Genomic DNA, 55,376 nt, shown 5'->3' with positions numbered 1-55,376 from the left:
ACGTCGGGCCGGACGTCGGAGCCGACGTCGGGATGCCGCTCCCCGGCCCGCCCGCTCCAGCGCCGAGGTTCCAGTTCCCCCCGTCGTCGACGCCTCCGCTCGGGCAGGCGCACCGTCGTGGTACCGCCCCACACCACGGTGATGTCGACGGTGCAGGTCTCGACGAAGGTGAGCGACACCGGGGGAGTACGACCCGCGGTCTCCTGGATCGCGAAGCCGGTGTCGGCGCGGCCGCCGAGGCCCCCTGTCAAGCCCGTCCGATGCGCCACGATGGGCGCACGCCCCGACGGATCGAGGACTCGAGTGAACGACGCCACCCCGCGCCACGGCATCGCCGAGCGCCTCTCGCGGCTCCTCCGGGTGCGGACCGTCTCGGCCGAGCTGACCGGCGCCGACGAGTTCGTCCACGTCCTCCGCGAGCTCTACCCGCTGCTCCACGAGCACCTCTCCCTCGAGCGGATCACCGACCGCGGGCTGCTCTACCGCTGGGCGGGTCGCGACTCCGACGCACCCCCGCTCGTGCTGATGGCCCACTTCGACGTCGTACCGGCCGAGGACGCCGCCGCGTGGACGCATCCGCCGTTCGAGGGGGCGATCGCCGATGGGGCCGTCTGGGGCAGGGGAGCGCTCGACGACAAGGGCCCGCTCGTGGTCGTGGTGGAGGCGGTCGAGAACCTGCTCGCGGCGGGCTTCGTCCCGGCCCGCGACGTCCTGCTGTCGTTCGGCGGCGACGAGGAGGTGCGCGGGGCGGCGGCGCAGGCGACCGCGGAGACCCTGCGCGAGCGCGGCGTCACTCCCTGGCTCGTGCTCGACGAGGGCAGCGCGGTCGTCGAGGCGCCGCTGCCGGGAGTCGTCGGGGCGGTGGCGATGATCGGGGTCGGCGAGAAGGGCGTGCTCACCCTGCGGCTCACGGTGCGCGGCTCGGGCGGGCACGCCTCCGCTCCGCCGTCGCTGACGGCGATCGGGCGGCTCGCGCGGGCCGTGACCCGGCTGACGCCGTCGACCTTCCCCGCGAGGGTCCCGGAGGCGCTCGCATCGTCGTTCGCGCTCCTCGCGACCCGGGCACCGGGACGTGCGGGCGCCGTCTACCGCGCTCTCGGCCGTCGTCCGCACCTCGCCGCCCCGGTGCTCGCGCGCCTCGGCGGGGAGGCGGCGGCGCTCGTGCGCACGACCCTCGCCCCGACGATGCTCTCCGGGGGAACGGCCGACAACGTCCTCGCGTCGGAGGCGACCGTGACGCTCAACCTGCGACTCGCGCCGGGGGAGACCGTGCAGAGCGCCATGGAGCGCGTGCGCCGCCGGGTGCGCGACCGCGAGGTGGCCGTCGAGGTCGTCGCGGGCGAGGACCCGTCGCCGCAGTCGCCCACCGACGGAGCGCCGTTCACCGCGATCCGAGCGGCGCTCGCCGTGTCGCATCCCGGAGCGGCGGTCGTCCCGTACGTGATCAACGCCGCCACCGACTCCCGGCACTTCCATCGGCATGCGCCCGCCGTCTACCGCTTCGCACCGCTCGTGATGTCGAGGGAGCAGCGCGCGGGCATCCACGGCGTCGACGAGCGCGTGGACGTCCTCGCCCTCGAGCGCGGCGAGGTCTTCCACCGGGCGCTGCTCGCGGGGCTGACCGCGTGACACGGGAGCGCGTCACCGCGCGGACTCTCGCCTCGGTCGTCGGCGTCCTCGTCGTGGTCGAGTTCACCAGCGGCGTGCTGCAGGGCTGGTACACGCCGATGCTGACCGACATCGCCCGGAGTCTCGACATCCGCGACGCCGACGTCAACTGGTTCGAGGGCGCCCAGCTGCTGCTCGCCGCTCTCGTCGTGCCGGCGTTCGCGCGGCTCGGCGACATGCTCGGCCACAGGCGGATGCTGCTCTGGTCGACCGCGCTGACGGCTCTCGCCTCCCTCGCGCTGCCGTTCACCGGCTCCTTCGCGCCGTTCCTCGTCGCGTGGGCGCTGCAGGGCTTCTACGTCGTGTGGCTGCCCCTGCAGATCGCGCTGATCTGGTCGCGATCGAGGAGCCTCGCGAACCGTGCGGCCGTGACCGCCGCCGCCGCGGGCCTCCTGGTCGGTGCGCTCGAGCTCGGCGCGATCACGGGCGCGCTGCTGGGCGGCGCGCTCGTCGGGACGCTGCCGCTGACGGTCGTGCTGCTGGTGCCGGCCCTGCTGGTCGTGCTGTGCTTCGTCGTGGTGCTGATCGGCGTGCAGGAGTCGCCCGATCCGGCCGGCGGGCGCTTCGACGGCGGTGGGCTGGCCCTCGTCTCGGCGGGCCTCGTCGGAGCTCTCGGCGGCCTGGGGCTGCTCCGCATCCTCGGCGCCTCGAGCCCGGTGCCGTATCTGCTTCTCGCCGCCGGGGTCGGGCTGCTCGCGGTCTTCGCCCGGTACGAGCTGCGGCAGGAGGAGCCGCTGATCGACGTGCGGATGTTCCGCTCGCCGGCGCTCGGCCCGGTCTTCCTCACCGCCGGGCTCTTCGGAGTGAGTGTGCTCGGCGCTCAGGCCCCGCTCTCGACCTTCGCGCGCACCGACCCGGCCGTGCACGGCTACGGGCTCGGCACGACCGGCTTCACGACCTCTCTCATCATCGGCGTCTACCTGATCGCGATGATCGTCGGCGCGCTGCTCTTCCCGCCGATGGCCCGCGCCGTCTCGCCGCGCCGGACCCTGGTGGGCGCCTCGGTCCTGGTCGCCGCCGGCTTCCTCCTGCTGATCCCGCTGAACGCCGCCCACGCGAGCGTGACGGCCTGCATGGTCGTCGTCGGACTCGGCTCCGGAGCCCTCGTGGCCGCCCTGCCCGCCGCCGCGGCCGCCGCGGCGCCCGCCTCGCAGACCGGAGTCGCGACCGGCCTGACCAACTCGGTCAAGACCGTGGGCGGAGCGATCGCCTCCGCGGTCTTCGGCCTCGCCCTCGTGCAGGGCGCCTCGACCGCGACGGTCAGCCCCTTCGCGGGCTACGTCACGGTCTGGGCGGTCTGCGCCGGCACCGCCCTCGTCGCGGCCGTCCTGCTGCTGCTCGTGGTGCCGCGCGACGCGTTCACCGACGCCTCCGCCCCCGCGCCACCAGCCAGAACAGGTACGCCCCGCCGACAGCCCCGGTGACCAGCCCGACCGGCAGCTGCAGCGGGGCGAGCAGCCGCTGTGCGAGCACGTCGGAGGCGAGCAGCAGCGCCGCGCCGATCGCCATCGAGGCCGCCAGCGGGATGCCCGCCGAGCGGGTGGCGCGCCGGGCCAGCTGCGGGGCCGCGAGGGCGACGAAGCCGATCGGTCCGCTGACCGCGGTGGCGGTGCCGGTGAGGCCCGCGGCGAGCAGGAGGAGGAGCAGGCGGGTGCGGCGCAGCGGCACGCCGAGGCCCGTCGCCACCTCGTCGCCCAGCTCGAGCACGCGCAGGGCGCCGCGCTGCGAGGCGAGGAGCACCGCGAGGAGGCCCCCGGCGCTCGCGAGCAGGGCGACGTCGGCCCACGAGGTGGCCGACAGCGACCCGAACAGCCACAGCGTCGCCCCGCGCGCCACCTCGGTGGGTGCGCGGGTCAGGAGGTACTCGTTGACGGCCGAGAGGAGTGCGGCCAGGGCGATCCCCGCGAGGATCGTCCGCTCGCTCGCCAGCCCGGCGCCGCGGGTCAGGAACAGCACGATCAGCAGCGCGCCGACGCCGCCGGCCCAGGCGCCGAGCGCGGGGTTCGCCGGCGGCGTGAGCAGCACGAGGCAGACCAGCGCTCCCGACGCCGATCCGGCGCTGAAGCCGACGATGTCGGGGCTCCCCAGCGGATTGCGCGACAGCGTCTGGAAGACGGCGCCCGCGAGACCGAGTGCCGCGCCGACGAGCACCCCGGCGATCACCCGGGGGAGGCGCAGGTCGACCACGATGGCCGAGGTGCGCGGCGACGCCGTGCCGAGCAGGGCGTCGCGGACGTCGCCGAGGGACGTCTCGTACGACCCTCCGACGATCCCGGCCGCAGCGGCGAGGGCGATCACCGCGACGACGACCGCGAGGACCGTGCGCGGGCGCGTCATCGGCTCCTCCGCGGGCCCCGCGTCGCCAGGTGGAAGAGCAGCGGCGCCCCCACCAGCGCGGTGACGATGCCCACCTCGAGCTCGGCCGGCGCCGCGAGGATCCGGCCGAGCACATCGCTCGCCACCACGATCAGCGCGCCGCCCAGCACGGCCAGCGGCAGGCCGACGCGCAGATCCGGCCCGCTGACGCTCAGCACCAGATGCGCCACCAGGAGCCCGACGAACGCCAGCGGCCCCGCCGCTGCGGTCGCCGCCCCGCAGAGCAGGGTGATCGCGGCGCCCGCCCCGAGGATCACGACGGCGGGCCGCACGCCGAGCGCCCGCGCGGTGTCGTGTCCGAGCGCGAGCTGATTGAGGGCCGGCACGACGATCGCCGCGACAGCGAGACCGAGGAGCACGAAGGGCGACAGGGCGGTCGCGGTGTCGAGCTCCCGCCGCTCGAGAGATCCGACGACCCAGAACCGGTACGACTCGAACGTCTCCTCGTCGAGGAGGGTGACGATCCCGATCAGCGCGCCGAGGCAGGCGCTGAGGGCCACCCCCGCGAGGACGGTGCCGATCGGATCCCGCCCGTCGCCGCCTCCGACCAGGTGCACCAGCACCGCGGCCGCCGCTGCGCCGGCGAAGGCGAACCAGACGTAGCCGCCCGCGGTGCCCACGCCGAAGAACGCGATGGCGACGACCACCGCAGCGGAGGCGCCCGCGTTGACGCCGAGCAGGCCAGGGTCGGCGAGGCGGTTCCGCGTGACCGCCTGCATCAGCAGGCCGGCTGCTCCGAGCGCCGCGCCGACGAGCAGGCCGGTCGCCGTGCGGGGGAGGCGCAGGTCGCGCACGATCAGCGCGTCTGCGCTCGTTCCGCCGTGCAGAAGCGCGTCGAGGGCGGCGGGCACCGGCACCGGGCGCGATCCGACGGCGAGGCTCGCGACGACGGAGGCGGCCAGCAGCACCGCGAGGACGAGTGCGACGGCGGCGGTGCGGCGGGCCCTCCTCCGGGGCGCCGCGGCGGGCGTCGGGGCCTGTGCGGTCGAGACGTGCATTAGCTAAGGCTATCCTTACCTCGTGAACGTGACTTCCCGCCTCCTCCGTCCCTCCCTCCGCCGCACGGGTCTCGCCGCCCTCGCCACTGCCGCCGTGGTGGCGCTCGCCGGGTGCTCCGGCAGCGCCTCCGGCTCCTCGACACCGCCCGACGCCGAGGCCGGCTCGACGGGCGAGTGGACCGTGTCGCGCGTCATGGCCGAGGGGATGGGAGCCCCGGAGGAGGACGGCGTGTTCCCGCGCACCGTCGCCCACTACGCCGGAGAGACCGTGATCGACAGAGCGCCGACGCGGATCGCCGTCGTCTCGACCGGCCAGCTCGACGCGCTCCTCTCGCTCGACATCGTCCCCGTCGCCGCGACGCGCGCCGAGAACAGCGGTCTCGTGCCCGAGTACCTCGCCGACCGGGTCGAGGACCCCGCGGCGATCGCCGACATCGGCGAGCGGACCGAGCCCGACGTCGAGGCCATCGCGCAGGCCGACCCCGATCTGATCCTGATCAACTCGGTCCGCGGCGCCGACCTCTACGCGTCGCTCAGCGCGATCGCGCCCACCGTCGTGACGCTCGGCAACGGAGTGAACTGGAAGAGCGACCTCCTCCTCACCGCCGACGCGCTCGGCCGCGAGGGCGACGCCCAGGCGGTGCTCGACGGCCTGCACGACGACGCGGACGCCTTCGCCGCGACCCTCCCCGACGAGGCGCCGACCGTCTCGTTCCTGCAGTCGACCGGTGACCGGACGCGGACGATGGGCGTCCCCTCCTTCACCGGCGGCCTCGCCGAGGATCTCGGTCTCGCCCGCCCCGAGTCGCAGCGGTTCGACGACACCTCGCAGGAGATCAGTGCCGAGCAGCTCGAGCTGGCCGACGCCGACTGGATCTTCTACGCCGGTCAAGGCGACGGTCTCGCGCTGATCGAGGAGGCGACGCTCTGGCCGACGCTCGAGGCCGTCGCCGCGGGCACGGCCGTCGAGGTCGAGCTCGATCCGTTCTTCATGAACGCGGGCCCGATCGCCGCGCGCCTCGTGCTCGACACGGTGACCTCCACGGTCGACTGATCGGGCCTCTCCCGGACCCTCGCAACCTCTAAGCTGGATTGCTTCGTCGAGAGTGGAGCGGTCGCGGAGGAACGATGGGCAAGAAGCGCAATCAGGGACGATCCGGCGGCGGCAAGTCCGGCGGTTCAGGGGGCCAGGGAGGCGGGCGCACCGCCGAGACGGCGCTGATGGTGCGGTTCCGCAGCTGGTACCGCTCGCACCTCGCCGATGTCGCCGTGCTGCACGAGCACCTCGAGGTCGACGAGGCCGTCGAGGTGCTGACCGACCTGTTCGCGATGACCCGCGACCTGCGTCCGCGCGGCTCCTTCGCTCAGCCCGACGCCCAGCTCCTCGAGGCCGTCTTCGACCAGATCGAGGCCGATCTCTCGGGCGAGGAGAGCGAGGCCGATCTCGACGACACGCTCTTCACCGTCGCCGAGGTGGTCGAGCACTTCCTCGACTTCCTCACCGACGAGGACCTCTGGACCGGCACCGACGAGGAGCTCGACGAGTGCCAGGCGGTGCTCGACGAGGTCCTCGACCTCGCCGGCTCCTTCGTCGAGGCCGTCCTCGACGATCTGCTCGAGCTCGACGAGGTCCCCGCCGAGCAGATGCTCGCCGCCGTCCGCGCGACGGCCGTCGTCCACGCCGCGGATGTCGTCGTCGAGCACCTCGCGGCGAGCGACGACGCCACGGTGACCGAGCGCGCCGCGCGAGAGATCGTCGTCGAGGCGGGCATCGCCTCCGCCGGCTCGACCCCGAGCGACGACGCCGTCCGCATCCCCGTCTCGGCCTGGTGGGACGCGCTGGTCGCCTCCGCCGTGCTCGAGGCCGACGGAGCGCAGGCCGCCCTCGGCGAGTCCGCCCCGCTCTGGCGCAGCTCCGAGCCTCTCGAGGCGTGGGCCGAGCGGATCGCCTACCTGGCCCGCTTCCTCGGCCAGTGGATCCGCAGCGCGCAGGAGGCGCTCGCCGCCTCCGACACCGAGAACGGCGCCTTCTCGCCCCGCGAGCGCGCGATCACGACGACCGACGCTGTCCTCGTGCGCATCGCGGTCGCCTGCCAGGCCGAGATCCACCCGGGTCTCGTCGTCGGCGAGCTGGTCGACGAGCTCGCCGCCGACCTCGACGTCGCCCTCGACGAGGCGCTCGACGAGCGCGAGCGGATGGTCGGCGCGGCCGAGCGGATGCTCGACGACACCGCCGAGCTCGGTCTGCTGCTGCACGAGCCCGAGTTCGGCTACGTGGTCCCCGACGCGCTGAAGCCGGGCATCGCCTCGGTCGTGCGGGCGAGCATCGTGCTGCTGGGCGAGACCGACGCGACCCGCCTCGAGATCCTCGACGAGGCGACGGAGGACACCGCCTCCGTCTTCGCCCTCAAGGTCGCCCTGCTCGGAACCAAGCCGGCCGTCTGGCGCCGGCTCGAGCTGTCGTCGGAGTCGTCGCTGCGCGATCTGCATCTCGCGCTGCAGCTGTCGCTCGGCTGGACCGACGCGCAGCCGCACTTCTTCAGCGTCGGCGTGCCCGACGAGGAGGGCGCGCCGATCGGCTCGCCCGCCGACGCCGAGGAGCTCGGCCCGGACCTCGTCGACGAGTCGCAGGTCGCCCTCGCCGAGGTTCTCGACGGAGTCGGCGACGAGCTGTTCTACGTCTACGACCTCGAGGACGAGTGGCGCCACGTCATCCGCCTCGAGTCGGTCTCGCCGCTGCGCGCCGCGCTGCCGCGATGCACGGGCGCGCGGGGCGCTGCTCCGATCGATGCGCCCGGCGGCCCCGTCGCCTGGGCCGACACGGTCCGCGCCGCGACCGACGCCTCCTCTCCCGACCATGCGGAGGCGCTCGAGGCGCTGGGTCTCGCACCCGGCGCCTCGTTCGATCCCGCGGCGGTCGACGTGGACGGGATCAACCGCTCGCTCGGGCTGCTCCGCTCGGCGGTCTGAGCCGCCTCGAGGGTCTGAGCGCCAGGGCGTCTGAGCCGCTAGGGCGTCAGCAGCAGCTTGCCGATGTGGCTGGAGGCGCGCATCCGCTCGTGCGCGCGCTCCGCCTCGGCGAGCGGCACGACCTCGTCGATCACCGGCCGCACGGTTCCGTCGGCGACCAGCGGCCACACCTTCTCGCGGACCTGGGCGATGATGGCCCGCCGCTCCTCGAGCGGGCGGGCGCGGAGGGTCGTGGCGTGCACGGCCGCGCGGCGGCGCATCAGGCCGCCGATGTCGAGCGAGCCGGCCGCCCCCGAATGGTTGCCGATGAAGACGATCCGGCCGCCGAGCGCGAGAGCCTCGACATCGCGGGCGAGGTAGTCGCCGCCGACCGGGTCGAGGATCACATCGGCGCCACGGCCGCCGGTCGCCTCGGCGAGGCGCCCGACGAAGTCCTCCTCGCGGTAGTCGATCAGGATGTCGGCGCCCAGCGCACGGCAGGCGTCGAGCTTGCGCGCGCTGCCGGCCGTCACCGCGACCCGGGCGCCGATCGCGACGGCGATCTGGATCGCGGCCGTCCCGATGCCGCTGCCGCCGCCGTGGACGAGGACCGTCTCGCCCGCCCGGAGCCCGGCGACCATCACCAGGTTCGACCAGACCGTCGCGGTCGCCTCCGGCAGTGCCGCCGCCGAGACGAGCCCGACGCCGGCGGGGACCGGGAGGAGGAGTCCCGCGTCGACCACCGCGTACTCGGCGTACCCGCCGCCCGGCAGCAGCGCGCAGACCTCGTCGCCCTCGGCGGCCGACGTCGTGCCGGGTCCGAGCCCGACGACGGCGCCCGAGACCTCCATGCCGAGCACGGGGGAGGCGCCGGGCGGCGGCGGGTAGGCGCCCGCGCGCTGCGAGAGGTCGGCACGGTTGACTCCGGCCGCCGCGACGCGGATCAGCACCTCACCCGGCCCGGGCGACGGAGTGGGCACCTCCTCGAGCACGAGGCGGGAGTCGGGACCGGGCTGTTCGACGCGGATCGCAAGCATGCCGCGATGCTACGCCGCGCGGCTCGGCGCGCCTCCTGCACATCCGACGAGCGCCTGCACATCGCACCCCCGCGCGGCGTCAGGCGTGCTCCGCGAGGAACGCGAGCACCGCCTCCTTGAACCCGCGCGCCGGCACCGTGCTCGTGTGGTCGCGGCCCGGGACGCTGACGAAGCGCGCTCCCGCCTCCGCGGCCAGCCGCTCGCCTCCGGGCGCGATCGGGTCGGCGTCGCCGGTGACCAGCAGCATGGGCAGCTCCGGGTGCGTCCCGAGCTCCGGATGCGCCCCGCCGCGCACCCCGTCGGCGACCGCGACCAGCGCCGCGAGGTCGTTGCCCGCCACGCCCTCGGCCATGCCGATGAACGCGCGGGTGAAGCGGTCGTCGATCTCGCCGCCGTCGGCCGCTCGCGCCCGCGCCGCGTCGGCGTCGAAGTGCCGCAGCGGCTCGCCGACGGTGAGCCCGCCGAGACTCAGCGTCGCGAGGCGCTCGGGGTGCCGCAGCCCGAGGATCCAGCCCATCCGCGCGCCGAGCGAGTAGCCGAGGTAGTGCGGTTCGACCAGGTCGTAGGAGTCGAGGACGCGCACGATGTCGCCCACCATCACGTCGACTCCGTAGGCGTCGGCGCGGTGCGGCTTCTCGCTCGCGCCGTGCCCGCGCTGGTCGAGGGCGACGACGCGGTATCCGGCGCGGACCAGAGTCCGGAGCCACCCCGAGGTCTCCCAGTTCAGCACCGCGTGGGAGGCGAAGCCGTGCACCGCGAGCACAGTCAGCGCCCCCTCGTCGCCCACCGCGTAGGTGGCGATCCTCACTCCGTCATCGGCCACGACGAACACGGGGGAGGGGAACTCGATCACCCCACCACCCTGCCATCCCGCGGGAGGCGGTCAGCGCGCCGGGCGGGAGGAGCGCACGAACGGGACTGCGAGGAACAGACGCACTGGCCTGCCTCGCCCGGAGCGGATGCCGAGCACGAGGCAGAGCACGATGTTGAGCACGGCGAGGAGGAGGATCGCGGCGATGGTGAGCAGGGGCCAGTCGGCGCCGAGCGTGTCGCGCACCGACACGAGCGCGAGGTGCAGCGGGACGAGCATGAGCTGCAGGGCGAGATAGGTGAGCTGCCAGTTCACGGCGACGACGCCGTTGCGATCGCTCAGCGGGCCGGTCCGCCGCTTCGCCCCCCACGTCATCACGGTCGCGATGAGCGAGATGACGGGGGAGAGGATCACGAAGCCGGCCAGCGCCGCGAGACCGGCGAGCCAGACGGCGCGGGCGCCCCGGGCATCGCGCATGCGGAACCGGGTCTCGTCGTCGTCCATCCGCCGTCGCCTCCTCGCGCCCCGTCCGGCGACGCGCCGGCCCCACCAGTCTCGCACCCGCCCCCCGGGGGACACGGGGGCTGGCCCCACCGTTCCGGGGGTTCCCCGGATGGGTGCCACGCCTCCGCCTCCGTAGCGTGGAGGCATCGCCGGAACGACCACGCCGGCACAGCGAGAGAAGGAGCATCCCCATGACCACCGACGCCGACACGACTCCGGCCGACCAGCGGCCCACCGAGAACCTCGGCACGACGGCCGTCCTGACCGAGCCGCAGCCGCAGCCCGATGCGCAGCGCACGCCGGACCCCGAGCAGCAGCAGCAGAGCCTCCGCGCTCCGCACCCGGAGGCGCCCTACGGCACACCGCCCGCCCCCGCCGTCGCGACGGCGGCCCCCTCGTCGCCGTTCTCGCTGACGAGCCTCATCCTCGGTGTCACGTCGGTCTTCTTCGGCCTCACCGTGATCGCGCCGGTCGCCGGCCTCGTCTTCGGCATCCTGGGTCTGCGGCGCGAGCCCGCGGGCCGCACGCTCGCCATCTGGGGCATCGTGCTCAACGCCCTGATGATCGGCTTCGTCGCCCTCCTGATCGTCGGGATCGCGTTCTTCGGGCTCCTGATCCCGTTCGTCGCGATCGCGACCGGCACCGACTACAGCTGAGCCGGGCGATTCAGGCCAGGAAGGCGCGCAGCAGCGCGGCCGAGGCCTGCACGTGCTCCGACATCAGCCGCGCCGCCTCGTCGGCCCGCCCCGTCAGGATGGCCGTCACGAGGGCCCGGTGCTGCTCATCGGCGTGGGCGATGTTGCGCGGCAGCAGCGGGATGTCGTCCAGCAGCTCGTTGACCCGCATCCGGCTCTCGGCGACGAGCGGCAGGAGCGACGGGACGCCCGCCAGCTCCGCCACGGCGAGGTGCAGGCGGGAGTCGAGCCGCCGGTAGTCCTCGGGGCTCGCCGCCTCCACGTCGGCGAGCGCCTCGAAGAGCCGGCCGCGATCGGCCGCCGTCAGATCGGCCGCCGCCGCGAGCCGCGCGGCGCCGACCTCGAGGATCTCGCGCAGCCCGACCACGTCGTCGATCTCGGCCCGGTCGAAGCCGCGGCGCCCCGGCACCTCCGCCTGAGGCAACTCGTCGGCGACGAAGGTGCCGCCGTAGCGGCCGCGCCGGACGCTGAGGTAGCCGGCGTCGGCCAGCGACGAGATCGCGTCGCGCACCGTGTCGCGACCCACGCCCAGTCGCGCGGCGAGCTCGCGCTCGGCGGGCAGCCGCTCGCCCGGCGCGACCAGCCCGAGCTTCACGGTCTGCATCAGGCGCTGCACGGTCTCCTCGAACGAGTTGCCGGTGCGCACGGGGCGCAGGACCGCCTCCTCGGCGCTCGCGCCAGGGGCCGCGGCCTCGTCACCCCCGCCGGCCACGCCGATCACTCCGGAGTCACGTACGCCGACGAGATACCGCCGTCGACGAGGAACGTCGACCCGGTGATGAAGGAGGCGTCGTCGCTGGCGAGGAACGCGACCGCCGCGGCGAGCTCCTCCGGCTCGGCGAACCGGCCGACCGGGATGTGCACGAGTCGGCGCTGCGCCCGCACGGGATCCGCAGCGAACAGCTCCTGCAGCAGCGGCGTGTTCACCGGCCCCGGGCAGAGCGCGTTGACGCGGATGCCCTGCCGGGCGAACTGCACGCCGAGCTCGCGGCTCATCGCCAGCACGCCGCCCTTCGAGGCCGTGTAGCTGATCTGCGAGGTGGCCGAGCCGAGCACCGCCACGAAGGACGCGGTGTTGATGATCGATCCGCTGCCCTGCCGCGTCATGTGCCGCAGCGCCGCCCGGCAGCACAGGTAGACCGACTTGAGGTTGACGTCCTGCACCCGCTCCCACGCGGGCAGCTCTGTGATCTCGATCGAGTCGTCGTCGGGGGGCGAGATCCCGGCGTTGTTGAAGGCGATGTCGACCGAGCCGTAGGCGTCGACGGCGGCCTGGAAGAGCGCGTCGACCTCGGCCTCGCTCGTCACGTCGACCTTCACGAACAGCCCGCCGAGCGCCTCGGCCACCTCGGTGCCGCGAGCCTGGTCGACATCGGCGATGACCACGCGGGCGCCCTCGCGGACGAAGCGCGTCGCGGTGGCGAGGCCGATCCCGCTCGCGCCGCCGGTGACGACCGCGACCTTGCCGGCGAGGCGCTGCCCCAGGTCGAGCGGGGTGGTGTCGAGAGGAGGGATCGCCATGGTCGGCCTTTCGGGGTCGGTGCAGGGGGTCGGTGCAGAGGAGGCAGTGCGGGGGATGGTGGGAGGACTCGCGGCCTCAGTCGGCCGCGAAGAAGATGTTCTTGGTCTCGGTGAAGCCCAGCGCCGCGTCCGGCCCGAGCTCGCGCCCGAGGCCCGACTGCTTGAAGCCGCCGAAGGGCGTGGAGTAGCGCACCGACGAGTGCGAGTTGACCGAGAGGTTGCCGCTCTCGACCGCCCGCGACATCCGCAGCGCCCGCCCGAGGTCGCGGGTCCAGATCGATCCCGAGAGGCCGTAGTCGGAGTCGTTCGCCAGGCGGACCGCGTCGGCCTCGTCCTCGAACGGCAGCACCGAGACGACGGGCCCGAAGACCTCCTCGCGCCAGACGGCGTCGCTGCTCGAGGGCAGCAGCACCGTCGGCGGGAACCAGAACCCCGCCCCGGTCGGGGCCGAGCCGCGGAACGCCACGGGCGCCCCCTCCGGAACGAACGACGCGACCCGCTCGTGGTGGGCGGCCGAGACCAGCGGACCCATCTCGGTCGCCTCCTCGCGCGGATCGCCGACGACGACGCCCTGCACCGCGGGCTCGAGCAGCTCGAGGAAGCGGTCGAGGACGCTGCGCTCGACGAGGATGCGGCTGCGCGCGCAGCAGTCCTGCCCGGCGTTCTCGAAGACGCCGTAGGGGGCCGTGGCCGCCGCCCGCTCGAGGTCGGAGTCGGCGAAGACGATGTTCGCGCTCTTGCCGCCGAGCTCGAGCGTGACCCGCTTGACCTGCTCGGCGCAGCCCGCCATGACCCTCTTGCCGACGCGCGTCGATCCGGTGAAGACCACCTTGCGCACCAGCGGATGCGTCACGAAGCGCTCGCCGACGACGTCGCCCCGGCCGGGCAGCACCTGGAAGAGCCCCTCCGGCAGCCCCGACTCGAGCGCCAGCTCGGCCAGGCGGAGGCTGGTCAGCGGAGTCCACTCGGCCGGCTTCAGCACGACGGCGTTGCCCGCGGCGAGCGCCGGCGCGAAGCCCCACGACGCGATCGTCATCGGGAAGTTCCACGGCGTGATGATGCCGACCACGCCGAGCGGCTCGTGCACGGTCACATCGAGTCCGCCGGCGACCGGGATCTGCGCGCCCAGCAGCCGCTCGGGGGCGGCGGAGGCGTACTCGAGCACGTCGCGCACGTGCCCCGCCTCCCAGCGGGACTGGGTGATCGGGTGGCCGGAGTTGCGGGTCTCGAGCGCGGCCAGCTCCTCGATCGCGCCGTCGACGGAGGCGGCGAAGCGGCGGAGGGCGCGGGCCCGGTCGACGGGGGCCAGGGCGGCCCAGGCGCGCTGGGCGACGGCGGCACGGGCGATGGCGGCATCGACCTCCTCGAGGTCGACGAGCGCGATCTCGTCGAAGGCGGCTCCGGTCGAGGGGTCGACGAGGGACTGCGTGCTCATGCGTGTGTCGCTTCCGTGCTGGGGGTCGCGCGGTGGGCGAGTGCCGCCGCGACGAGACCGGTGAAGAGGCGGGCGTCCGAGGCGTCCTCCTCCGGGTGCCACTGGACACCGAGGGCGAAGCGCCGCCCGGGCACCTCGAGCGCCTCGATCGTGCCGTCGGCCGTGCGCGCCGCCACCTCGAGGCCGTCGGCCACCCGGTCGACCGCCTGGTGGTGGTAGACCTGCGCGCGCACCGAGTCCTCGCCGAGGAGCCCGCGCAGCCGCGACTCCGGCTCGACCGCGACGTCGACGTGCGAGAAGACGCCGCCGCCCGCCTGGTAGCGGCGGTCGCCGACCAGATCGGGCAGGTGCTGGTGCAGCGTGCCGCCGAGGCTGACGTTCAGCAGCTGGGCGCCGCGGCAGATGCCGAGGAACGGCACGTCGCTCTCGAGGGCGGCGCTCACCAGCAGGTCCTCCCAGGCGTCGCGCTCGGGGCGGGGCGCGTCCGTCTCGGGGTGCGGCTCCTGTCCGTAGCGAGCGGGGTCGATGTCCTTGCCGCCGCAGACGATGAGCCCGTCGAGCCGGTCCACGACGGCGCGCGCCGTCTCGGCCGAGGCGGGCTGAGGAGGCAGCAGCAGCGCCACGCCGCCCGCTCTCGTCACCGAGTCGATGTAGTTCGCGGGGAGGAAGGACGCCTCGACATCCCACACTCCCGACACCGCTCGCTCGCGGTAGGTGGTGAGCCCGATGATCGGCCGCGGCGCGACCGGGGCACCGGAGTAGTCAGAGGCGTTCAAAGCCGCGCACCCTCTCCCAGTCGGTCACCGCCGCGTCGTAGGCCGCGAGCTCGACCCGCGCGTTGTTGACGTAGTGGTCGACGACCTCGTCGCCGAAGGCCGCCCGCGCGAGGGCGGAGTGCTCGAACAGGTCGGCGGCCTCGCGGAGCGTCGTGGGGACCCGCGGCGCACCCGACGTGTAGGCGTTGCCGGTGCAGACCTCCTCGAGCTCCAGCTCGTTCTCGATCCCGTGCAGGCCGGCGGCGATCAGGGCCGCGACGGCCAGGTACTGGTTGACGTCGCCTCCCGGCACGCGGTTCTCGACGCGCATCCCCGGTCCGTGGCCGACCACGCGGAGCGAGCACGTGCGGTTGTCGAGACCCCACGCGACCGCGGTCGGCGCGAAGGAGCCGTCGACGTAGCGCTTGTAGGAGTTGATGTTCGGGGCGAAGAAGAGCGTGAACTCGCGCATCGCTGCGAGCTGCCCCGCCAGGTAGTGGCGGAACATCGCCGACATGCCGTGCTCCCCCTCCGCGTCGGCGAACACCGGCGTGCCGTCGGTGCCGCGCAGCGAGAGGTGGATGTGGCAGGAGTTGCCCTCGCGCTCGTTGAACTTGGCCATGAAGGTCAGGCTCTTGCCGTGCTTGTCGGCGATCTCCTTGGCCCCCGACTTGTAGATCGAGTGGTTGTCGCAGGTCACCATCGCGGTGTCGTACTTGAAGCCGATCTCCTGCTGGCCGAAGTTGCACTCGCCCTTGATGCCCTCGCAGTAGAGGCCGGCGCCCTCCATCGAGACTCGGATGTCGCGCATCAGCGGCTCCATGCGGGTCGACGCGAGCAGCGCGTAGTCGATGTTGTAGTCGCTCGCCGGGGTCAGCTCGCGGTAGCCCTTCTTGAACGCCTCGCGGTAGGAGTCGTCGAAGACGATGAACTCGAGCTCGGTCGCGACGAGCGCCTCGAGCCCGCGCTCGGCGAGGCGGTCGAGCTGGGCCCGGAGAATATGCCGCGGCGCCTCGCCGACCGGCGCCTCGTCGAGCCAGGTCAGGTCGGCGGTCACCATCGCGGTGCCGGGCAGCCAGGGTGCGAGCCGGAGGGTCGAGAGGTCGGGGACCATCGCCATGTCGCCGTACCCGCGCTCCCAGCTCGAGATGGCGTAGCCGGCGACGGTGTTCATCTCGACGTCGACCGCGAGGAGGTAGTTGCAGCACTCGGCGCCGTGCTCGGCGACCTCGTCCTGGAACAGCCGCGCCGAGATGCGCTTGCCGACCAGGCGCCCCTGCATGTCGGTGAAGGCGACGATGACGGTGTCGATCTCGCCCGCGGCGATGAGCTCGTCGAGCCGCTCGAGCGTGAGCATTCCCCGCTTCGTCGCGGTCTGCGGGGTGCCGGCTGTGCTCATCGTCTGCCTCCGGGTGCTGGCTCCGCCGGTCGGCCGAGAGGAGGCGCATGGTCGGATCGGGGACCATTAGACCACAGGGCGGCGTGGGCGAGGGATCGTGTCGTCAGCGACCAGGTCGCCGTCTGGCGAGGGTTTTACCTCGCCGAAACACCATTGGTCTTCACAGCGTCCATTGAGGTCCCTATGCTCGGTCGCGACGACCCGAGGAGACCCGATGACCCAGCAGTCCGACGCCCCGCAGTCCCCGTCGAAGGCCCGAACGAAGAGCCCCGACTCCGCCAACGTGACGAGCACCGCCGGCGTGAGCTACCGCAAGGCCGAGGAGGGCTACTTCGAGAAGCGCACCCTCCGCCGCTCGGCCGGCGTCTGGGGCCTCTGGGGTCTCGCGGTCGCCGCGGTCATCTCGGGCGACTTCTCGGGCTGGAACTTCGGCATCGACTTCGCCGGCTTCGGCGGGATGCTGATCGCCTTCGCGATCCTGGTGGTGATGTACTACGGCCTCATCTTCTCGATCGGCGAGATGTCGGCCGCGATGCCGCACACCGGAGGCGCCTACTCCTTCGCCCGGTCGGCCATGGGCCCGTGGGGCGGTCTCGTCACCGGCCTCGCCGAGACGATCGAGTACGTCGCGACGACCGCCGTGGTCGTCTTCTTCTCGGCCCAGTACGCGAACGGAGTGACGAGCGAGCTGCTCGGCTTCGACCTCTCGGGCGCGATGTGGATCTGGTGGCTCGTCCTCTACATCGTCTTCGTCGCCCTGAACTCGGCGGGCGCGGCGATCTCGTTCCGCTTCGCCATCGTCGTCTCGATCGTCTCGATCGCGATCCTGCTGGCCTTCTCGGTGATGGCCCTCCTCTCGCCCGCGCTCGACTGGTCGAGCCTCTGGAACATCGCTCCCGACGAGGGCCAGACCGAGTTCCTCCCGCACGGCGTGATCCCGATCCTGTTCGCGCTGCCCTTCGCGATGTGGTTCTTCCTCGGCATCGAGGAGCTGCCGCTCGCGGCCGAGGAGGCGCACGACCCGGTCCGCGACATCCCGCGCGCCGGATTCTGGGCCCGCGGCACCCTGATCGTCACCGGCCTGCTCGTGCTGTTCCTCAACACGGCGCTGATCGGCTCCGAGGACATGGGCGTCTCGGCCGAGCCGCTGCTCGACGGCTTCCGCGCGATGGTCGGCGACGGAGCAGCCGCGGTGCTCGCCCTGTTCGCGCTCGTCGGACTGCTCGCCTCGCTCCAGGGCATCATGTTCGCCTACGGCCGCAACATGTACTCGCTCTCGCGGGCCGGCTACTACCCGCGGGTGTTCTCGCTGACCGGCAAGCGTCAGACTCCGTGGATCGCGCTGACGGTGGGTGCAGCGATCGGGTTCGTCGCGCTGGTGGTCGTCGACCTGCTCGGGCGCGTCTCGCCCGACGGAGCGGGTGCCGTCGCGGGCGCCATCGTCCTCAACATCGCGGTCTGGGGAGCTGTCGTCGCCTACTTCCTGCAGATGGTGTCGTTCGTGCTGCTGCGCCGGCGATTCCCGAACGCGGTCCGCCCGTACAAGAGCCCGTGGGGCCTGCCGGGCGCGATCATCGCCGCCCTGATCAACGTGCTGATCTTCTTCGGCTTCCTGCTGAACGAGGTGTTCCAGCCCGCGATCATCGCGATCGTCGTCGTCTACGTGATCATCCTGATCGGCTTCGCCGTCTGGGGCCGCAAGCGCCTCGTGCTCTCGCCCGAGGAGGAGTACGCCCTGAGCGGCGGACTGCACGCCGCCCCGAGCATCCCGGAGCCGGACCGCGTGGAGTAGGTCCTCAGGCGCCGCCGCCGCGGCTGTCGTGCTGCGGGTCGAACGCGACGGGCCGGTACCCGTCGCTGACGACCGCGCGCACGACGAGGAGGAGTGCGGCGGCGCCGAGCACGGCGAGGAGGAGCAGGAGGACGAGCATGAGGAGTCCGATCGAATCGAGAAAGCGGCCACTTCCGGCCGCTCCCTCGAGAGTGGCCCTCGACAGGCCCGTCCTGCGCGGCACTCAGCAGTCCACTCCGCCGCAGGAGGCTCGGACCATCCCAGTCGGCCGCAGGTGGCCTGGCCTGAGCCCGTCCCGACCCGCGGCGTAGGCTGGCAGGAGCAGTTCGCGGACCCCCTGCACTCCCGGGCCGCACGACGACAGCAACGGAGCTGACGTGACCCTCGCCACGAGCACCCTCCCCGACGACCAGCCGGAAGGACGCGACCTGACCACCACCGCACCGGGCACCCCCGCGGAGCCCGCCCCCGCCGTCCGCACCGAGACCGACTCCCTGGGCTCGCTCGAGATCCCCGCCGACGCGTACTGGGGCATCCACACCGCCCGCGCCCTCGACAACTTCCCGATCTCGAAGCGCCCGATCTCGATCTACCCCGACCTGGTCAGGGCGCTCGCCACGGTCAAGCTCGCCGCCGCGCGGGCCAACACCGAGATCGGCAGCCTCTCGCGAGACAAGGCCGGGCTCATCGAGGCCGCCTGCCGCCGCATCATCGACGGCGAGTTCCACGACCAGTTCGTGGTCGGCGTGATCCAGGGCGGAGCCGGCACCTCGACGAACATGAACGCCAACGAGGTCGTCGCGAACGTCGCCCTCGAGATCGCCGGCCGCCCCCGGGGCGACTACGCATTCCTGCACCCGCTCGACGACGTCAACCGCAGCCAGTCGACCAACGACGTCTACCCGACGGCGATCAAGATCGCGATGACCTGGTCGCTCCGACGCCTCCTCGACGAGCTCGCCCTGCTCCGGCAGTCGTTCTCGCACAAGGCGGTCGAGTTCGGCCACGTGCTCAAGATCGGCCGCACCCAGCTGCAGGACGCGGTGCCGATGACGCTGGGGCAGGAGTTCCACGGCTTCGCCACCACGCTCGGCGAGGATCACGCCCGCCTCTCCGAGACGATCTGGCTGCTCGCCGAGGTCAACATCGGCGCGACCGCGATCGGCACCGGCATCACCGCGGATCCGCGGTACGGCGCCGCCGCGGTGCGCCACCTCAACGAGATCACCGATCTCGACCTCGAGATGGCGCAGGACCTCGTCGAGGCCACCAGCGACACCGGAGTGTTCATGTCGTTCTCGAGCGCCCTCAAGCGCTCCGCGATCAAGCTCTCCAAGATCTGCAACGACCTGCGGCTGCTCTCCTCCGGCCCGCAGGCGGGCTTCGGCGAGATCAACCTGCCGCCCCGCCAGGCGGGCTCGAGCATCATGCCGGGCAAGGTGAACCCGGTGATCCCGGAGGTGGTCAACCAGGTCGCGTACTCGGTGGCCGGCGCCGACGTCACCGTCACCATGGCGGCCGAGGCCGGGCAGCTGCAGCTCAACGCCTTCGAGCCGGTGATCGCGCACTCGCTCCTGCAGAGCATCACCTGGATGACCCAGGCCTGCCTGACCCTCCGCATCAACTGCATCGACGGGATCACCGCCAACGAGGACCGCCTCGAGGCGATGGTCGCCTCCTCCGTGGGAGTCGTGACCGCGCTCACCCCGAGCATCGGCTACACCGCCTCCGCGGCCATCGCCAAGGCTGCGCTCTCGACCGGCCGCAACGTCGCCGACCTGGTCGTCGAGGCCGGCCTCATGTCGCGGGAGGAGGTGCTGCGGCTGATCTCGCCCGCGCGCCTCTCGGGGATCGAGGCGATGACCGCGGCGATCCCGATCATCCCGCCCGAGCAGTGACCTCCCGAGCGGCCGCCCGCCAGAGGTGCAGGCCGGCGTAGCTGCGCCACGGCGCCCAGCCGTGGCCCCGCTCCGCCAGCGCCCGCGCCTCGGACGGCAGCCCGATCGCCGACGCCCCGGCCCGCAGCGCGAGGTCGCCGGTGAGCAGGACGTCCGGATCGCCGGTGACCCGCATGGCGACGTAGCCGGCGGTCCACGGCCCGATCCCCGGCACCGCGAGCAGCTGCTCCGAGAGCTCGTCCCGGCTCCCGCCCGCGTCCAGCCGGAGAGCGCCCTCGGCGAGCAGAGCGCAGACGCGCAGGACCGTGTCGATCCGTCGCGCGGGCCCGCGCAGCACCTCCGCCCCGCGGTCGGCGATCACGGCGGCGGAGGGGAACGAGCGGGTGATCGAGCCCGTCGCGATCTCGGCCGGCAGCTCGTCGCCGAGGGCCTCGACGAGGCGGCCCAGCGCGGTGCGCGCGGCGGCGACCGACACCTGCTGACCGAGCAGCGTGCGCACGAGGGTCTCGTCGGCGTCCGCCGAGCCCGGGAGCCGGATCCCCGGGGCCGCGGCGACCAGCGGCGCGAGCGCGGGGTCGGCGGCGAGCGCCTCGTCGATCGCCCGGGAGTCGGCGTCGAGATCGAGCAGCCGGCGCACGCGGGCGACCAGCGGGCCCGCATCGGCGAGCGAGGCGAGGGTGGCGGTGCACCGCACGACGTCGCCGTCCCGCTCCAGCCTCGCGACGGCAGGACCGCCGGGGAGCGCGAGGGCGCGCGAGTAGACGCCGGGTGACGCCTCCTCGAGCCCCGCCACCGCGCGGTCGCCGAGGAAGGCCAGCACGCCCGCGTCGAACGGCGCGCGCACCGGGAGCCGGAGCCGGAGCGTCGTCGCGCCCGCCCGCGCCTCGGTCTCGGAGCGATCGGCGCGGGCACTCGCGCGCAGGGCGCTGGGCGTGCGCTCGTACACCTCGGCGAGCGTCGCGTTGAACTGCCGGATGCTCGTGAATCCCGCCGCGAAGGCGACGTCCGAGACCGGGAGCTCGGTCCCGGTCAGCAGCAGCCGGGCGGTCTGCGCCCGCTGCGCGCGGGCCAGGGCGAGCGGAGGCGCGCCCAGCTCCTCCCGGAGGATGCGGCCGAGGTGCCGCGCTCCGTAGCCGAGCCGGGCGGCGAGGCCCTCGACGCCCTCGCGGTCGACGACCCCGTCGGCGATGAGGCGCATCGCCCGGGCCGCGGTGTCGTCGCGGAGGTTCCACTCCGGGGAGCCGGGGGTGGCATCGGGCAGGCAGCGCTTGCAGGCCCGGAGCCCCGCCTCGTGCGCGGCGGCCGCCGTGGGGTAGAAGCGCACGTTCCCGGGCCGCGGCGTCGTCGCGGGGCAGCTCGGCCGGCAGTAGATCCCGGTCGAGTGCACGCCGGTGATGAAGCGGCCGTCGAAGCGGGAGTCGCGCGAGGCGACGGCGCGGTAGCGCTCCTCGAAGAGCGGATCGGCGGGCATGCCTCGAGCCTGTCACGCGCGAGGCGGCTCCGATCGCGGGAATCGGACACGGACCGCGCCCGACGCGGGTGCTGCGCGTTCAGAACCGAGGTCGGGAGTCGCTCACGGCGGCGGTGGAGCCCCCACGGCCGCCCTGACCCTCGGTTCTGCACGCGCGCCGCTGTCAAGCACGGCGGCCGGACCGCGCCGGTGCCCTACTCTCGGACCCCATGAGCGCCTATCCGCCGCCGGCCCCGCCCGCCCGCCCCTCCGTCGTGCCGACCGTGCTCGGCTCCATCGGCGTCGCGCTGCTCGGGATCCTGCTGCTGATCGTCCTCGCCTACGTCGTCCTCGGCCTCGGCGCGAGCGCCGCCGCCGTCTGCGCCGTGATCGCGCTCGTGCCGCTCGCCGTCGTGCTCGCCGGGGTGCGCTGGGTCGACCGCTGGGAGCCGGAGGCTCCGCTCGGCCTGTGGTTCGCGTTCCTCTGGGGCGCCGCCGGCTCGGTGGCGATCGCGCTGCTGGTCGACCTCGGCGTGCAGATCGCGGTGTACGCCTCCGGATCGCAGCCCAGCGACTCGGACTTCGTCGGCGCCGTCATCCAGGCGCCGCTCGTCGAGGAGACGGCCAAGGGCCTCGGTGTGCTGCTGGTCCTGCTGATCTGGCGCCGAACGTTCGACGGCCCGGTCGACGGCATCGTCTACGCGGCGGTCGTCGCCTCGGGCTTCGCCTTCGTCGAGAACATCCTCTACTTCGGCAGTGCGCTGGTCGAGGGCGGCCTGGGCTCGCTCGCCGTGACGTTCTTCCTCCGCGGTGTGCTCTCGCCCTTCGCCCACGTGCTGTTCACCGCCTGCACCGGCGCTGCGCTCGGTTTCGCCGTGCGTCGGCGCGGAGCCGCGGCCGTGCCGATCGTCCTGCTCGGCCTGGCGCTCGCCGCCTTCCTTCACGCGCTCTGGAACGGCTCCTCGTTCCTCGTCTCCGACTGGTTCGGGTTCTACGGAGTGGTCCAGGTGCCGCTCTTCGTCGTCGCGGTGGTCGTCGTGGTGCTGCTGCGCCGACGCGAGCGGGCGGTCACCCTCGAGCGGCTGGGCGACTACGCGGCCGCGGGCTGGCTCTCGCCGGCCGAGGTCCGCATGATCGGCACCGCGGAGGGGCGCCGCACCGCGCTGCGCTGGGCGCGCACCGCGGGCAGCGACCGGCCCCGGGCGATGACCGGGTTCATCCGCACGGCGACGCGCCTCGCGCACCTCCGCCAGCACACGATCGTCGGTCGCGGCGGCCGGGCGGCGGCCGTCGACGAACAGGTCCTGCTCGACGAGCTCGTGGCCCGTCGGGCGGCGCTCACGCGCTGACGAGGAGCGCCGAGCGCCGGCGCAGGTCGACCAGCGCCACGATCGCGGCGGCGAGGCAGACGGCCGCCACCGCGGGTGCGACCAGGTCGATCGAGGCCTCGAGACCGAGCGCGGTCGCCAGTGCCCCCGCGACGACCGCGGTGATCGCCTGGCCGAGGTAGCTCAGGAGGTACACGGCCGAGATCATCGAGCCGCGGTGCTCGGCGGGCGCGGCCCGGCCGACCAGCGCGAGACCGCCCGAGAAGCTCAGCGAGTAGCCGACGCCGCTGACGACGGCGAACGCGAAGAACAGGGGGAGGGACCCGCTCGCGGCCGTCCACTCCAGCAGCCCGAGCGAGACGACGGCGACCAGCGCGCCGGCGATGACGGCGACGTGCGCGGGGACCCGCTGGATCGCGAGCGCGGTGGCACCGATGACGAGGGCCGAGAGGGCGAGGACCGATCCGGTGACGAGCAGATCCGTGGTGCCCGTCAGCTCGCGCACCATCACGGCGCCGAGCGAGAGCACCAGCGCGCCCACGGCGTACGCCACGGTCACAGCGAGGGTCGCGGAGGCGTACGCCATCCGCAGCCCCGACGGCACATGGGGGAGTCGCGGGCGCCACGGCCGCGCCGCCGGGGGTCGGTCGTCACGGCTCAGGGCGAGCAGCGCGAGGGTCGCGAGGCCGACCACGGCGAGCACCCAGAAGCTGAGCCGGAGGGGGAGGGGCGCGTACTGCGCGAGCGCTCCCGAGAGCAGCAGCGAGAGTGCGAGGCCGGCGGCCGTCGAGACTGTCGTCAGCGACGACGGGAGCCGCGGGTTCTCCGAGACGTTGTTGTCGACGAGGGAGGCGCTCGCCGCCCCCAGCGCCAGCGCCGTGCCGAGACCCTGCAGGCTCCGGCCGACGTAGAGCAGCGCGACGCCGTCCGCGAGCGAGAACGCGAGCGCCGAGGCCGAGATCAGGGCGATGCCGATCAGCATCGTGCGCCGACGGCCGATCACGTCCGAGAGGTCGCCGACCACGAGCAGCGCGAGCAGCAGCACGACCGGGTAGGCGCCGAAGACCGTCGTGATGACGACCGGCGAGAGGCCCCACTCCGCCGCGTAGCTCGGGTAGAGCACCGAGGGGGAGCCGCTCGACCACAGGCACAGCGCCAGCACCAGGGTCGAGACCCAGAAGCTGCCGCGGCGGCCGAGACGCACGGGCCGCGGCATCAGGCCGCTGCGGCGGTGCGCACCCGGCGCTCGCCGGCGGTCACCGGCACCGCGAGGCGGTTCTGCGCGGGCGGGAGCGGGCAGTTGTAGTGCGGTGAGAAGCCGCACGGCGGGATGTAGGCCCGGTTGAAGTCGAGCAGCACGGGGCCGGGCGTCCCGGCGTCGGCGGCGCCGCCGAGGCGCTGCACGACGAGGAAGCGCCCGACAGGGTAGCTGCTCAGCTCGGGGTCGTCGCTCCGATTGGTCGGGTCGCCGAACGGGACCAGCAGCGAGCCGCCGTCGTCGAAGGCCGCGACCGTGTACTCCCGCGCCCGGCCGTCGTCGACCAGCGAGAAGGTGATGTCGCCGGGCACCACGAGGTCGCGGGTCGCCCCGTTGTCGCGCAGGTGCTCGAACGGGATCGTGCGCTCCTCGTCCACCGGCTCGAACCACGCCTCGAGCACCCAGGCCGCATCGAAGGGGAACGTCTCGATCGTGTCGAAGGCGCGGATCGCCTCCGAGGCCGCGTCCCAGACGCGGTAGCCGTACTCCTCCTCGCCGGTCTCGAGGCTCGGGCGGCGCATCCGCGTGAGGGTGGCCGTCGGGCCGTGGCCCGCGAGCGCGGCCTCGTCGTCGACGCTCTCGCCGGCGGCGAGCCAGCGGGTCTCGACGAGGGCGAGGTCGCCGCGGGGACCGGTGACGCGGGCGGCGCGGCGCATCAGCCACGCCTCCCAGCCGGCGCGGGCCGACTCGGTCAGGTCCATCGAGGCTCGGGAGGGGGCGGTGATGCTGCTCGTCGACGACATGCCTCCTGCAACGCGCGAGAGCGTCGATCCCTTCCTCATCTGCTCGGCCCTGCAGATGAGATCCCTCTCATCCTCGTCTCACACCGGGCTTACGGCGCCCCGGGAGTCTCGGATCACGGGTCGAGGACCCGCCGCCGCCTCCGGGCCGCGTCCGCCGCCGAGGGGAACGCTCATGGTCATCCGCATCGCCCTGTACTCGCACGACTCCGTAGGGCTCGGGCACGTGCGCCGCAACGTCGCCCTCGCACACGCTCTGAACACGGCGCTGCCCGAGCTGCTCGGCGAGGAGGTGACGGGGATGCTCATCACGGGCCAGTCCTCGGCGACGGCCTTCGAGGCGCCTCCCGGCTGGGACTGGCTCGCCCTGCCGGGCGTGACCACTGGCGAGGACGGCTACCGCCCGCGCCACCTCGACCTCGAGCTCCGCACCCTCACCGATCTGCGCGGGGGAGTCGTCGGCGCCTCGCTCGCCGCCTTCGCACCCGACCTCGTGATCGTTGACCGCCATCCCTTCGGGGTGCACGGCGAGCTCGAGCCGGCGCTCCGAGCGCTGCGCGCGGCCGACCCATCGGCCGTCGTCGTGCTCGGCCTCCGCGACGTCCTCGACCGCCGCTCCGCGACGCGGGCGGAGTGGAAGGCGGTGGGAGGGGCCTCGGCCGTCCGCGAGCTCTTCGACGCGGTCTGGGTCTACGGCGATCCGAGCGTGCACGACCCGGTCGCCACCGGCGAGATCCCGGAGGGGCTGCGCGATCTGGTCACCCACACGGGGTTCCTGGCGAACGGCCGGCTCGGCTCCGGTCACTCGGTCGCCGAGGAGCCGTTCGTGCTGACCACGGTCGGCGGCGGCTCCGACGGGCGCGCCATCGCCGAGGCCGCCGTCCGCGCGGCCGTCCCGACCGGATTCCGCCACGTGGTCGTCACCGGGCCGCAGATGCCCGCCGAGCACCGCAGGGCGATCCGGGCCGCCGCCGGCCCCTCGACCACGGTCGTCCGCTCCGTCCCGGACGCGCTCGCGCTGCTCCGCCGCGCCTCCGCCGTGGTGAGCATGGGCGGCTACAACACCGTCTGCGAGGTCATGAGCACCACGGCTCCCTCGCTCGTCGTCCCCCGCTCGAGCAGGCGGCAGGAGCAGCGGCTGCGCGCCGAGGCCCTCGAGCGCCGCGGAGCGGTCCAGGTGCTCGAGGAGGGCGCCGTCACCCCCGAGCGCCTCGGCGACTGGTTCGCCCGCAGTGTCGGCAGCACCGTCCTGAGGGCGGGCATCGACCTCGACGGACTCTCCGCCGTCGGCCCGCTCGCCGCCGATCTCATCACCGCCGCCCGCGGCACCGCACAGAAGGAGGCCGACCGTGCCGTCTGAGACCCCCGCCCGCATCGCCTACGTCCTCAAGGTGTACCCGCGCTTCTCCGAGACCTTCGTCGTCTCCGAGATCCTCGCCCGGGAGGCCGCAGGGGAGGATCTGGTGATCTTCTCGCTCCGCGCCCCCGACGACCCGCGCTTCCACCCCGAGCTCGCCCGCGTGCAGGCTCCCGTCCGCTACCTCGAGAAGCCGGTCAAGGCGTCCGCGCTCTGGCAGGCGCTCCGCACGGCCGCGACCTCGCCCGGTCTCACCGCCTCGGTCGGCCGTCACCTCGACGAGTTGCTGCAGGCCGGCCCGGAGGACGCGGCGCAGGCCGTCCGGCTGGCCGCGGCGCTCGAGGCCGAGGGCGTCACGCACCTGCACGCGCACTTCGCCTCGAGCGCGACGACCGTCGCCCGCCTGGCCTCGCTGCTCTCGGGAGTGCCGTACTCGTTCACGGCGCACGCCAAGGACCTCTTCCACGAGTCCGTCGTCGACGCCGACCTCGAGCGCAAGCTCGCCGACGCCTGTTTCGCGGTGACGGTCAGCGACTACAACGTCCGCCACCTCGAGGAGCGCTTCCCCCGGGTCGCGCACCGCGTCCACCGCGTCTACAACGGGCTCGAGCTCGAGCGCTTCGACTTCAGCGCGCGACCGGCCAGGGCCCAGGCGCTGCGCGTCGCCGCGGTCGGCCGACTCGTCGAGAAGAAGGGCTTCGAGGTCCTGATCGACGCCGTCGCGGTGATCACGGCAGGCGGGAGCGCCGTCCAGGTCGACATCGCAGGCGGCGGGGAGCTCGCCGGGCCCCTCGCCGAGCGGATCCGCGCCGCCGGACTGGAGGACCGCGTGCGACTCCTCGGCCCGCGCCCGCAGAACGAGATCGCCGAGCTGCTGCGCCGCTCCGACGTCTTCGTCGCCCCGTGCGTCGTCGGCGCCGACGGCAACGCCGACGGACTCCCGACGGTGCTGCTGGAGGCGATGGCCGCGGGAGTGCCGTGCATCTCGACCGCGGTCACCGGCATCCCCGAGGTCGTCCGAGACGGCGACACCGGGCTGCTCTGCCGCCCGGGCCGCGTCGACGACCTGGCGCGCGCTCTGCACCGGGTCGCCGACCCCGCCTTCGACGTCGAGGGGATCGCCCGCCGCGCCCGCGCGCTCATCGAGCGGGAGTTCGACTCGCGTGCGCAGGCCCGGCGGCTCGGCGAGCTGACCTGCTCCGCGGCGCCGATCCTGGCGGAGGTGGCGTGATGCGCGTCGCCTTCGTCTGCGCCGACCCCGGGGTCCCGGTCTTCGGCAGCAAGGGGTCCTCGGTCCACGTGCAGGAGATCCTGCGCGCCGTCCGCGCCCGCGGGCACGAGGTGCGGGTCTACTGCGCCCGCCGGGGAGGGTCCGTTCCGGTCGACCTCGCGGACGTCCCCGTCCTCGAGCACCGCACGCGGGTGCAGGATCCGGCCGAGCGCGAGCGCGCCGTCGCCGAGTCGGCGGTGCACCTCGCCGAGGCCGTCGTCCTCGACGGCTGCGATCTCGTCTACGAGCGCTACTCGCTGTTCAGCCGCGCGTCGGCGGTCGTCTCGCGGGCCCTCGGAGTCCCGGCCGTCGTCGAGGTCAACTCGCCGCTGATCGAGGAGCAGCGCGAGCACCGGATCCTCGTGGACGAGCAGGGCGCCCGGGAGTCCACGCGCGCCCTGCTGTCCTCGGCCGCGGTGGTGGCGTGCGTCTCCGCTCCCGTCGCGCGCTGGGCGCGGGCGCACGGCGCCTCCGCGCCGCTGCTCGTCCCGAACGGAGTGAACACGACGCGCATCGTGCCGGGACCGGCGCGCAGCGAGGCGGTCCCGACCGTCGGCTTCGTCGGCACGCTCAAGCCCTGGCACGGTGTCGGCACTCTCCTCGACGCCGCCGCACGGCTCGAGCGCGGCGTCGTCCGCCTCGTCGTCGTCGGCGACGGTCCGGAGGGTGCCGCCCTGCGCGAGCAGGCGCTCCGGCTCGGCCTCGACGTCGAGTTCACCGGCGCGATCGACCCGGAGGACATGCCGCGGCAGCTCGCGCGGATCGACATCGGAGTCGCCCCCTACGGAGCGGGAGACGACTACTTCTCGCCGCTCAAGGTGTACGAGTACCTCGCGGCCGGTCTGCCCGTCGTCGCCTCCCGCGTCGGCCAGGTGCCCCGGATCGTCCGGCACGGTGAGACCGGTCTCCTGGTCGACCCCCACGACGCGTCGGCGCTCGCCGAGGCGCTCCGCTCCCTCGCCGCCGATCCCGCGCTCCGGCGCCGGATGTCCGCGGCGGCCCGCGCCACGGCGGTCGCCGAGCACGACTGGACCCGCGTGCTCGGGCGCATCCTCGACGCCGTCCCCGCTCGATCGGAGTCCGCCGCATGAGCGCCCGCACGACTCCCGACCCCGGCGCCCTGCGCCGCAGCCTCGCGATCGTCCGTCCCCATCTCCGCGAGCACCGCCTCCTGATGCTGGGCGGCCTCCTCGCGCTCCTCGCCGAGGTCGTCCTGCGGGTCCTCGAGCCCTGGCCGCTCAAGATCGTGATCGACAGCGTCAGCGCGAGCCTCGGTGCGACAGCGGGCGCCAACGCCGGCACCCCGCCGGCGACCATCGGCCTCCTCGTCGCGTGCGGAGCGATCCTGCTCGGCCTGGTCGGTCTGCGCGCCATCACCGCCTACCTCAGCACCATCGCCTTCGCCCTGGTCGGCTCGCGGGTGGCGACCTCGCTCCGCGCGCGCGTCTTCGCCCATGTGCAGGCGCTGTCTCTCCGCTACCACACGGTCTCGTCGGCGGGCGACACCGTCCAGCGCCTCGTCGGCGACATCGGCCGTCTCCAGGAGGTGGCGGTCACCGCGGGGCTGCCGCTGGTCGGCAACGTCATCACCCTGGTCGTGCTGACCGTGGTGATGCTCTGGCTCGATCCTCTGCTCACCCTGGTCGTGGTGGGCGCGGCGGTGGCGTACCTCGTCTCCTCCCGCCGCAGCACCGCCTCGATCACCAGCGCCTCGCGCACCACCCGCAAGGGCGAGGGGGCGCTCGCCGACACCGCCGCGCAGACCCTCGGCGCGATCCGCGTCGTGCAGGCCTACGGACTCGAGAAGGAGGTGGGCGGCGCCTTCGACCGCGGCAACGCCACGGCCCTGCACCAGGGCGTCAAGGCGCGCCGCCTCGCCGCCGCGCTCGAGCGTCGCACGGACGTCATCGTCGGCGCGGCGACGGCGATCGTGCTCGCCGCCGGCGGCTGGCGGGTCCTCGAGGGGCAGATGACGCCGGGAGATCTCGTCGTCTTCACGATGTACCTCAAGATCGCCATGCGCCCGCTCAAGGACCTCGCCAAGTACACGGGCCGCATCGCCCGGGCCGCCGCGTCCGGCGAGCGCGTGGCCGATCTGCTCGACGAGGAGATCGAGGTCCGCGACCGTCCCGGCGCGCGAGCGCTCCGCCCCGCCGGCGGAGCGATCGACTTCGAGTCGATCCACGTCGCCGACGGCTACGGCAGGCCGCTCTTCAGCGATCTCACGCTCTCGATCCGCGGGGGAGAGAGCGTCTGCCTCCTGGGCGCCTCCGGTGCGGGCAAATCGACGCTGATGGGACTCCTGGTGCGCGCCGCCGACCCCGTGGGCGGCCGGATCACGATCGACGGCACCGATCTGCGCGACGCGACGCTCGCGAGCCTGCGGTCGAACGTCTCGGTGCTGCTCCAGGACTCGGTGCTGTTCGCGACCTCGGTGCGCGAGAACATCCGGTACGGGCGCCTCGACGCGAGCGACGAGGAGGTCGAGGAGGCGGGACGCCGCGCCGACGCCGACGCCTTCGTCCGGTCGCTGCCCGACGGCTACGACACGGTGCTCGGCGAGCGCGGCGGCACGCTCTCGGGTGGCCAGCGGCAGCGGATCGCGATCGCGCGGGCCCTGCTGCGCGATGCTCCGATCGTCGTGCTCGACGAGGCGACGACCGGCCTCGACCCGGAGGCGCGCGCCCAGGTCGCGCAGTCGATCGCCGAGCTGACCCGGGGGCGCACCACGCTCTCGATCACCCACGACCCCGCCTCCGTCGTCGGCGCCGACCGGCTCCTGTGGCTCGAGGGCGGCCGCATCGTCGAGGACGGGTCGCCGGAGGAGCTGCTGGCCCGCGACTCCCGCGTCGCCGCCTGGTTCCGCCGAGCGCAGACTCCGGATGCGACCGCGGAGGTCCCGGCATGATCGGCACCGCGACCCCGACCCCCCGCACCGGCGCCGCCGTGGCCGCGCTCGCTCTGCGCGATCCCGCACTCCCCGGTCTCGGCGCCCTGCTCCACCCCGACCGCCTCGCCGACGCGCTCGGGCACCCCGTGCACGTGACGCGCCGCCGCTGGAAGCCGGGCACCGAGATCGTCGTCGCCTTCGAGAGCGCCGAGGGCCACGGCTGGATCGCGGCCTGGGCCGACCCGGCGAAGCAGGCGAAGACCCGGCAGCGCGCCGCGGGCGTCGGCGCCGAGCTCCGCGAGCTGCCGGCGCTCGGCGCGCTCACCGGCCCGGTGCTCGCCGACCGCGCGCTCGCGCCGACCCTGCGCCGAATCCTCGAGCGCGAGCCGGCTCTGCTCGCGACCGGCCGCATCCTCCGGCACAACCCGCACCGCCGGCTCGTGCTCGCCGAGGGAGGCCGGGTCGTGAAGATCGTCCCGCGCGAGAGCGCCGACGCTGCCGAGGGCGTCCTCCGGGTGCAGACGGCGCTCGCGGCGCGGGGCCTGCCGGTGCCGAAACCCGTGTCCCTCCTCCGCGGTGCGTCGTCGACCCTCTGGTGGGGCGACGGTGATCTCACCCGGCCGGCTCGGGGCGCGGAGGCGTCCGCCGCGGTCGCCGGAGCCGCGCTCGCCCGCCTGCACGCGGTGGCCGACGTCCCGGTGCCCTCCGGTACCGCCGACGAGATCGGGGCGGCGGTAGCGGCGCTCGCCGCTCTCGCGCCGGAGCTCGGCCCGCGTCTCGAGCGCCTCGCGGGGGCCGTGAGCCGCTCGACCGGCCGATCGGCGGTCGTCCACGGTGACTTCTCGGCCGATCAGGTGCTCGTCGGCGACGGCGTGCGGATCATCGACTTCGACAGGGTCCGCCGCGACGAGCCCGAGCGCGACCTCGGCAGCTTCCTGGCCGCCGAGCCCGGGGGATCCCGGCTCGGTGATGCGCTGATCGAGGCGTACCGGCACGCCGGCGGGTCGATCGACGACGGGGTGCTCCGGCGCCGCACCGCCGGCGCCATCCTGCTCCGCGCGGTCGAGCCGTTCCGCACGGCCGCGCCCGACTGGCGCGAGCGCGTCGAGGCCGAGCTCGCCCGCGCCGAGACGGTGCTCCCGTGCTGAGCGGGGTGCCCGCCGAGGTCGTCGACGGCGGCGTCCGCTGGCAGGTCACCCGGGCCTGGCCCGGCGCCGACGGCACCGACGTCGAGGCGGCGGCGGAGGGGGCGGCGGGCGTCCGCGGCGGTCGGTGGAGCCCCTCGGGCGGGCTGCGGCTGCTCCCGAGTGGAGTCGACGCCCGTCTGCCCGCCCTCGAGGCCGCTCGCCGCGAGGGCGCGGTCATCGTGCACCGCCCGGGGCGCCGTGCCGTCGTGCGCACCGACGACGGAGGCGGCTTCCTCAAAGTCCTGCGCCCCTCCGCCGCTCCCGCGGTGCTGGCCGCGCACGAGCGCGCGCGCGGCTTCGGCGACGGTTTCTCCCTCCCCGCCGTCGAGCGCACCGCGAGCGGCCCCGCCGGGGTCGTCCGCTTCGCCGCGCTGCCCGGCCGCACCGTCCTCGACCTCGGCTCCGACCCGCGGACCACTCCCGCCCAGTGGGCGACGGTCTGGGCGCGGTGGGCCCAGGGCTGGGACGCCCTGCCGACCGCCGACCCCGCGCTGCCGGTGCACGGGCCGGAGGCGGAGGCCGCGGTGGTCTCGCTCTGGGCGGGCCACGCTGCGCGGCTGCTCCCGGCCGACATCGCGACGAGGCTGGTCGCCGCGGCGGAGCGGGTCTCCGCCCGCCTCGTCGACGAGCCCGCGCAGCCCCTCGTGCTCGCGCACCGCGACCTGCACGACAAGCAGCTCCTCGCCTCCGAGGGCGCGCTCGCCCTGCTCGACCTCGACACCGCCGCGCAGGCCGAGGCCGCGCTCGACCTCGGCAACCTGCGGGCGCACCTGGGGCTCCGGGTCGCCCAGGGCCTGCTCCCGCCCGCCGCCTCCGCGGTGGCGATCGGCGTCGTCGACCTCGCCGCCGAGCGCGCGGGGGCGGCACCGGAGCGACTCGCCCTGTACGAGACCGCGGCCCGGCTGCGGCTGGCCTGCCTCTACCTCTTCCGGCCACCGTGGCGCGCACTCGCCCGCCGCTCCCTCCCTCCGATCCTCGAGAGGATCCTCGCTCCATGAGAAGATCTACAGGAAACCCGTTCTCCCGCCTCCTCGGCGGTTCGAGAGACGAATCACGTCAGGAGTCGCGCATGTCCCGACGGGGCCCCCTCCTCCTCGCTCTCGGCGCGGCCCTCTGCATCGCGGCCGTGGCGGGCGGAGTCGCGGCCGTCGCCGACTCGATGCGGCAGACCGAGCAGGTCACTGAGATCGGCTCCACCCCGGTGATCGGTCCGAGCCGCGCGCCGTCCGGCACCGGGACCCCGGTCGCGCCGGTCGAGCCGAGCACCGTGCCGGATCCTGCGGCGACCCCCGCTCCCGCGGACACCCCCGCCGCGCAGCCGGGCGGCGGGCAGGCCTCTCCGGGCGGTGTCGCGCCGGTGCCGGTCGTCCCCGTGCCCGCGCCCGACGCGGACGACGACGGCGACGACGAGGACACCGACGACCCGGACGACGACGTCGACGACGACACCGACGACTGACCCGGGGCCAGCCGGGCGTCAGCCGATCAGCCGGTAGCCCATCCCGCGCACGGTCTCGATCCGCTCGGCGCCGATCTTGCCGCGCAGGTAGCGCACGTAGACGTCCACCACGTTCGAGCCGGGATCGAAGTCGTACCCCCACACCCGGCTGAGCAGCTGCTCGCGGCTGAGCACCTGCTCGGGGTGGCGGAGGAACTCCTCGGCGAGCGCGAACTCGCGGGCCGACAGATCGATCGCCGCCTCGCCGATCCGCGCGCGCCGGGAGCGCAGATCGAGCGAGACCCCGCCGTGCACGAGCACGCCGTCGTCCGCGGGGCCGGAGGCGGTGGCCGCGGCCTCGCGCAGCCGCACCCGGATCCGCGCCAGCAGCTCGTCGAAGCGGAACGGCTTCGCGAGGTAGTCGTTGGCGCCGAGGTCCAGGCCCTCGACGGTGTCGGCGACCGAGCTGCGCGCCGTCAGCATGATCACCGGCAGCGTCACCCCCTCGGCCCGCAGGGCGCGCAGGACCGCGAATCCGTCCATCCCGGGGAGGCCGACGTCGAGCAGCACCAGGTCGAACCCGCCGCTGCGGAGGTACGCGAGCGCGTCGTCGCCGCGCTCCGCCCGAGTGGTCGTGTAGCCGGCCGCACGCAGGCCCTTCTCGACGAAGGCGGCGATGCGCTCCTCGTCCTCGGCGATCAGGATCGTGCTCACTCGGGGAGGTCCTTCCGGTCGTCTGCGGTGCGCGGCGTGCGCGCGGGGTCCGGGGCGAGGGGGAGCGAGAGCGCGAAGCGCGTCCCGCGCCCGGGGACGCTGTCGAGCTCGACCGACCCGTCGTGCGCCCGGGCGATCGCCGAGACGATCGCGAGCCCGAGACCCGAGCCCCGGATCCCGCGGCCGTCGTCGACCCTGCCGAAGCGCTCGAAGATCCGCTCCCGCGCCGCCGCGGGGATGCCCGGCCCCTCGTCGCTGACGAAGAGCTCGACGCGGCCTCCGCGCCGCTCGCTGCCCACGACGACGACGGAGCCGTCGGGGCTGTACTTCGCGGCGTTGTCGGCGAGCTGCAGCCAGGCCTGGGTGATCCGCCGGGCGTCGACGCCGAGCTCGACGTCGGCGACCGGGCCGGCCCGCCACCGGTGTCCCGGGATCACCGACACCTTGGCGAGCACCCGGTGGGTGAGCTCGGCGATGCTCGTCGGCTGCGGCGAGAACTGGTCGGCGCGCTCCGCCTCCGAGAGCTCGGCGATGTCGTCGATGAGGTGGCTCATCCGGTCGAGCTCGTCGAGCGCGATCGTGCGCGTCGACTCGATGTCGTGGGGGTCGCGGGGATCGACGAGCTCGAGGTGGCCCCGCACGATCGTGATCGGGGTGCCGAGCTCGTGCCGGACGTCGGCCAGCAGGCGCCGCTGCGATTCGAACGAGCCCTCCAGCCGCCCGATCATGTCGTTGACGGTGCGGGTGAGGTCCGAGACGTCGTCGTCGCCGGCCACGGGGATGCGCTCGCCCAGGTCGGTCGCGGTGATGCGCGAGGCGGTGCGGCGCAGCTCGCGGATGGGGCTGAGGAGCCGCCCGGCGACGAACCAGCCGACCAGCCCGATGGCCGCGAGGGCGACGACCGCGATCGCCGCGTAGCTCCGGGAGACGTCGGCCAGGTCGGAGAGCCGCGCATCGACGTCGATGGCGGTGACGAACACCCCGGAGGCGGTGTCGCCGTCGACGCGCACCGGCACCGCCGCGTAGCGGAGCGACCCGTCCGGCGTCTCGGCGGAGCCGAGCACCGTCGCCCCGCCCGCCGTCTCGCCCGAGACCCGAGCGAGGAACTCGTCGTCGTCGTCGAGCAGGAAGCTCAGGGCGAACGGCTGCGGCTCCCAGCGGGCGACGCCGTCGACGAGTCCGACGGTGCTGCCGTCGAGGCGCGGGAGCGCCTGCCCGAGCACCGTGCGCAGCAGGGCGTCGATGTCGTTGAAGCCCGAGCCGTCGGTCGGCGCGGCGGTCAGGGGAGCGCCCTCCTGCACCTCGCTCGACGTCGCCGCCGAGGACTCGACGATCGTCCGCACGCTCTCGACCTGCTGCCGCAGCTCCTCGTCGACGGAGGCGAGGATCCGGTCGCGCTGGAGCAGGAACGACGTGCCGCCCGACACCACCAGGCCGAGTGCGCTGACCACGAGGATCGCGCCGAGGATCCGGACCCTCACCGAGCGGAGCCGTCTGGCGCGGCTCGTGCGCGTCGGCGGGGTCGGAGTCATCTGGTCGGCTCCCGGGGACGTGGCCGGCGTCGGCCGGACGGGCGGGACGGCGGGCGGATCCGTCTCAGGACTCCATTGTCGCAGCCGGGCGCCGTGGCGACCTGGGACGGCGCAGCCGGCACGCTCGGAGCCCGCGCCGTCAGCGCAGTCGCAGCCGGGCGTTAAAGAGCTCGACGCCCTGCGGCAGCGGCGCAGCCGGCTGCTCTGACGGGGCGTCGAGCTCTTCTTGGGGTCGATGATGCACCCGCGCGGTCCGATCCGCAAGAGCCCCCGGATGTTCGCCGAGCGCGAGCGCTGCGGGGGAGTCCGGCTCCGCGCGCTCGGTAGACTGGACCGCCTGTTTTCTTGCGGCCCCCGGAGCGCATCCCGCCTCCGGTCCGCGACGGCGATGCACGGGAAAGGCGCACGATGGCAGACTCCGACACCGTCCTCGAGTCCGAGCTGACGCGTGAGCGCGACTACGTGGCCGCGCTCTACGCCCGCCTCGACGAGCTGATCGCGGAGGCGCGGGCCGCGCTCGACAGCGTCCGCATCGAGAGCGTCGGAGGCAACCACCAGAGCCGCTCCGAGCGCGACGCCTTCGCGCGCCTCTACGAGGACCGGCTCCGGATGCTCACCGGCGCCGACGACCGCCTCGCCTTCGGTCGGCTGACCCTGGCGGACAGCGAGACCGAGCACCGCTACATCGGCCGCATCGGGCTGCGCGACGAGGAGCAGGACGCGCTCCTGCTCGACTGGCGCGCCCCGCAGTCGGCCGCCTTCTACCAGGCGACCGCCGCGCAGCCGATGGGCACCCGCGCCCGTCGTCACCTGACGACCCGCGGCCGCGAGGTGCTCCGCTTCGAGGACGAGGTGTTCGACGAGGAGCTCCTGCGCGAGGGAACGGCGCTCCAGGGCGAGGGCGCTCTGATGGCCGCGCTCGGCGCCGAGCGGACCGGCCGGATGCACGACATCGTGGCCACCATCCAGAGCGAGCAGGACCGCATCATCCGCTCCGACCTGCGGGGCGTGCTCGTCGTGCAGGGCGGCCCCGGAACCGGCAAGACCGCGGTGGCGCTGCACCGCGCCGCCTACCTGCTCTACTCCTACCGCGAGCGGATCGCCTCGCAGGGCGTGCTGGTCGTCGGCCCGTCCCGCTCGTTCCTGCGCTACATCGAGGCCGTGCTGCCCTCGCTCGGCGAGACCGGTGTCGTCCTCTCGACCCTCGGTCAGCTCTTCCCCGGGCTCGACCTCGTCGAGGAGGACGAGCCGCTCGTCGCCCGGGTGAAGGGCTCGGCGCGGATGGCGGAGCTGCTCAAGCGCGCCGTCCGCTCCCGGCAGGTCGTCCCCGCCGAGACGCAGATCCTCGAGGTGAACGGCGAGAAGCTGCGCCTCGAGCCGCACGACGTCGAGCGCGCGATCACGCGGGCCCGCGACTCCCGCAAGCCGCACAACGAGGCTCGCGTCACCTTCGTCAAGGCGATGCTCTCGCAGCTGACCCGCCAGCTCGCCGACCAGCTGCGCAGTCACGGCAACACCGTCGACGAGGCCGACGAGGCCGTCCTCCGCGAGGACGTCCGGACGGCCGACGACGTCCGCATCGCGCTCAACACCGCGTGGATCCCGCTGACCCCCGAGAAGCTCCTGCAGGATCTGTACGCCCGGCCGAACTGGTTCGCGACGCTCACCCCGCGCTGGACCCCGGCCCAGCGCGCCCTGCTGCGCCGCCCCCGCGATGCGCCGTTCACCGTCTCCGACGTCCCGCTGCTCGACGAGGCCGCCGAGCTGCTCGGCTCCTACGACGACCACGCCGACGCGCAGAGGAAGGCCGAGAAGGAGCAGCGCCGCCGCGATGTCGAGAACGCCGAGGCGGCGATCCGCAACATGGGCGTCGAGGGCCTCGTCAACGCGAAGGACCTCGCCGCGGGTTTCGCCGAGCGCACCAGCCTCGGCACCACCTCCGAGCGCGCCGCCGCCGACCGCTCCTGGGCCTACGGCCACGTGGTCGTCGACGAGGCGCAGGAGCTCTCGCCGATGCAGTGGCGCGTGCTGATCCGCCGCTGCCCGATGCGCTCGTTCACGATCGTGGGCGACGTCGCCCAGGCGTCCGGCGCCTCCGCCGCGTCGAGCTGGGACGACGCGCTCCGCGACGCGTTCGGCCGTCAGGGCCGCCCGGGGGAGGCGCCGGCCTGGCGCCTCGAGGAGCTCACGGTCAACTACCGCACCCCCGCGCAGATCGTGGCGCTCGCCGAGCGCACCGCCCGCGAGAACGGACTCGAGGTCACCCCGAGCCGCTCCGTGCGCTCGACGGAGTGGCCGGTCCGCACCGTCCGCGACCGCGGCGACGCGCCGCTCGCCGACCGCGTTCTCGCCGCCGTCCGCGAGGACAGGGCGATCAGCACCGACGGCACGCTCGCCATCATCGCCCCCGACGCCGACCTCGACGCGATCGCCGTGCGGGCGGAGGAGGAGCTCGGCCGCGAGGTCGGCCGGGGTTCGCGCGGGCTCGACCGCCCGGTGGCGATCCTCTCGACGACCGAGGCGAAGGGGCTCGAGTTCGACTCCGTCGTCATCGCCCGCCCGCGCCTGATCGCGGCGACCGGCGAGCGCGGTGCCGCGGCGCTCTACGTCGCGATGACGCGCCCCACCCAGCGGCTGACCCTCGTCCAGTGACCGCGTGCGGCTCCCGGGCGACTCCCCGACGCCGCGCTCTAGGATTGACGACCATGAGCAGTGAGAACCTGACCAAGCCCGAACTCGACGCCCCCGACGGCCCGGCCCCCGACACCCTCGTGGTCGAGGACCTCGTCATCGGCGACGGCGCCGAGGCCCAGCCCGGATCGACCGTCGACGTGCACTACCTCGGCGTCGAGTACGACACCGGCGAGGAGTTCGACTCCTCCTGGAGCCGCAACCAGTCGATCAACTTCCCCCTGAACAACCTGATCAAGGCGTGGCAGCAGGGCATCCCCGGCATGAAGGTCGGCGGCCGCCGCAAGCTGGTCTGCCCGCCCGCCCTCGCCTACGGCCCCGCCGGCGGCGGACACCCGCTGTCGGGCAAGACCCTGATCTTCGTGATCGACCTGCTCGGCACGAAGTAGCCGTCAGCAGCACGCGAGAAGGCGCGGTCCCGAGCTATCGGGGCTGCGCCTTCTTCACGCGGTCGACGAGCTCGCGCCACGCGCCGTCGAGCTCGGTCTCGCCGAGGCGGACCCGGTGCGTCTGCACCCTGATCTCGTAGACGAAGCGGTCGGGACGGCCGCTGGACGCTCCCCGCGGCGCGCGGGAGTCGTCCCAGGGCAGCGAGTCCAGCAGCTCGAGCCAGGCCCGCTCGTCCGGCTGCTCGGTGACGTCCACCCGCCACACCCGGCGCAGCCCGGCGAAGCCGCCGCTGCGCGACACGATCACGTCCATGCGCGCGATGGTACCCGCCCGGCTCGCGTGCGGCCGGGGTGTCGCGGGATCAGGCCGCCGGCAGCTCGACGCCCACCGTCGACCAGCCGGTGCGGACCGCCCGCTCGACGTCGGAGCCCGCGCCGAAGCGCGCGGCGGCCGCCCGGACGGTGAGCTCGGCGAACGCCGGGAAGTCGGCGGTCGCGGTGAGGACGCCGCCGGTGAGCACGTCGTACCAGACCTGCCCCGCCCGCTCCCACGCCCTGCCGCCCAGCGTCGTGGCGGCGACGGCGAAGGCCCGGTTGGGGATGCCGGAGTTGATGTGCACCCCGCCGTTGTCGTCCTCGGTGTCGACGTAGTCGGCCATCGAGCCGGGCTGCGGGTCGGTGCCGAGCACGTCGTCGTCGTAGGCGGTGCCCGGAGCGATCATCGAGCGCAGGGCGGCGCCCTCGACCTCGTCGGTGAAGAGGCCCTCGCCGATCAGCCAGGTCGCCTCCTCCGCGTTCTGCCCCGCGCCGAACTGCTCGAGCAGCGCTCCGAAGACGTCCGAGATCGACTCGTTGAGCGCACCCGACTGCCCGCGGTAGACGAGGTTGGCCGTGTACTCGGTGATGCCGTGCGCGAGCTCGTGGCCGATGACGCTCGGCGAGACGGTGAACCGGCGGAACACCTGGCCGTCGCCGTCGCCGAAGACCATCCGGGAGCCGTCCCAGAAGGCGTTGTCGTAGTCGTCGCCGTAGTGCACGGTCGCGTCCAGCGGCAGCCAGGCGTCGTCGATGGAGTCGCGGCCGTACGCCTCCTGGAGGAACGCGAACATCGCGCCCAGCCCGTCGTACGCCTCGTCGACAGCGGGATCGCCCGTCGCCGCCGTGCCCTCGCGCCGGACGACCTCGCCGGGCAGGGTCTCGGTCGTCCTCGCGTCCGAGATGGTGCGCTGGAGCGCCTGGACCCGCTGCCGAGGCGACGGGGTCGCCGTCGCCGTCGGGCCGGGAGCGCCCCGCCCGGGCGTGGGGCCGGGAGCCGGCTCACCCGGCCGGACGCGGCGGAACGGCTCGTCCTGCTGGAGGGAGCGGCTCGCCGCCCTGGCGGCCCGCGCGAACGCGGGATCGTCGAGGCGGGCGATGCGGACGAGGAGGTACGGCGGCACGACTGTTCGTCTCATGCCCCGATCCTCGCACCGACCTCCGACACCGTCCCGGGCTCGCGGAGACAGGGCGGAGGGAGTAGCGCTCCGCGTCGTCCGCGCGCGATAGCCTGGCGAACGACGAGCGGTTTCCATCGATCCGGGGCGTGCCCCGAGGACCACGAGGGCGAGCATGGGCATCATCACGCGGGGATTCTTCGGCAAGCGCGAGCAGAATCCCGACATCCCGCCGGGCCAGTACCTCGAGAACGGCTTCCCCGTCCTCTCGATCGGCCCGACTCCCAATATCCACGAGTGGGCCTTCTCGATCGACGCGGGCCCCGACGGGCAGCGCCGCTGGACGCGCGCCGAGTTCGACGCCCTGCCGCACGAGGACGTGCACACCGACATCCACTGCGTCACCCGCTGGTCCAAGCTCGGCACGAGCTGGCGCGGCGTCTCGGTCGACACCCTCCTCGACGGCATCGAGAGCGAGGCGGGCTTCGTCATGGCCGAGAGCTTCGGCGGCTACACCACCAACCTGCCGCTCGCCGAGATCCGGGGCGGCAAGGCGTGGGTCGTCACCGAGTTCGAGGGCGCCCCGCTGGCCCCCGAGCACGGCGGCCCCGCCCGGCTGCTCGTGCCGCACCTCTACTTCTGGAAGAGCGCGAAGTGGGTCAGGACGCTCCGGCTGATGCCCGGCGACCAGCCCGGGTTCTGGGAGCAGAACGGCTACCACATGCACGGCGACCCCTGGAAGGAGGAGCGCTACTGGTGATGTGGACGGAGGCGGTGACCGAGTCGGTCGCCCCGCTCACCCCGACCTCGCGCCTCCTGACGCTGCGCGTGCCCGGCTGGCCCGGGCACCTCGCAGGCCAGCACCTCGACGTGCGCCTGACCGCTCCCGACGGCTACCAGGCGAGCCGGTCCTACTCGGTCAGCGCGCCCTCCGACGGCGAGCTCGTCGAGCTGTCGGTCGAGCGGCTCGACGACGGCGAGGTCTCGCCCTACCTGGTCGACGGCCTGGAGCCGGGGGACCGGCTCGAGGTGAGGGGCCCGATCGGCGGCTGGTTCGTCTGGCGCACCGACCAGATCGAGCCGGTGCAGCTGATCGCCGGCGGCAGCGGGATCGCACCCCTGATGGCGATGGCCCGCGAGCACCACCGGGCCGGCAGCGGTGCCGCGATGCGGCTGCTCTACTCCGTGCGCTCGCCCGTCTTCGCCTACTACCCGGATGCTCTGCAGACCCTGGCCGAGACGCCTCCCGAGCACGGCGGAGTCGTCACCGACACGGTCTACACGCGCGTCGCCCCGCCCGGTGCGACCAGGCCCGCCGGCCGCGTGACTCCGGAGCTGCTCGCGGAGGCGACGCTGCCGCCCTCACTGCACCCGACGGTCTACGTCTGCGGACCCACCGCGTTCGTCGAGGCCGTCGCGACGGCTCTCGTCGCCCAGGGCCACGCGCCCGAGCGCGTCCGCACCGAGCGCTTCGGCGGCCCCTGACCCCTCTCGCGGAGCGGGTCAGCGGGTCACTCGAACGAGACGGTGCGGTTGTCGCCGATGTCGGGCTGTCCGCCGGTGACGGCGGCCGCGATCACCTTGAAGAGCACGACGGGGCGAGCATCGTCGGTCGTCCAGAGCTCGACGGTCTCGGCGGAGACGCGGAGCAGCGCGATGGTCGGGTCCTCCTTGCCCTCCGGGAACCAGGCCGACACCGAGGGCGACCACAGCTCGTCGATCTTCGCCGTGTCGTGCACGACGGTCGCCGAGCCCGCGACCGAGAGATAGCCCTTCTTCGACTCGAAGGCCACGTTCACGCTCGGGTTGGCGCGGATGTCGTCGACCTTGGGCGACGGGTCCTGGGTGAAGAACCACAGGTCTCCGTCGAAGTCGGTGTCCTGGGCGGCGAGCGGGCGGCTGACGAGCTGTCCTGTCGCGTTCACGGTGGTGAGGAGTCCGATCTTCGCGCTCTTCACGATCTCGGCGATCTGAGCGATGTCGTCGGAGCCGGCGGGGGTGATCTCGGTGTCGGTCATGCGCTCGACGCTACGCTCGCCTTCCGGAAGGGCAAGGGGTGGCGGGGCCGCCGCTCCCGTGTCTAGCGTCGGAGGCATGGACACCACCACGTACACGGCCATCCTCGACAGCGGCGCGGAGCAGGAGAGCATCCGCCTCGAGTACATCGACGGCGCTCCCCAGCCCACGCTCACCCGCCTCGCCGACATCGACGGCGAGGACGTCGAGGTCGTCTGGGAGCTCGAGCCCGACGACGAGGGCTTCCACGTCTACCGACCGGTGCGCGTCGAGGGCCGCGACGACGACAGCGGAGCCGTCTCCGAGAACCTCACCGACGGCAACGGCGCCGGCGCCTACTCCGGCGAGTGACCCCGGGCCGGGACAGCGTGCGTGCTGACGCCGACGGGTCTTCTCGGTAGAGGGCTCTTCCGCCCGCGGTCCCTCCCCCCCCTCGCTGATCGAGTAGCCCGCGCAGCGGGCGTATCGAGATCCATGTCCGTCAGAAGGCCGGGGCAGAAGCCGCCCCTGCTGATGGTGGTCGGTCTCTATACGCCCCTGCGGGGCTGCTCGACCAGCGGGCGGGGCGCCGTCACGCCACCGGATGCAGGGCGTCGTACTCGCGGAACGCTCTCCGCGTCCGCAGCACCACGCCGAGGATCGCGATGATCGCGAGCCCGCCGGCGAGCGGCGGCAGCCAGAGCAGCGCGAGCGACGCCAGCAGCCCCGTGTAGAGGTCGCCCACCCGCGGTCCTCCGGTCACCACGACGATGAAGACCCCCTGCAGCCGCCCCCGCATGTTGTCGGGCACCGCGGTCTGCAGCATCGTCTGCCGGAAGATCGAGCTCACGTTGTCGGCCGCGCCCGCGCCGGCGAGGGCCACGGAGGCGGCGATCACGAGCGGCAGGTTCGGCGCGGAGGCGTCGTGCTCGACGAGTGCCGCCACCAGCAGCACCGCGCCGAACGCGACGATGAAGCCTCCGTAGACCTGGATCGAGCGCCCGATCGCGAGTCCCTGCCGGCGCACTCCCGTCAGCCGTCCCGAGAAGACCCCGCTCAGCAGCGCGCCGATCGCGAACGCCGCGGTGAGCACGCCCACCGTCACCGCGCCTCCGCCGAGCAGGAGCGCCGCCGCCGCCGGGAACACGACACGCGGCTGGCCGAAGGTCATGGCGACGATGTCGACCACGAACGACATCCGGATGTTCGGCGCCCCCCGGAGGAAGCGCATCCCGAAGCGGAGCGACTCGAGCCCCGGTCGCTGCCGCTCGCCCTCCGGCACCAGCGACGGCAGTCCGGCGATGCCCAGGAACGCTGCGAGGAACAGCACGACGTCGATCGTGTACGTCACCGCGAAGCCGGAGGACGCGACGAGCACGCCCGCGAGCGCCGGCCCGACCGTCACCTCGACTCCGCTGGCGATGCCACCGAGGGCCGCCGCGGCGGGCACCAGGTCGCTCCGCAGCAGCCGGGGCGCGAGCGTCATCCGCGTCGCGACGATGACGGTGGTCGCGACCGCGTTCAGCGCGGTCAGCAGGTAGAGCGACGGAGGCGACTCGGCGCCCAGCCACGCCAGCGCTGCGATGCCCGCGGTCGACCCCCACGCGACGATCGCCGAGATCAGCAGCACCAGCCGGCGGTCGAAGGCGTCCGCGAGCATCCCGCCGTAGAGGCCGGCGAGCACCGTGGGGACGAGGGCGACGACGCCGACCATCGCGACGGCGAGCGTGGATCCGGTGAGCTCGTAGATGTGCAGGCCCACGGCGACGATCGTCATCTGCCCGCCGATGCCCGAGATCACGTTGCCGGCCCAGAGCCGGGCGAAGGCCGGGGACTCGCGGAGCGGGGAGACGTCGATGACGTGGCTGCGCCGGGGCGCTGGCGGGGGCGGGGTCACTCGCTCCATTGTGCTCGCTCCGTGCCCGCCCGGGCGCAGAGCGGGGTGCTCGGAGGCGGACCCTCTAGGGTGATGGGCATGAGCACGTCACCCGACGGCGCGCCCGGACGTCGGGCGGCGTCCGCGCGAACCGCCGGAGCCGCCCCCACCCGCAGGACGGCGCGCGCCGCCGCTCCGGCGTCCGCACGCCGCCCGGCCCGCGCCGCGTCCACCGCCTCCGGTGGCCGAGCGTCGACCGCGTGGCGCCGCCACGGCCCGGCGCTCGCGTCGATCGCGATCGCGCTGATCGTCGTCCCGATCTCGTTCTTCGTCTGGTACGCCCTGATCTCGCTCGGCGCGTTCCCGGGCGATCAGGCCGTCTCCGATCTTCTCGTCGGCGTCCTCTACACGGCCGTCGTGCACGCCCTGCTCCTGGCGGGCGTCCTGCTGGGAGCGTCCTCGATCCGCGCGAGGCGCCGCGAGGGCCGGCCGGCGGTGGCGGGCTGGATCGGCGTCGTCCTCAACGTCCTGGTGGTCGTCTACTGGGAGCTGCTCGTCTCGCCGTGGCTCGTCGAGCTCTGGAACCGGGCCACCGGCTCCTGAGCCGGCCCGGCGGAGTCGATCCCGCATCGGAGCCCCGCCTCGGGCGCCCGCTCTGGTAAGGTCGTGAAGTTGCCGTTCAACGGCCGCGGATCAAGAGAGCCCACGCATCAGGCGCAGGGCACCGCGCAACGAGAGAAAGGGGATCCATCTATGGCACTCGAAGGAGACGTCAAGAAGGCGATCATCGAAGAGTACGCGACCCACCCCGGTGACACCGGATCCCCCGAGGTGCAGGTTGCCGTCCTGACCCGTCGGATCAAGGACCTCACCGAGCACCTCAAGGAGCACAAGCACGACCACCACTCGCGTCGTGGTCTGCTGCTGCTCGTGGGTCAGCGTCGTCGACTCCTCGGCTACCTGTCGGATGTGGACATCAACCGCTACCGCTCGCTGATCGAGCGTCTCGGCCTGCGCCGCTAGTTCCCTCCGGAGCAGCGCGCGGTCTCGATGACACCGCGAACTTCTTACCCGTTCGGGCCGTCCTCCTCGCGGGGGGCGGCCCGTTCCGTGTGTCCGTGCCCGCGATCAGGGCAGCCGCTCCGGCCGGTCGACGCCGCCCCACGAGAACGCGCTGGACACCGCGAACCAGTCGGCCGCGGCCCGCGCCGTAGCCGCATCGGCGGCCCGCCGTTCCGGTCTCGCGAGCGCGTCGCCGAGCGCCGGCAGCAGCCAGCCGTCCGAGAGCGCCGTCGCCTCCGCGTCCCGCCACGCGGCCGAGCACTCGGGACCGGCCGCCGCAGCCTCCGCTCCCGAGGTGACCTCCCAGCCCTCGCTCGAGGCGACGAGGGCCAGCGCGCAGGTCAGCGCCGCTGTGCGCACGACGCTGCGCGGCGCGCGGACGGGACCGGACGAGGCCGCGAGATCCTGCGCCTCCACGACGGCCGTCAGCGCGAGGAAGAGCCGGGTCCCGTCGACGTCGGGCTGCGGCTCGAGCCGCCCCGGCCCGGCCGAGATCGCGGCGGAGGCGCCGGGCGCGAGGAGGAGCCCTCGTCCCGAGCGCGACGCGTAGGAGTTGAGCAGGCCCGTGACGCCCCCGGTCTGGCTCACCACCCCGCGGACCGACGGATCGCTCAGCGCCCAGACGACGGAGGTGCGGTTGTGCACGGTGAGCCGTCGGTGGTCCTCGTCGACGCAGGCGATCAGGTGCCCGGCCACGGCGTCCGATCCGCGGTCGAGCACCGAGCCGGCGTCGAGCAGCTCGCGGGCGTCGCCGCACTGGCTGGGGGCGCCGGCGACGGCGGCCGGGCGCGGGGCCGGCGGCACCAGCGTGCCGAGGCCGAGCGCCAGCGCGGCGACGGCGGCGACAGCGACGGCGGAGGCGGCAGCCGCGCCGACCAGACGCCGGCGGGTTCCCGGCTCCGCACGCGGTCGACTCCGCCGCGATCCCGCTCGGATCACCGGCTCCGTCGTGCCTCGTCGCACCATCCGGGACTCCCTCTGCTCGGAGGCTAGCCCGGCGGACGTCCCCTGACGAGGGGTCGTGGCGGGCCCATGACGAGAAACTTCGAGATTTCTCCGGATCCGTGCATCCGCCGGAGCCACTCGGCCGGAAGTAGTCCGTGAAGGCCCTTCTCCAGTACCCACCGACCCGCCTGCGGGTCCCACTGTGAAAGAGGAACACCGTGACCACCTCCCGCTTCTCCCGCCGCCTGCTGACCGGCGCCTGCGTCGGCACCCTCGCGGTCGTCGGCCTCGCCGCCGCTCCCGCGAACGCCGCCGACGCCGACTCGGCCGACCTCTACGTCCTCCACGCGGTCCCGGACACCCCGGTCGACGTGTACGTCAACGGAGCACTGACGCTCGACGACTTCACGCCCGGATCGCTCGCCGGCCCGCTGGACCTGCCGACCGGCACCTACACCGTCGCGATCACCGCGGCCGACGCCGCCGACGCGAGCGCGCCGGTCATCGGCCCGGTCGACCTCGCGCTGGAGGCCGGCAAGAGCTACACAGTCGCCGCGCACCTCAAGCCGGACAACACCCCGACGGCGACGCTGTTCCCGAACGACATCTCGGCGACCGCCGCGGGCGAGGGCCGCCTCACCGTCCGTCACATCGCCGCGGCCCCCGCGGTCGACATCCTCGCCGGCGGCACCCCCGTGCTGACGAACGTGACGAACCCGAACGAGGGCATCCTGAACCTCGCTCCGGCGACGATCTCGACCGTCGTCGCGGCGACCGGCACCACCGCTCCGGTGATCGGCCCGGCCGACGTCCAGGTCCAGGAGGGCGTCAACACGATCGTCTACGCCTGGGGCAGCCTCGAGAAGGGCAACCTCGCCCTCGCGACGCAGACCATCGACGGCCTGCACTCGACCCCGTCCGGCGTCCCCGCCGGTGAGGCCGGACTCGCGGCCGACAACCGCCCCGACGCGGCGGCCGGCTGGTGGGGCGCCGCGGCGTTCGCAGCCCTCGCCCTCGCCGGTGCGACAGTCCTCGGACGTCGGAAGGCCACCGCGGGTCGCTGACCCGTTCCCGGTCGCAGGTCCCTCGGGATCGGCGACCGGGCCCTCTACTGCCGACCGGCGGCGCGCGAGCGCTGACGAGTCGGCCCGCCGATCACGAGCGAGGAGAACGCGATGAGGTCGACCCCCCTCCGCCTCCGCACCCTCGCCGTGCTCGGCGTGATCGTGGTCGGCGCCGGTCTCGGCGGATGCTCGGCACAGGCGGCCGGGGTCGTGCCCGCCCCTGACGCGAGCGTGTCGACCGAGCAGCCGACGCCGACCACGATCCCCTCCGAGACCAGCAGCCCCGCAGCACTGCCCTCCATCCCCATCGGTGACGCACGACTCGGGGCCACCCCCGCGCCGACGGTCACCGCGCCGACCAGGATCGCCGTCGACGGACTCCCGGTCGACATGCCCCTCGAGCCGGTGGGGGTGGCCGAGGACGGCAGCATGGAGCTCGTCCCCGACACCGGCATCGCCGGCTGGTACCGCTTCGGAGCCGGCCTCGACGAGCCGGACGGCACCATCGTCGTCGCCGCGCACGTCGACTCCCTCACCTACGGCCTCGGCCCGTTCGCCGAGATCAAGAAGGCCCAGCCCGGGCAGACGATCCGCCTCACGGCGCCGGACGGCACGGAACGGACCTTCATCGTCTCCACCGTCGAGACGACAGAGAAGGAGAGCGTCGACCTCTCGACGGTCTTCGTCCGGGACGGCCCGCCCCGCCTGGTCCTGATCACCTGCGGTGGCGACTTCGACTACGACACCCGCCACTACCTCAGCAACGTCGTGGTGACGGCCGAGCCCGCACCATGACCCCGCCCCCGAGACGCCGCCCCGTACGATGAACGGAGCGATCGTCGCAGCGCCGCCCGCCGCTCCGGCACGGCGCCGCATTCCCACCAGGAGGATCCCCCTGACCGACGCCGAGCAGAGCGGGCCCTTCGACGGGGCCGAGGACGAGCGTGCCGTCGTGCACCGCCTCGGGCTGCGCTTCGTCGCGGGGGAGGAGCCGGCACTGTCCGAGGCCTACTCGCGCTGGTCGCCCCTCGTCTTCACGCTCGCCCTCCGCTCCCTCGGCGATCGAGGGGAGGCGGAGGACGTGGTCCAGCGGGTGTTCGTCTCGGCCTGGACCGGGCGCGGGAACTTCGACCCCGGCCGGGCGGCGCTCGGCGCCTGGCTGGTCGGGATCGCGCGGAACCGCATCGCCGACGCCCACGAGAGCCGCTCGCGCCAGCGGCGGCTCACCCAGGCGCTGGTGGCCGTCGCCCCGAGGGACGAGGGCGAGTCTCCGGTCGACCTGGAGGCGAAGGTCCTGGTGGCCGACGAGCTCGCCCGCCTCGATCCGGTGCCGCGCCGCGTGATGAGCCTCGCCTTCTACGACGACCTCACCCACACCGAGATCGCCGAGCGCACCGGGCTCCCGCTCGGCACCGTCAAGAGCCACATCCGCCGCAGTCTCGATCGACTCCGCTCCCGTCTGGAGGTGAGCAGCACATGACCCATCTCGACCCCGATGAGCTCGCCCTGCTCGCCCTCGGCGAGGGCTCGACCGCCGACGTCGACGCGCACCTGCGCGACTGCCCCGAGTGCGCCCAGCAGCTCGTCGAGCTCGGCCACGCCGCCGACCTCGGCAGGGCGAGCCGCACCTACGCCCTCGAGACGCCGCCCGCGGCCGTCTGGGAGCGCATCAGCGACGAGCTCGCGCTGGCCGGCGAGCAGCCGGTCGCGCTCGCACCGGTCACCCGCCTCCCGACGGGACGGCTCCGTCCCGAGCGCCGGCCCCGCCGCCTCCTGGGCATCGCGGTCGCCGCCGCGGCTGCGCTCGTCGTCGGCGTCGTGGGAGGCGCCTGGTGGCAGGCTTCGCGCCCCGACCCGGCCGTGGTGGTCGCCCGCGCCGATCTCCTCGCCTTCCCCGGCTGGCAGGGCGCGAGCGGCACCGCCGAGCTCGAGGACGCCGACGGCGAGCGTCAGCTCGTCGTCCACCTCGACGCCGACGGGGGAGCGGAGGCCTACCGCGAGGTCTGGCTGATCGCCCCCGACGCCTCCGGACTCGTCGGCCTCGGCGTGCTCGACGGCACCGACGGGCGCTTCACCGTGCCGGCCGACGTCGACCTCTCGGAGTACTCGCTCGTCGACGTGTCCGAGGAGCCGCTCGACGGCGATCCGGCGCACTCCGGCGACTCGATCGTCCGCGGCCCTCTCCTCGAGGGCTGAGTCAGGCGGCTCGGCGCTCCTCGAGGAGGGCGACGAGCGCCTGGACGGCGGCCGACGGGCGCGGGGCCGTGCACACCGACAGCTCCCACTCGAGCTCCCGCCAGTCGAGCGAGATCGCCGTCACGCCCTCGAGCGGAGCGATCCCGGCCCGCGGCACGATCGCCGGCCCGAGTCCGGCCTCCACGAAGCGGGGGATGGCCGGCAGATCAGCCACCTCGGTGGCGACCCGGCGCGAGGCTCCCGCGGCGCGGAAGGCGAGATCGACGGCGACGCGGTTGCCGAACCCGGCCGGCGTGTCCACGAAGGCGAGCCCGTCGAGGTCCTCGGGAGTCGGCCGCGCTGCGCCGGCGAGCGGGCCCGAGCTCTCGACCAGCAGCACGTAGTCGCTGCGCACGACCGTGGTGACCGCGAGATCCGTCAGATCGTCCGCCGGGAGCGCGAGCAGCGCGACGTCGAGCCGTCCCCGCCTCAGATCCTCGGCGAGACCGGTCGACCCGGTGGTCGACGTCCGCAGCAGCAGGTCGACGAGCGGATGACGACGGCGGAAGACGCCGAGCACGCCGGGCAGATCGACCAGGTCGAGCGCCGAGAAGGTGCCCACCCTGACGCGCCCTCGCAGGCCCGCCGCATCCTCCGCCGCCAGCGAGCGCATGAGATCGAGTCCGTCGATGGCCGAGCGGGCGGCCGGGAGCAGCGCCTCGCCCACGGCCGTGAGCGCGACCCGGCGCGTCGACCGGGTGAACAGCGGGGCCCCGAGCTCCAGTTCGAGCGCGCGGATGCTCGCCGACAGGGTCGACTGGACCACGAAGAGGCGGGCGGCGGCGCGGGTGAAGTTCAGTTCCTCCGCGACGGCCACGAAGGCGGCGAGCTGTCGGTCGTCCATCCCCGCATTATCCTGCTTTCCCGATCAATGCGACCGAGATCATCCGTTGGACGTGGATGACGAGGGGGAGCATTCTGATGCCGTGCCCACCTCAGACCGCACCACCTCAGACCGCACCACCTCAGTGCCCACCGCCTCCGTGTCAGCCGCCTCCACCGACGGCGTCGCCCCGTCCCGCCGCCCCGAGCTCCCGCACCGCCACGGCTTCTGGGTCATCGCGGTCGCGTTCCTCGCCGTCATGGCCTTCTCGACCGTGCCGACGCCGCTCTACGCGATCTACCAGCAGCGCGACGGCTTCCCCGCCTTCGTCGTCACGGTCGTCTTCGCCGCCTACGCGGTCGGAGTCGTGGCCAGCCTCTTCCTGGCCGGCCACGTCAGCGACTGGCTCGGCCGCCGCCGGATCCTGCTGGCGTCGATCCTCGTCGAGGTGCTCGCGAGCGCCGTCTTCCTGCTCTGGCCCGAGGTGCCCGGGCTCATCGTCGCCCGCCTCCTGACGGGCCTCGGCGTCGGAGCCCTCACCGCCACGGCGACCGCGCACCTCTCCGAGCTCCGCGCGATCGCCCGCCCCGAGGAGGGTCCCGGAACCTCCCGCGCCGTCTCGACCCTCGTCAACATGGGCGGCCTCGCCCTCGGCCCGCTCGTCGGAGGAGTCTTCGCGGTCACCGTCGACCGCCCCCTGGTCGTGCCCTACGAGGTGTTCCTCGTCGTGCTCGTCGTGCTCGGCCTCGCCGTGGCGCTCGTCCCCGAGACGGTCGAGCGGCGCGAGATCCTGCCCGCCTACCGCCCGCAGCGGCTCGCGGTGCCGGAGGCGTCCCGCGGCACGTTCCTCTCGGCCGCGGTCGGCGCCTTCGCCGGGTTCGCCGTGTTCGGGCTCTTCACCTCTCTCGCCCCCACCTTCCTCGCGGGGCGCTTCGGCGAGACCTCGCACCTCGAGGCGGGTGCCGTGTCGTTCGGAGTCTTCGCGGCGGGAGCCGTCGCGCAGCTGGCGTCCACCCGGCTCTCCTCCCGGCGCGCCCTGACCCTCTCCGCCGCGGCACTGACGCTCGGCCTGGTGCTCGTCGCCGTCGGCGCCGTCGTGGTCTCGCTGCCCGCCTTCATCATCGGCGGCGTCGTCGCCGGCGCCGGAGTCGGCCTGCTCTTCCGCCTGTCGCTCGGCGTCGCGGGCTCGCTCGCCTCCGACGAGACGCGCGGAGAGGTGCTGGCGGCGATGTTCCTCGCCGCGTACCTCGGGCTCGCCGTGCCGGTCCTCCTGATCGGAGCCGCCCTCGCCCTGCTGCCCTCGGTGCCGGTGCTGCTCGGCTTCGTGGCCGTCGTGCTCGTCCTGGTGCTCGCGGCGATCGTGCGGATGCGCCGCTCGGCCGAGTGAGTCCTCGCCGGGTCGCAGACGCCCGCCCCGCGCTCCACAATGGGGGGATGAAGCTCTTCTCTCATCGCCGCGGTGACGCCGGCAACCCTCTGCCGGCGAACGACCGCGGGTCGGGAAAGCTCGACGACTACGACTACGAGCTCCTCCCCAAGTCGCGGCGCGGCGAGACCCTGCTCGGCATCGCCGACTCCCTCCCGCACCAGGAGGAGCTCGCCCGGATCCTCTCGTTCGGCGAGGAGGAGGTCACGGCGATCATCCCGCGGCGCTCGGCCGAGGAGGAGCGCACCGACGCCCCGATGCCGGTGCGGCTCTTCGCGAACCAGCGCCCGTCCGACCTCGTCGGCTACGTGCCGCGCGGGCTCGAGAACGTGGTCGACGCGGCGCTGGCGCGACTGTCGGAGGCGGGCAAGCAGCCTCGGGTCCCGGCCCGCATCGTGAAGGCCAAGGGGGCGCTCCGCGTGCAGCTCCTGATGCACGAGACCCGCGGCTGACCCGCGGATCCTGGCCGCGGGGCACCCGTGCTGATAGCATGAACCGGTTCCGAATCCGAAAGCGGCCGCCGGCTGCAGCCGGGTTCGAACCACGGAGCAGGCCGGCAGGAAGCTGGTCCTCGGTGGTGGAGTCCCGGATCGACGTCGCAGAAGCGGCGTTCTGCCGCTCGGCAGAGTGCACACAGGCACAGGCAGACCCGGAGCTTTTCTACTGGTGGCCAGCACGAACGCCCTCCCCACGACGGCACGGCGCGAAGCCCTGCCACGGGATCGTCTCGATTCCTGATCGGAACGCTGCTCCGACGAACGCCGGCGCCCAGAGGGGTGCCGCTGCAGACGTTAAGGAGACAGACCTCTTGGAAGGTCCTGAAATCACATTCGCCGAAGCCGTTCTCGACAACGGCTCGTACGGCACCCGCACCGTCCGCTTCGAGACCGGCCGCCTCGCGCAGCAGGCCCAGGGAGCCGTCGCCGCGTACCTCGACGAGGACACCATGCTCCTCTCGGCCACGTCGGCGTCGAAGAACCCGAAGGACAACTTCGACTTCTTCCCGCTGACCGTCGACGTCGAGGAGCGCTCCTACGCCGCCGGCAAGATCCCCGGTTCGTTCTTCCGTCGCGAGGGCCGCCCCTCCACCGAGGCGATCCTGGTCTGCCGTCTGATCGACCGGCCGCTGCGCCCCTCGTTCGTCGAGGGCCTGCGCAACGAGGTCCAGATCGTCATCACCGTCCTGAGCATCGCTCCCGACGAGTTCTACGACGCTCTCGCGATCAACGCCGCGAGCGCCTCGACCCAGATCTCGGGTCTGCCCTTCTCGGGCCCCGTCGCCGGTGTGCGCCTCGCGCTCATGTCCGACGGCTCGGGCAACGACCAGTGGGTCGCCTTCCCCAAGGCCTCGCAGCTCGAGAACGCCGTCTTCGACCTCACCGTCGCGGGCCGCGTCGTCACCAACGAGGACGGCTCCTCCGACGTCGCCATCATGATGGTGGAGGCCGAGGCCACCGAGTCCTCCTGGAACCTCATCAAGGCGGGTGCGACCAAGCCCAACGAGGCCGTCGTCGCCGAGGGCCTCGAGGCCTCGAAGCCCTTCCTCCGCGCTCTCGTCGAGGCGCAGGCCGAGCTGGCCGCCTCCACCGCCAAGCCCGTCCGCGACTACCCGGTCTTCCTGCCCTACACGCAGGAGACCTACGACAACGTCGCCGAGCTCAGCTACGACGAGCTCGTCCGCGTCTACCAGATCGCCGACAAGGTCGAGCGTCAGGACGCCGACGATGCTCTCAAGGCGAAGGTCAAGGAGCAGATCGCCGAGCGCATCGCGTCCGGTCAGCTCTCCGCCGAGGCCTACTCGCAGGTGTCCGGCGCGTACAAGTCCGTCACGAAGGTGGTCGTCCGCGGCCGCATCCTCCGTGACGGCGTGCGCATCGACGGCCGCGGCCTGGCCGACATCCGTCCCCTCGACGCCGAGGTGCAGGTCATTCCGCGCGTCCACGGCTCGGCGATCTTCCAGCGCGGAGAGACCCAGATCCTGGGTGTCACCACGCTGAACATGCTCAAGATGGAGCAGCAGATCGACTCGCTGTCGCCCGTCACGAAGAAGCGCTACCTGCACCACTACAACTTCCCGCCCTACTCGACCGGTGAGACCGGTCGCGTCGGATCGCCGAAGCGTCGCGAGATCGGGCACGGCTTCCTCGCCGAGCGCGCCCTCGTGCCGGTGCTGCCGAGCCGCGAGGAGTTCCCCTACGCGATCCGTCAGGTGTCCGAGGCGCTCAGCTCCAACGGCTCCACCTCGATGGGCTCCGTCTGCGCGTCCACCCTCTCGCTCCTCAACGCCGGTGTGCCGCTGCGCGCCCCGGTCGCGGGCATCGCGATGGGCCTCGTCTCCGACGTGGTCGACGGTCAGACCCGCTACGCGGCGCTGACCGACATCCTCGGCGCCGAGGACGCGCTGGGCGACATGGACTTCAAGGTCGCCGGCACGTCCGAGTTCGTCACGGCCATCCAGCTCGACACGAAGCTCGACGGCATCCCGTCGTCGGTCCTCGACGCCGCGCTGAAGCAGGCCAAGGACGCCCGCACCACGATCCTCGCGGTGCTCACGGCGGCCATCGACCAGCCCGACGAGATGGCCCCGACCGCGCCCCGCGTGATCTCGGTCCAGATCCCCGTCGACAAGATCGGCGAGCTGATCGGCCCCAAGGGCAAGACGATCAACGCGATCCAGGACGAGACCGGCGCCGACATCTCCATCGAGGAGGACGGCACCGTCTACATCGGCGCCGTCGACGGACCGTCGGCCGAGGCCGCCCGCGCCCAGGTCAACGCCATCGCGAACCCGACGAACCCCGAGGTCGGCGAGCAGTTCCTCGGAACCGTCGTCAAGCTCGCGACGTTCGGCGCGTTCGTCTCGCTCCTGCCCGGCAAGGACGGACTGCTGCACATCAGCGAGGTCCGCAAGCTCGCCGGTGGCAAGCGCGTCGAGAACGTCGAGGACGTCCTCGGTGTCGGTCAGAAGCTGCTCGTCCAGATCACCAAGATCGACGACCGCGGCAAGCTCTCCCTCGCGCCCGTCGTGGCCGAGGAGGCGGAGGCGCTCGTCGTCGCCGTCGAGGAGCCCGTCGAGAGCTGATCCCTCTCGCGCGGCCGACGGACGCCCGTCCCACTCCGGTGGGGCGGGCGTCCGTCGTTCCCCACCATGGGGTACGGTGGCCGGACTGCGCCGTCGCACCGCCCCGACCGGAGGACACCGTGACCGACCCGACGCCCCTGGCCACCGAGCTGGAGACGCCTCCTCCGTTCCGCACCCTGGGCCGCACCGGCCTCCCGGTGCACCCGCTCGCCCTCGACGGCTCCGTCTTCGGCTGGGCCGCCGCCATCGACGACACGACGGAGGCTCTCGACTCCTTCGCCGCTCTCGGCGGCACGCTGATCTCGACCGCCGACCACTACGCCACCGGTCGCAGCGAGTACATGATCGGCCGCTGGCTCGAGTCGAGCGGCACGCGCGACCGGATGCTGGTCGCCACCAAGGTCGGCCGCCATCCCGACGCTCCGGGGCTCGCCGCCGACGATGTGACCGCCGCCGTCCAAGGCTGCCTCGAGCGCCTCGGCACGCGGATCGACCTGCTGTCCTTCGACAGCGAGGACCCCGAGGTGCCGATCGAGGAGAGCCTCGCCGCGGTCGCCCCGTTCCTCGCCGACGGCACGGTCGGCGCGATCGGCGCCGCCCACTTCAGCGGTGCCGCTCTCGCCGCGGCCGATGAGGCCGCGCAGACGCTCGGCCTGCCTGCGTTCGCGGTCGTCATCGCCGAGTACAACCTGATGGAGCGCGGCGCCTACGAGAGCGATGTGGCCCCCGAGGTCGAGCGCCAGGGCCTCGCGACGCTCGCGCGCCTCCCGCTCGCGAGCGGCTACCTGACGGGCAGGTTCCGCAGCCGCTCCGACGAGCCCGAGTCGGTGATGTTCGAGGCGGCGCTCGACTACATCGGCCGGCACGGCAACCGCGTCCTCGGCGTCCTCGACGAGGTGGCGGAGGTGCACGGCACCAACCCGGGCACCATCGCCCTCGCATGGGTGCTCTCGCACCAGGAGGTGGCGGCCGCCGTCGTCCGCGCGCGCGGGGCCGCCGAGCTCGAGTCGCTCTTCGGTGCGGCGGCGGTGCCGCTCACCCGGAGCGACATCGCGCAGCTCGACCGCGCCTCGGCCTGACGGCCCCCGCCGCGCGTCAGCGTCGGAGGATCCGCGCCTCCCACGGACCGAGAGTCGACCCCGTCGCTCCCCGGACGTTGCCGAGCACCGTCTCGGCGCCCGCCCACTCCTCGAGCAGCGCGACCTCGAGCGGCTCGCCCGACACATTGCCGACGACGAGCAGCTCGTCGGGGCCGGTGCGGGTGAAGGCGAACAGCCGCGGATGCTCCGCCTCGAGCAGCCCGAAGCGGCCGAGCTGCACCGTCTCGTCGTCGTGGCGCAGGGCGATCAGCGC

At 73.6% G+C, this 55,376-nt stretch carries 54 protein-coding genes (2 of these 54 only partly in view); 30 read left to right on the top strand and 24 right to left on the bottom strand.

Annotation, left to right across the window (positions count from 1 at the left end; genetic code table 11):
• A protein-coding gene (locus tag GRS92_RS15840) for a hypothetical protein (protein ID WP_159858143.1) crosses the window boundary here: on the bottom strand, positions 1-251 show its 5' portion. The gene continues 97 nt to the left of window position 1, outside the view; the window shows 251 of its 348 coding nt (coding positions 1-251); its start codon is at positions 249-251; the stop codon falls past the left edge of the window.
• Positions 252-303: 52 nt separating this feature from the next.
• Between GRS92_RS15840 and GRS92_RS19070 the strand changes: the two genes are divergently transcribed.
• Complete coding sequence (locus GRS92_RS19070) at positions 304-1,629, top strand: M20/M25/M40 family metallo-hydrolase (protein WP_235022072.1); 1,326 nt, start codon at positions 304-306, stop codon at positions 1,627-1,629.
• Positions 1,626-3,092, top strand: coding sequence for an MFS transporter (locus GRS92_RS19065; RefSeq protein WP_159858139.1), 1,467 nt, complete (start codon positions 1,626-1,628; stop codon positions 3,090-3,092). Before GRS92_RS19070 ends, GRS92_RS19065 begins: the two co-directional genes overlap by 4 nt.
• Here the strand turns inward: GRS92_RS19065 and GRS92_RS15825 are convergent.
• Positions 3,028-4,005, bottom strand: a complete 978-nt coding sequence (locus tag GRS92_RS15825) for a FecCD family ABC transporter permease (RefSeq protein ID WP_159858137.1) — start codon at positions 4,003-4,005, stop codon at positions 3,028-3,030. The two genes, GRS92_RS19065 and GRS92_RS15825, sit on opposite strands and share 65 nt — an antisense overlap.
• Positions 4,002-5,042: a FecCD family ABC transporter permease gene (locus tag GRS92_RS15820; protein ID WP_159858135.1), complete on the bottom strand. Its 1,041-nt coding sequence runs from the start codon at positions 5,040-5,042 to the stop codon at positions 4,002-4,004. Before GRS92_RS15820 ends, GRS92_RS15825 begins: the two co-directional genes overlap by 4 nt.
• A 22-nt stretch (positions 5,043-5,064) precedes the next feature.
• On the opposite strand from GRS92_RS15820, the gene GRS92_RS15815 reads away from it, so the two are divergent.
• Both GRS92_RS15815 and GRS92_RS15810 read left to right on the top strand, forming a co-directional pair.
• Positions 5,065-6,096 carry an ABC transporter substrate-binding protein gene (locus tag GRS92_RS15815; protein WP_235022071.1) on the top strand — a complete coding sequence of 344 codons (1,032 nt, stop codon included), beginning with the start codon at positions 5,065-5,067 and terminating at the stop codon, positions 6,094-6,096.
• Positions 6,097-6,170: 74 nt separating this feature from the next.
• The gene (locus GRS92_RS15810) at positions 6,171-8,012 is read left to right on the top strand and encodes a plasmid pRiA4b ORF-3 family protein (protein WP_159858133.1); all 1,842 of its coding nucleotides are present in this window, start codon (positions 6,171-6,173) and stop codon (positions 8,010-8,012) included.
• A 38-nt stretch (positions 8,013-8,050) separates the two neighbouring features.
• Here GRS92_RS15810 and GRS92_RS15805 read toward each other — a convergent pair whose 3' ends face one another.
• The 3 genes from GRS92_RS15805 to GRS92_RS15795 form a co-directional block, all read right to left on the bottom strand.
• Positions 8,051-9,028, bottom strand: coding sequence for an NAD(P)H-quinone oxidoreductase (locus tag GRS92_RS15805; protein WP_159858131.1), 978 nt, complete (start codon positions 9,026-9,028; stop codon positions 8,051-8,053).
• A 79-nt stretch (positions 9,029-9,107) separates the two neighbouring features.
• A complete protein-coding gene (locus GRS92_RS15800; protein ID WP_159858129.1) occupies positions 9,108-9,881 on the bottom strand; it encodes an alpha/beta fold hydrolase in 774 nt (257 codons plus the stop codon).
• Positions 9,882-9,911: 30 nt separating this feature from the next.
• Complete coding sequence (locus tag GRS92_RS15795) at positions 9,912-10,343, bottom strand: DUF4870 domain-containing protein (protein WP_159858127.1); 432 nt, start codon at positions 10,341-10,343, stop codon at positions 9,912-9,914.
• A gap of 191 nt (positions 10,344-10,534) precedes the next feature.
• Here GRS92_RS15795 and GRS92_RS19060 point away from each other — a divergent pair, with 191 nt between their 5' ends.
• Positions 10,535-10,999, top strand: coding sequence for a DUF4190 domain-containing protein (locus GRS92_RS19060; protein WP_235022070.1), 465 nt, complete (start codon positions 10,535-10,537; stop codon positions 10,997-10,999).
• Between the two features lie 10 nt (positions 11,000-11,009).
• Here GRS92_RS19060 and GRS92_RS15785 read toward each other — a convergent pair whose 3' ends face one another.
• The 5 genes from GRS92_RS15785 to GRS92_RS15765 form a co-directional block, all read right to left on the bottom strand.
• A complete protein-coding gene (locus GRS92_RS15785) occupies positions 11,010-11,750 on the bottom strand; it encodes a FadR/GntR family transcriptional regulator (RefSeq protein ID WP_235022069.1) in 741 nt (246 codons plus the stop codon).
• Positions 11,751-11,755: 5 nt separating this feature from the next.
• Entirely contained in the window at positions 11,756-12,559 is an 804-nt protein-coding gene (locus GRS92_RS15780; protein ID WP_159858125.1) for a 3-oxoacyl-ACP reductase, read from the bottom strand.
• Between the two features lie 76 nt (positions 12,560-12,635).
• Positions 12,636-13,994, bottom strand: coding sequence for an aldehyde dehydrogenase family protein (locus GRS92_RS15775; RefSeq protein ID WP_159858123.1), 1,359 nt, complete (start codon positions 13,992-13,994; stop codon positions 12,636-12,638).
• Positions 13,991-14,770, bottom strand: coding sequence for a gamma-glutamyl-gamma-aminobutyrate hydrolase family protein (locus GRS92_RS15770; protein WP_204162412.1), 780 nt, complete (start codon positions 14,768-14,770; stop codon positions 13,991-13,993). The genes GRS92_RS15775 and GRS92_RS15770 overlap by 4 nt, the downstream gene beginning before the upstream one ends.
• Positions 14,757-16,148: a glutamine synthetase family protein gene (locus GRS92_RS15765; RefSeq protein ID WP_327437451.1), complete on the bottom strand. Its 1,392-nt coding sequence runs from the start codon at positions 16,146-16,148 to the stop codon at positions 14,757-14,759. Before GRS92_RS15765 ends, GRS92_RS15770 begins: the two co-directional genes overlap by 14 nt.
• A gap of 214 nt (positions 16,149-16,362) precedes the next feature.
• Here GRS92_RS15765 and GRS92_RS15760 point away from each other — a divergent pair, with 214 nt between their 5' ends.
• Positions 16,363-17,940: an amino acid permease gene (locus GRS92_RS15760; protein WP_159858121.1), complete on the top strand. Its 1,578-nt coding sequence runs from the start codon at positions 16,363-16,365 to the stop codon at positions 17,938-17,940.
• Positions 17,941-17,944: 4 nt separating this feature from the next.
• Here the strand turns inward: GRS92_RS15760 and GRS92_RS19140 are convergent, their stop codons facing one another.
• Positions 17,945-18,079: a hypothetical protein gene (locus tag GRS92_RS19140; protein WP_268817153.1), complete on the bottom strand. Its 135-nt coding sequence runs from the start codon at positions 18,077-18,079 to the stop codon at positions 17,945-17,947.
• Between the two features lie 289 nt (positions 18,080-18,368).
• Between GRS92_RS19140 and GRS92_RS15755 the strand changes: the two genes are divergently transcribed.
• On the top strand, positions 18,369-19,838 hold the full coding sequence (locus tag GRS92_RS15755; protein ID WP_159858179.1) for an aspartate ammonia-lyase: 1,470 nt from the start codon (positions 18,369-18,371) through the stop codon (positions 19,836-19,838).
• Here the strand turns inward: GRS92_RS15755 and GRS92_RS15750 are convergent.
• A complete protein-coding gene (locus GRS92_RS15750) occupies positions 19,819-21,309 on the bottom strand; it encodes a DNA-3-methyladenine glycosylase 2 family protein (RefSeq protein WP_159858119.1) in 1,491 nt (496 codons plus the stop codon). The two genes, GRS92_RS15755 and GRS92_RS15750, sit on opposite strands and share 20 nt — an antisense overlap.
• A 209-nt stretch (positions 21,310-21,518) precedes the next feature.
• Here GRS92_RS15750 and GRS92_RS15745 point away from each other — a divergent pair, with 209 nt between their 5' ends.
• Positions 21,519-22,637: a PrsW family intramembrane metalloprotease gene (locus GRS92_RS15745; RefSeq protein ID WP_235022068.1), complete on the top strand. Its 1,119-nt coding sequence runs from the start codon at positions 21,519-21,521 to the stop codon at positions 22,635-22,637.
• On the opposite strand, the gene GRS92_RS15740 is transcribed toward GRS92_RS15745, so the two are convergent.
• Positions 22,627-23,832 carry an MFS transporter gene (locus tag GRS92_RS15740; protein ID WP_159858117.1) on the bottom strand — a complete coding sequence of 402 codons (1,206 nt, stop codon included), beginning with the start codon at positions 23,830-23,832 and terminating at the stop codon, positions 22,627-22,629. The two genes, GRS92_RS15745 and GRS92_RS15740, sit on opposite strands and share 11 nt — an antisense overlap.
• The gene (locus GRS92_RS15735; RefSeq protein WP_159858115.1) at positions 23,832-24,617 is read right to left on the bottom strand and encodes a DUF1684 domain-containing protein; all 786 of its coding nucleotides are present in this window, start codon (positions 24,615-24,617) and stop codon (positions 23,832-23,834) included. The genes GRS92_RS15740 and GRS92_RS15735 overlap by 1 nt, the downstream gene beginning before the upstream one ends.
• 172 nt (positions 24,618-24,789) lie before the next feature.
• Here GRS92_RS15735 and GRS92_RS15730 point away from each other — a divergent pair, with 172 nt between their 5' ends.
• The 7 genes from GRS92_RS15730 (at position 24,790) to GRS92_RS15700 (ending at position 32,777) form a co-directional block, all read left to right on the top strand.
• Entirely contained in the window at positions 24,790-25,974 is a 1,185-nt protein-coding gene (locus GRS92_RS15730) for a glycosyltransferase family protein (protein ID WP_159858113.1), read from the top strand.
• On the top strand, positions 25,964-27,202 hold the full coding sequence (locus GRS92_RS15725) for a glycosyltransferase family 4 protein (RefSeq protein WP_235022067.1): 1,239 nt from the start codon (positions 25,964-25,966) through the stop codon (positions 27,200-27,202). The genes GRS92_RS15730 and GRS92_RS15725 overlap by 11 nt, the downstream gene beginning before the upstream one ends.
• Entirely contained in the window at positions 27,202-28,332 is a 1,131-nt protein-coding gene (locus GRS92_RS15720) for a glycosyltransferase family 4 protein (RefSeq protein ID WP_159858111.1), read from the top strand. The genes GRS92_RS15725 and GRS92_RS15720 overlap by 1 nt, the downstream gene beginning before the upstream one ends.
• On the top strand, positions 28,329-30,149 hold the full coding sequence (locus tag GRS92_RS15715; RefSeq protein WP_159858109.1) for an ABC transporter ATP-binding protein: 1,821 nt from the start codon (positions 28,329-28,331) through the stop codon (positions 30,147-30,149). Before GRS92_RS15720 ends, GRS92_RS15715 begins: the two co-directional genes overlap by 4 nt.
• Positions 30,146-31,279, top strand: coding sequence for a phosphotransferase family protein (locus GRS92_RS15710; RefSeq protein WP_159858107.1), 1,134 nt, complete (start codon positions 30,146-30,148; stop codon positions 31,277-31,279). Before GRS92_RS15715 ends, GRS92_RS15710 begins: the two co-directional genes overlap by 4 nt.
• Positions 31,273-32,316 carry a hypothetical protein gene (locus tag GRS92_RS15705; protein ID WP_159858105.1) on the top strand — a complete coding sequence of 348 codons (1,044 nt, stop codon included), beginning with the start codon at positions 31,273-31,275 and terminating at the stop codon, positions 32,314-32,316. Before GRS92_RS15710 ends, GRS92_RS15705 begins: the two co-directional genes overlap by 7 nt.
• A gap of 71 nt (positions 32,317-32,387) precedes the next feature.
• Positions 32,388-32,777 (top strand): hypothetical protein, encoded by a 390-nt coding sequence (locus GRS92_RS15700; RefSeq protein ID WP_159858103.1) that lies wholly within the window; start codon positions 32,388-32,390, stop codon positions 32,775-32,777.
• 18 nt (positions 32,778-32,795) lie between these two features.
• Here GRS92_RS15700 and GRS92_RS15695 read toward each other — a convergent pair whose 3' ends face one another.
• Complete coding sequence (locus tag GRS92_RS15695) at positions 32,796-33,470, bottom strand: response regulator transcription factor (protein WP_159858101.1); 675 nt, start codon at positions 33,468-33,470, stop codon at positions 32,796-32,798.
• A complete protein-coding gene (locus GRS92_RS15690; protein WP_235022066.1) occupies positions 33,467-34,951 on the bottom strand; it encodes a sensor histidine kinase in 1,485 nt (494 codons plus the stop codon). Before GRS92_RS15690 ends, GRS92_RS15695 begins: the two co-directional genes overlap by 4 nt.
• A 459-nt stretch (positions 34,952-35,410) precedes the next feature.
• On the opposite strand from GRS92_RS15690, the gene GRS92_RS15685 reads away from it, so the two are divergent.
• Both GRS92_RS15685 and GRS92_RS15680 read left to right on the top strand, forming a co-directional pair.
• A complete protein-coding gene (locus GRS92_RS15685) occupies positions 35,411-37,654 on the top strand; it encodes a HelD family protein (protein ID WP_159858097.1) in 2,244 nt (747 codons plus the stop codon).
• Positions 37,655-37,707: 53 nt separating this feature from the next.
• Entirely contained in the window at positions 37,708-38,082 is a 375-nt protein-coding gene (locus GRS92_RS15680; protein WP_159858095.1) for an FKBP-type peptidyl-prolyl cis-trans isomerase, read from the top strand.
• A 34-nt stretch (positions 38,083-38,116) separates the two neighbouring features.
• On the opposite strand, the gene GRS92_RS15675 is transcribed toward GRS92_RS15680, so the two are convergent.
• On the bottom strand, positions 38,117-38,395 hold the full coding sequence (locus tag GRS92_RS15675) for a protealysin inhibitor emfourin (protein ID WP_159858093.1): 279 nt from the start codon (positions 38,393-38,395) through the stop codon (positions 38,117-38,119).
• Positions 38,396-38,444: 49 nt separating this feature from the next.
• Positions 38,445-39,536, bottom strand: coding sequence for a M4 family metallopeptidase (locus GRS92_RS15670; protein WP_159858092.1), 1,092 nt, complete (start codon positions 39,534-39,536; stop codon positions 38,445-38,447).
• Positions 39,537-39,690: 154 nt separating this feature from the next.
• Between GRS92_RS15670 and GRS92_RS15665 the strand changes: the two genes are divergently transcribed.
• Together GRS92_RS15665 and GRS92_RS15660 are read left to right on the top strand one after the other, a co-directional pair.
• Positions 39,691-40,275 carry a molybdopterin-dependent oxidoreductase gene (locus tag GRS92_RS15665; protein WP_159858090.1) on the top strand — a complete coding sequence of 195 codons (585 nt, stop codon included), beginning with the start codon at positions 39,691-39,693 and terminating at the stop codon, positions 40,273-40,275.
• Complete coding sequence (locus GRS92_RS15660) at positions 40,275-41,000, top strand: ferredoxin reductase (RefSeq protein ID WP_159858173.1); 726 nt, start codon at positions 40,275-40,277, stop codon at positions 40,998-41,000. The genes GRS92_RS15665 and GRS92_RS15660 overlap by 1 nt, the downstream gene beginning before the upstream one ends.
• A 26-nt stretch (positions 41,001-41,026) precedes the next feature.
• Here GRS92_RS15660 and GRS92_RS15655 read toward each other — a convergent pair whose 3' ends face one another.
• A complete protein-coding gene (locus GRS92_RS15655) occupies positions 41,027-41,533 on the bottom strand; it encodes a pyridoxamine 5'-phosphate oxidase family protein (RefSeq protein WP_159858088.1) in 507 nt (168 codons plus the stop codon).
• A 76-nt stretch (positions 41,534-41,609) separates the two neighbouring features.
• On the opposite strand from GRS92_RS15655, the gene GRS92_RS15650 reads away from it, so the two are divergent.
• Positions 41,610-41,882 carry a hypothetical protein gene (locus tag GRS92_RS15650; protein WP_159858086.1) on the top strand — a complete coding sequence of 91 codons (273 nt, stop codon included), beginning with the start codon at positions 41,610-41,612 and terminating at the stop codon, positions 41,880-41,882.
• A 220-nt stretch (positions 41,883-42,102) separates the two neighbouring features.
• Here the strand turns inward: GRS92_RS15650 and GRS92_RS15645 are convergent, their stop codons facing one another.
• Complete coding sequence (locus tag GRS92_RS15645) at positions 42,103-43,416, bottom strand: MFS transporter (protein WP_159858084.1); 1,314 nt, start codon at positions 43,414-43,416, stop codon at positions 42,103-42,105.
• A gap of 69 nt (positions 43,417-43,485) precedes the next feature.
• Between GRS92_RS15645 and GRS92_RS15640 the strand changes: the two genes are divergently transcribed.
• Both GRS92_RS15640 and rpsO read left to right on the top strand, forming a co-directional pair.
• Positions 43,486-43,989: a hypothetical protein gene (locus tag GRS92_RS15640; protein ID WP_159858082.1), complete on the top strand. Its 504-nt coding sequence runs from the start codon at positions 43,486-43,488 to the stop codon at positions 43,987-43,989.
• Positions 43,990-44,139: 150 nt separating this feature from the next.
• Positions 44,140-44,409 carry a 30S ribosomal protein S15 gene (gene rpsO, locus GRS92_RS15635; protein ID WP_159858080.1) on the top strand — a complete coding sequence of 90 codons (270 nt, stop codon included), beginning with the start codon at positions 44,140-44,142 and terminating at the stop codon, positions 44,407-44,409.
• A 105-nt stretch (positions 44,410-44,514) separates the two neighbouring features.
• On the opposite strand, the gene GRS92_RS15630 is transcribed toward rpsO, so the two are convergent.
• The gene (locus GRS92_RS15630; RefSeq protein ID WP_159858078.1) at positions 44,515-45,414 is read right to left on the bottom strand and encodes a hypothetical protein; all 900 of its coding nucleotides are present in this window, start codon (positions 45,412-45,414) and stop codon (positions 44,515-44,517) included.
• 197 nt (positions 45,415-45,611) lie between these two features.
• On the opposite strand from GRS92_RS15630, the gene GRS92_RS15625 reads away from it, so the two are divergent.
• From GRS92_RS15625 to GRS92_RS15610, 4 genes are all read left to right on the top strand, one after another.
• Positions 45,612-46,457, top strand: a complete 846-nt coding sequence (locus GRS92_RS15625) for a DUF4397 domain-containing protein (protein WP_235022064.1) — start codon at positions 45,612-45,614, stop codon at positions 46,455-46,457.
• Between the two features lie 111 nt (positions 46,458-46,568).
• Positions 46,569-47,252, top strand: coding sequence for a class F sortase (locus tag GRS92_RS15620; RefSeq protein ID WP_159858076.1), 684 nt, complete (start codon positions 46,569-46,571; stop codon positions 47,250-47,252).
• Between the two features lie 28 nt (positions 47,253-47,280).
• The gene (locus tag GRS92_RS15615) at positions 47,281-47,937 is read left to right on the top strand and encodes an RNA polymerase sigma factor (RefSeq protein WP_159858074.1); all 657 of its coding nucleotides are present in this window, start codon (positions 47,281-47,283) and stop codon (positions 47,935-47,937) included.
• Positions 47,934-48,653, top strand: a complete 720-nt coding sequence (locus tag GRS92_RS15610; protein ID WP_159858072.1) for an anti-sigma factor — start codon at positions 47,934-47,936, stop codon at positions 48,651-48,653. The genes GRS92_RS15615 and GRS92_RS15610 overlap by 4 nt, the downstream gene beginning before the upstream one ends.
• Before the next feature lies 1 nt (position 48,654).
• Here GRS92_RS15610 and GRS92_RS15605 read toward each other — a convergent pair whose 3' ends face one another.
• On the bottom strand, positions 48,655-49,536 hold the full coding sequence (locus tag GRS92_RS15605) for a LysR family transcriptional regulator (RefSeq protein ID WP_159858070.1): 882 nt from the start codon (positions 49,534-49,536) through the stop codon (positions 48,655-48,657).
• 82 nt (positions 49,537-49,618) lie between these two features.
• Here GRS92_RS15605 and GRS92_RS15600 point away from each other — a divergent pair, with 82 nt between their 5' ends.
• From GRS92_RS15600 to GRS92_RS15585, 4 genes are all read left to right on the top strand, one after another.
• Complete coding sequence (locus GRS92_RS15600; RefSeq protein WP_235022063.1) at positions 49,619-50,902, top strand: MFS transporter; 1,284 nt, start codon at positions 49,619-49,621, stop codon at positions 50,900-50,902.
• 47 nt (positions 50,903-50,949) lie between these two features.
• Positions 50,950-51,393 (top strand): hypothetical protein, encoded by a 444-nt coding sequence (locus GRS92_RS15595; protein ID WP_159858066.1) that lies wholly within the window; start codon positions 50,950-50,952, stop codon positions 51,391-51,393.
• 356 nt (positions 51,394-51,749) lie between these two features.
• The gene (locus GRS92_RS15590) at positions 51,750-54,023 is read left to right on the top strand and encodes a polyribonucleotide nucleotidyltransferase (RefSeq protein ID WP_159858064.1); all 2,274 of its coding nucleotides are present in this window, start codon (positions 51,750-51,752) and stop codon (positions 54,021-54,023) included.
• 119 nt (positions 54,024-54,142) lie between these two features.
• Entirely contained in the window at positions 54,143-55,102 is a 960-nt protein-coding gene (locus GRS92_RS15585; protein ID WP_159858062.1) for an aldo/keto reductase, read from the top strand.
• A gap of 16 nt (positions 55,103-55,118) precedes the next feature.
• Here GRS92_RS15585 and GRS92_RS15580 read toward each other — a convergent pair whose 3' ends face one another.
• Positions 55,119-55,376, bottom strand: partial view of a glycoside hydrolase family 13 protein gene (locus GRS92_RS15580; protein ID WP_159858060.1) — the final stretch only. Its footprint extends 1,449 nt past the window's final position; only the last 258 of its 1,707 coding nucleotides appear in the window; its start codon lies off the right edge, out of view; the stop codon is at positions 55,119-55,121.

Source organism: Rathayibacter sp. VKM Ac-2754 (assembly GCF_009807095.1).
GTDB lineage: Bacteria > Actinomycetota > Actinomycetes > Actinomycetales > Microbacteriaceae > Rathayibacter.
Note: the sequence above shows the minus strand (reverse complement) of the source record. Positions and strands in the feature narration are given on the sequence as shown.

Coding starts and splice junctions, on each gene's coding strand:
- GRS92_RS15825 (WP_159858137.1), bottom strand. CDS start 4,005: ATGACGCGCCCGCGCACGGTCCTCGCGGTCGTCGTCGCGGTGATCGCC.
- GRS92_RS15820 (WP_159858135.1), bottom strand. CDS start 5,042: ATGCACGTCTCGACCGCACAGGCCCCGACGCCCGCCGCGGCGCCCCGG.
- GRS92_RS15810 (WP_159858133.1), top strand. CDS start 6,171: ATGGGCAAGAAGCGCAATCAGGGACGATCCGGCGGCGGCAAGTCCGGC.
- GRS92_RS15805 (WP_159858131.1), bottom strand. CDS start 9,028: ATGCTTGCGATCCGCGTCGAACAGCCCGGTCCCGACTCCCGCCTCGTG.
- GRS92_RS15795 (WP_159858127.1), bottom strand. CDS start 10,343: ATGGACGACGACGAGACCCGGTTCCGCATGCGCGATGCCCGGGGCGCC.
- GRS92_RS19060 (WP_235022070.1), top strand. CDS start 10,535: ATGACCACCGACGCCGACACGACTCCGGCCGACCAGCGGCCCACCGAG.
- GRS92_RS15780 (WP_159858125.1), bottom strand. CDS start 12,559: ATGGCGATCCCTCCTCTCGACACCACCCCGCTCGACCTGGGGCAGCGC.
- GRS92_RS15775 (WP_159858123.1), bottom strand. CDS start 13,994: ATGAGCACGCAGTCCCTCGTCGACCCCTCGACCGGAGCCGCCTTCGAC.
- GRS92_RS15765 (WP_327437451.1), bottom strand. CDS start 16,148: ATGAGCACAGCCGGCACCCCGCAGACCGCGACGAAGCGGGGAATGCTC.
- GRS92_RS15760 (WP_159858121.1), top strand. CDS start 16,363: ATGACCCAGCAGTCCGACGCCCCGCAGTCCCCGTCGAAGGCCCGAACG.
- GRS92_RS19140 (WP_268817153.1), bottom strand. CDS start 18,079: ATGCTCGTCCTCCTGCTCCTCCTCGCCGTGCTCGGCGCCGCCGCACTC.
- GRS92_RS15750 (WP_159858119.1), bottom strand. CDS start 21,309: ATGCCCGCCGATCCGCTCTTCGAGGAGCGCTACCGCGCCGTCGCCTCG.
- GRS92_RS15745 (WP_235022068.1), top strand. CDS start 21,519: ATGAGCGCCTATCCGCCGCCGGCCCCGCCCGCCCGCCCCTCCGTCGTG.
- GRS92_RS15740 (WP_159858117.1), bottom strand. CDS start 23,832: ATGCCGCGGCCCGTGCGTCTCGGCCGCCGCGGCAGCTTCTGGGTCTCG.
- GRS92_RS15735 (WP_159858115.1), bottom strand. CDS start 24,617: ATGTCGTCGACGAGCAGCATCACCGCCCCCTCCCGAGCCTCGATGGAC.
- GRS92_RS15730 (WP_159858113.1), top strand. CDS start 24,790: ATGGTCATCCGCATCGCCCTGTACTCGCACGACTCCGTAGGGCTCGGG.
- GRS92_RS15720 (WP_159858111.1), top strand. CDS start 27,202: ATGCGCGTCGCCTTCGTCTGCGCCGACCCCGGGGTCCCGGTCTTCGGC.
- GRS92_RS15715 (WP_159858109.1), top strand. CDS start 28,329: ATGAGCGCCCGCACGACTCCCGACCCCGGCGCCCTGCGCCGCAGCCTC.
- GRS92_RS15710 (WP_159858107.1), top strand. CDS start 30,146: ATGATCGGCACCGCGACCCCGACCCCCCGCACCGGCGCCGCCGTGGCC.
- GRS92_RS15700 (WP_159858103.1), top strand. CDS start 32,388: ATGTCCCGACGGGGCCCCCTCCTCCTCGCTCTCGGCGCGGCCCTCTGC.
- GRS92_RS15685 (WP_159858097.1), top strand. CDS start 35,411: ATGGCAGACTCCGACACCGTCCTCGAGTCCGAGCTGACGCGTGAGCGC.
- GRS92_RS15680 (WP_159858095.1), top strand. CDS start 37,708: ATGAGCAGTGAGAACCTGACCAAGCCCGAACTCGACGCCCCCGACGGC.
- GRS92_RS15675 (WP_159858093.1), bottom strand. CDS start 38,395: ATGGACGTGATCGTGTCGCGCAGCGGCGGCTTCGCCGGGCTGCGCCGG.
- GRS92_RS15670 (WP_159858092.1), bottom strand. CDS start 39,536: ATGAGACGAACAGTCGTGCCGCCGTACCTCCTCGTCCGCATCGCCCGC.
- GRS92_RS15665 (WP_159858090.1), top strand. CDS start 39,691: ATGGGCATCATCACGCGGGGATTCTTCGGCAAGCGCGAGCAGAATCCC.
- GRS92_RS15660 (WP_159858173.1), top strand. CDS start 40,275: ATGTGGACGGAGGCGGTGACCGAGTCGGTCGCCCCGCTCACCCCGACC.
- GRS92_RS15655 (WP_159858088.1), bottom strand. CDS start 41,533: ATGACCGACACCGAGATCACCCCCGCCGGCTCCGACGACATCGCTCAG.
- GRS92_RS15650 (WP_159858086.1), top strand. CDS start 41,610: ATGGACACCACCACGTACACGGCCATCCTCGACAGCGGCGCGGAGCAG.
- GRS92_RS15645 (WP_159858084.1), bottom strand. CDS start 43,416: ATGGAGCGAGTGACCCCGCCCCCGCCAGCGCCCCGGCGCAGCCACGTC.
- GRS92_RS15640 (WP_159858082.1), top strand. CDS start 43,486: ATGAGCACGTCACCCGACGGCGCGCCCGGACGTCGGGCGGCGTCCGCG.
- rpsO (WP_159858080.1), top strand. CDS start 44,140: ATGGCACTCGAAGGAGACGTCAAGAAGGCGATCATCGAAGAGTACGCG.
- GRS92_RS15630 (WP_159858078.1), bottom strand. CDS start 45,414: ATGGTGCGACGAGGCACGACGGAGCCGGTGATCCGAGCGGGATCGCGG.
- GRS92_RS15620 (WP_159858076.1), top strand. CDS start 46,569: ATGAGGTCGACCCCCCTCCGCCTCCGCACCCTCGCCGTGCTCGGCGTG.
- GRS92_RS15615 (WP_159858074.1), top strand. CDS start 47,281: ATGAACGGAGCGATCGTCGCAGCGCCGCCCGCCGCTCCGGCACGGCGC.
- GRS92_RS15610 (WP_159858072.1), top strand. CDS start 47,934: ATGACCCATCTCGACCCCGATGAGCTCGCCCTGCTCGCCCTCGGCGAG.
- GRS92_RS15605 (WP_159858070.1), bottom strand. CDS start 49,536: ATGGACGACCGACAGCTCGCCGCCTTCGTGGCCGTCGCGGAGGAACTG.
- GRS92_RS15595 (WP_159858066.1), top strand. CDS start 50,950: ATGAAGCTCTTCTCTCATCGCCGCGGTGACGCCGGCAACCCTCTGCCG.